The organism is Nocardia jejuensis NBRC 103114, assembly GCF_001613145.1.
Classification (GTDB): domain Bacteria; phylum Actinomycetota; class Actinomycetes; order Mycobacteriales; family Mycobacteriaceae; genus Nocardia; species Nocardia jejuensis.
In genome coordinates, this window is record NZ_BDBU01000054.1 from 1 (window position 1) to 57,319 (window position 57,319).

A 57,319-nucleotide genomic window follows, 5' to 3' on the forward strand; every position below is an offset into this window, starting at 1 on the left:
GCCGCCCCCGTGCCGCGCCCGCGTGCCGCGGCCGTGCGTGGAGTGCTCGCCCGAGACCGCGCGGGAGCCTTACCCCGCGTCGATCCCGCGCGCGAACCTGGGGTCGCGGTGCCGCGGGCCTTTCCTGCCATGGCACCCAGGCTAGCCGCAACCGCACCATACGGACCATCCGCAACACACGACCCAGGCATATCAGACACTGTGGGAATGCTTACGGCGACAGGCCGCCGGGACCCTCGCATCGCACATCGCGAGGGTGATCATCGCACAGCGGATGCCAGGTCGGCCGACTGCCGCCGGCGCGGTTCAGACGCTGCGATCGAGGGCGTACACCGTCTGCACGTCCTCGGGATCCCCGGTGGCCTCGAGCCGAACCTCGTTGCGGCCGAAGGCATGCAGCAGCAGTTCCGACGGCGGGCCCGCCAGCACCACGGTGCGATCGCCGCCCTTGTGAGCGACGGCGTGTCGGCCGTCCGGCGTCGCGAGCGCGACGGTCACCGGCGATTTGCGATAGGCCATGCGCGACAGGCCCGTCAGCACCTTCCAGAGCCGGTTCTCATCCGCGGCGGAGAGCACCCGCGGCTCCCAGCCGGGCTCGGCTCGGCGTACGTCCTCGTGGTGCACGAACATCTCGGTGAGGTTCATCAGCGCATCGACCGGGCGCAGGTAGAACGGCGGACCGGTGCGCACGGTCTGGAGCAGATCCGGGAACGGCCGCTGCGCCACCTTGCGCTGCACCTTCTCCAGATACGGCTCGAACGGCTTCAGCATGATGCCGGGCGCGGCGTCCGGGCGGCGTTCGCGCACGACCAGATGGGCGGCCAAGTCGCGCACCGTCCATTCCCCGCACAGCGTCGACGCGTCCGGACCGGCCGCGACCATCGCCTGCACCAGGGCCTGGCGTTCCCTCTGAGCCATACTCATACGGGCACCCTAACCGCTTATCGGGGCCGCTGCATCGGCCCGACCGCGTAGGAAACACGCGGACGCGGCGAACCGAGCCGCATGAACTGCCGACCACACGAGCGGTAGCGGGCACTGCTTCGCGCGGGGCACACCTGCGAGAACCCCGACGGCAAATACACAGCGGTCGGCTGCCGAGTCGCAGTTCTGCGCCGGGTTCCCGACGGGTCCGGAGCGCACACAGAGCAGCGCACCAGGGCAAGCGGCCATCGAAAACGGCACCTCTACAGCCGGACCCGGGCGAACGCCGCCAACCGGAACCCCACACCCGCCTGAATCGGCGAAATCCCCCGGCAGCCTCGGCCACCGGGGGATTTCGCTCTCTACAACCGCGTCAGCGTCGGCTCAGACACCGATGACGGTGGGAACGATCATCGGGCGGCGACGGTACTTCTCCGCCACCCAGCGACCGACCGCACGGCGCACCGCCTGCGCGATGCGATGGGTGTCGCTGATGCCCTCGCTCGCCAGGCGCTGCAGTTCGCTCTCGACGACCTCCTGCGCGCCGGTGAGCGCGTCCGGATCGTCGGAGAATCCGCGACCGACGACCTCCGGTGTGGTGACGGCCTTTCCGGTGGTCGAGTCGACGCCGACCACGATGGAGATGAAGCCGCCCTCGCCCAGCACCAGTCGATCCGACAGCGTGGACTCACCGACGTCGCCGACGGACAAGCCGTCCACGTAGACCTGGCCGACCGGCACCCGGCCGGTGATCGAGGCGATGCCGTCGACCAGATCGACGACCACGCCGTTCTCGGCGAGGATGACCCGCTCCTCCGGCACGCCGGTCGCGACCGCGAGCGCGCCGTTGGCCCGCAGGTGCCGCCATTCGCCGTGCACCGGCATGGCATTGGTGGGCCGCACCGCGTTGTACAGGTACAGCAGCTCACCGGCCGAAGCATGGCCGGACACATGGACTTTCGCGTTCTGCTGGGTGATGACGGTCGCGCCGACCCGGGCCAGCCCGTTCACCACGGTGAAGACCGCGTTCTCGTTGCCGGGAATCAGCGAGGAGGCCAGCACCACGAGATCGTCGGGGCGGATGTTGATCTGCCGGTGATCACCGCGGGCCATCCGCGACAGCGCCGAGAGCGGCTCGCCCTGCGATCCCGTCGAGATCAGGATCAGCTTGTGCACCGGCAGGTTGGCGGCCTGATCGATGTCGACCACGAGGCCGTCCGGCAGATCGAGGTAGCCCAGATCCTGCGCGATCTGCATATTGCGGACCATCGAGCGCCCGACGAAGCAGATGCGGCGGTCGTATCGCTTGGCGATGTCCACCACCTGCTGGATGCGGTGCACGTGAGAAGCGAAGGAGGCCACGATGACTCGGCCCTTGGCCTTGCCGATCACATTGTCCAGCACCGGGCCGATCTCGCGCTCGGGCGTGACGAAGCCCGGCACCTCGGCATTGGTGGAGTCCACCAGGAACAGATCCACGCCCTCGTCACCGAGGCGGGAGAAACCGGCCAGGTCGGTGAGGCGGCCGTCGAGCGGCAGCTGATCGAGCTTGATGTCACCGGTGTGCAGCACCATGCCCGCGGGGGTGCGCACCGCGACCGCGAGCGCGTCCGGGATGGAGTGGTTGACCGCGAAGTACTCGCAATCGAACGGACCGTGCTGGGTGCGGTCACCCTCGATGACCTCGACCAGCTTCGGCTGCAGCCGGTGCTCCCGGCACTTGGCCGCCACCAGCGCGAGGGTGAACTTCGCACTCACGACCGGGATGTCGCGACGCAGGCGCAGCAGGAACGGCACCGCGCCGATGTGGTCCTCGTGGCCGTGGGTGAGGATGACCGCCTCGACATCGTCGATGCGATTCTCGATCGGGCCGAAGTCCGGCAGGATCAGGTCGACGCCGGGCTGCTGATCCTCGGGGAACAGCACGCCGCAGTCGATGATCAGCAACTTGCCGTCGTATTCGAAAACGGTCATGTTGCGGCCGATTTCGCTGATGCCGCCGAGCGCGAACACCCGCAGGCCGCCCTTCGGGGCCGGCGGCGGAGCGCCCAGCGCGAGCGGATCACGGCGCACCGGAGCCGAATTGTCGGAACGATCGTTGCGACCACCCTGGCGACCGCGGCCACCGCCACCGTTGCCGCCGCCACGACGCGAACGATCCTGGCGGCCACGCGAGGGCGCGTCGTCCTTGGACTTGGCGGGCTCGTCCTGCTGGGCGCTCTGCTGCGCGGCGGCCTTGGCACGCTCGGCGGAGCCGCCGCGGCCGCGGCCGGTGCGCTCCGGAGCAGCCTGTGCCGCAACGGGTTCCGGCTGTGCGGCGGGCTTGTCCGCGGGAGCTTCCCTGACGGGGGCCTCCTGGGCAGCGGGCTCCTTGGCGGGAGCCTTCTTCGGCGCGGCCTGCGCCGGAGCCGGTTCGGGAGCACCCGCGGCACGGGAGGCGGCGCGACGGCGGGGACGACGTTCGACGGGGTCGGTCATGCAAGCACCCCCGCGGCGCGAAGGTCAACGGCCAGCTCGTCGAGCTGGTCGGCGGTGGGCATGAGTTGTGGCAAGCGTGGGTCTCCGGTCTCGATACCGAGCAGGCGCAAGGCCCCCTTGGTCATGGCGACTCCGCCCAGTCGGGCCATGGCCCGGTTGAGCGGAATCATGCTGACATTGATTTCACGGGCGCGCCGCACGTCACCGGCGTGATACGCGTCGACGAGCGCGCGCAGCCGGTCCGGCACCAGGTGGCCGATGACACTGATGAATCCGACTGCCCCGATGGACAGCCACGGCAGGTTGAGCACGTCGTCGCCGGAGTAGAAGGCGAGTCCGGTCTCGGCGATCAGCTCGGCGCCGGCGTTCAGGTCGCCCTTGGCGTCCTTCACCGCGACGATGCGCGGATGCTCCGCCAGCCGCCGAATGGTGTCAGTGGCGATGGGCACCACCGAGCGCGGCGGAATGTCGTAGAGCGTCACCGGCAAATCGGTGGCATCGGCGACGGCCGTGAAGTGTGCGAGCAATCCGTCCTGGGACGGACGCGAGTAGTACGGGGTGACGACGAGCAGTCCGTGCGCGCCCGCGCGCTGCGCGTTGCGGGACAGTTCGATGCTGTGCGCGGTGTCATAGGTGCCGGCGCCCGCGATGACGGTGGCGCGGTCCCCGACGGCGTCCACGACGGCGCGCAGCAGGTCGAACTTCTCGGACTCGGTGGTGGTCGGCGATTCACCGGTGGTTCCGGAGATCGCGAGCAGATCCACTCCACCGTCGATCAGACGAGCGGCCAGCGCGACACCGGCATCGACGTCGAGCTTGCCTTCGGCGGTAAAGGGGGTCACCATCGCGACACCAACTGTGCCGGACGCGCGCAGCTCGGTTCGCGTCGATTCACCAATCGTCATAGTCGGAAAGGCTACCGCGTCGCCGAATGGGGATTTGCATCGTTATACCCGAAGCGTGGCGTACGTGACGGCGATTTGTGGACCACGCCCGTATATGACGGCAAATCTCTCCTTGAATGACATCACTTATGACGCCACACTGATGTCATGAACCTAGATAAGTACACCGCCCAACTGCGCGAGAACCTGATCGCCGCCGCCGCGCTCGGCGATGAGAAGACCCAGTCGACCGCCGCCGCCCTGGCAGCGGCCACCGAGAACTCGGCGCGCCTGGTCCTGCTGGCGGCCCTGTCCGATCTCGCCACCGAGGTGAGCGCCGAGATCGGCGACCGCACGGTGCATGTCTCGATCGACGGCACCGACGCTCTCGTCGATGTCCGCAAGAGTGCCGGCGCCGCCCCCGAGGAGGACGAGCATCCGAGCTTCGAGGACATGACCGGCGACATCAGCCGCGTCACCCTGCGCCTGGTGGAGCAGATCAAGGCCCGGGCCGAGGACGCGGCCGCGCAGAGCGGGCAGTCGCTCAACTCCTGGCTCTCGACCGCGGTGCAGGGCGCGCTGCGCGATCAGATGAAGCGAAGCGCGCGCTGGGACGCGCAGTAGCCGCCGGACAGTCAGGCGCTGGTACCTCTCAGTCGATGACACTGACCTGCCCGTCGGTGTCGATCTCGGTGCGCAGGTCGTGATCCGGGGCGTGCGCCAGCACCGTGGCCAGCACCCGCCGGCCGATGGGCAGCACGCGCACCGTCACCGATCCGGCGTTGGCCGCATCGAGCTCCCTTGTCGCCGCGTCGATCACACGCTTGCGCACCCATTCGGGCACACCCGCGAAACCACCGTCGTCCAGCAGCACCACCTCCACGCCGCGCGAGCGCGCGCCGCGGGCCGCGCCGCTGAGTTCGTCGGTGACCAGTTGGGGCGCGCGCAGGCCGTCCCGTAATTCGGCCTCGAGCAGGCGGCATTCCTCCCGTTCGGTGGCCGAGAGTTCCGCGCCCTCGGCGATGCGTTCCAGAATGGGACGCGCGACCCGGTCCAGGCGGGCGAGCTGGCGCCCGCGCTCGCTTTCGGCGGCGGCCATGGTGGCCTCGGCGGCGGCGCGCATCATGGCGTCCTCGCGCAGCAGCCGCAGCGTGCGCTGCATGGGTCGCATGACCGCGGTGAAGACCGAGATGGCCGCGACGGTGCCGACCGGCACCAGCGAGCCGATCACCGCGCGCAGTTGCAGATGGTCCTCGAGGCCGGCCAGCAGCAACACTCCGGCGACCCCGACCACACCCACCCAGGCGGTCCGGATCCGACCGCGCAGTACCAGCACGGCGAAGACATAGGAGGAGGCGAACGCCGACCACACCGACTGGTGCGTGCTGGCCGCCACCGGGTTCATCACCGTCAGCCCGGTCGCCACCGGCGGCGCGATCGCGGCGAAAAGCGCCACCGGGATCGGCAGCGGATCGACCGGCACCGCGAGCACCAGCGCTCCGGCGCTGAGCATCAGGCCCATGCCCAGCAGTGCCGCCCAGTGCGGGGCCTCACCGAAGTTGCGGGCCATGTAGAGCGCGATCGTGGCTTCGAGCATGAGCAGGAACAACCACGCCGCGTGTCCGCGCAGGCCCAGCAGATCACGCAGGCCGAAGCGCGAATCCAGTTCCGCCTCACTGCTTTTCATAGCGGGCATCCAATTGTCAACGTGAACCATCGCCACCCCAGACCAATGTGACGGTGGTCCCCTCCCCCGGCTGCGATTCCACGAAGGCCGAACCGCCGGCCAGCTGTCGCATCCGGCCCAGGATGCTCATGGAGATGCCGAGCCGGTCGGCCGAGACGGCCGCGAGATCGAATCCCGCACCGTCGTCGGCGAATACGATGCGAATACTGCCGGCGCTGACCGTCGCGGTGACCGCGCGCCGCACCTCACGAGCGGGCACCGCGGCATGGCGCAGGCTGTTGCGCACCGCCTCGGTGAGCGCGGCGGCGATGGTGCTGGCCGAATGCACGGGCATGCGCAGATCGTCGAAGCCCGGCCAGGTCCGCGTCGCGAACCGGATGCTCGGATTGATCTCCTGGACCGCGGCGCGCAGGAACAGCACCGCCGAGCGGGCATCGAGCAGATCGGGATCGCGCTCGCTGCCGCGACATTCGTCGAGTTGTTCCAGGGTGCGTTCGGCTTGGCGCTGCAGTACGTCGGAGTGCGTTCCGGCGCGCGAGGCCTCGAGCAGCGTGGAGAGCACCGCGTCGTGGATCAGCGCGGCGAAGCGCGCGCGTTCCCGGTCGCGGGACTGCGCGGCCGCGGCCGCACCGGCCCGTCGGCTGGCAATGGCCGATTCCCGGTCCACGCGCGCGGCGGCTCCGGTGGCGGCGGTGCCGCACCAGACGAACAGCGCCGACAAGCCCAGTGCGCGAAGGAAATTCTCGATGATGGTCGCCGGGTGGATCTCCGCGACCGTATAGACGATCGCCAGCGCCGCCGAGGAGGTGGCCACCATCAGATAGGCGACGGTGATCCGGGTCGGCCAGGCCAGCACCGCCGCGGTCACCGCCAGGGGCGTCACGCGGTAGGGCCACACCGTGGTGGCGTCCACCGTGTGCAGCTGCAGCGCGAGTGGGATGGTGGCCAGCGCGCCCAGGAAACACACTGCGGCACAACCGGATACGATCCGGATGGCGCGCGTCCCCGACACCGCCGAGACCACCGCGAGCACCGGGTAGCAGCCGAACGCCAGCAGCGTGGCCACCACCGTCCACCAGACCGGCGCGAGCCGGGACTGTTCGGCGATCTCGGGCAGTTCGGCGCAGCCGATCAGGACACCGGCGATACCCATCGAGATGCCCAGCCGCCGCATGATGCGGTCGTAGGCCGCGGTGTCCGGGCCCTCCGCCGCGGCCACCGACCACCCGCCGCGCAACCACTGTGAGAACTGGGTCAGGGCGGCGGGCACGGAACGCTCTCTCGGAGGTGCTGTGTCGAGGACGCGCGATGCGGTCATGCGCGCGGATCACGCTCGGGGACAGGCAACCACCCGTCCTCGACGGCCCGCTTGTAGAGGTCGGTCTTGGTCGGAGCCGGCCGCCCGGCATCGGCGTACTTCTGCCTGATGCGGCCCAGGTAGTCGTTGACGGTCTGCTCCGACAGGCCGGTCATGCGCGCCACCCGAGATGCCTTCTCCCCCGAGGCGTACAACTGCAGCACCTGCTGCTGACGCGGGCTGAGCCCGACGTTCGACAGCTGCGGGTCCCCGTCGATGGCGGCCGCCCAATCGGTGGTCACCACCTGTTCGCCCTGTGCGGCGCGGCGCACGGCCTCCACCACGGTCGAGGCGTCCTCGGACTTGCGGACCACGCCCAGCACGCCCGCGCGGGCCGCGGCGCGAACCATGAACGGGTTGTCCGCGCCGGTGAACACCAGCACCTCGATGCCGCGCTCACGCAGCGCGTGCACATTGTCCTCCGGCGAGGAACCGTCGGCGAGCCGCAGATCCAGCACCACCAGATCCAGTCGCGGTCCCGCCGCGAGCAGTTCCGCGACCGTGCCCGCCGTGATCACCAATTCCAGATCGTCCTGCGGCGCCAACATGGCGGCCAGCCCGATCGCCACCGATTCGTGGTCCTCTACCAGCCCGATCCGGCGTATCTCCGAGTCGTTCGACTCCACGGCGGCCCTCACCTCTTCTCACACTCCCAGACACAATTCCCTCAGAGTATGACGGGCGATACGGCAGGACCGTCAGCCACCAGAATTCGGGGGGGACCGCCGCCCGGCTATATCCGGGTCGGTGCGCCGGTGCGCGCGAACACCGTCAGAGCGATCGCGAATACCAGTGCGACCATGGTGAACATCGCCGTCGCGGACCAGCCGAAGGCTCCGGCCGCGGCGGCCCCGAATGCGGTGCCCGCGCTGCCGCCGATGAAGTAGACGAGCATGTACGCACCGTTGAATCGCGCGGGCGCGCTCGGATCGATGGCCAGCACCGTGCTCTGATTGGCCACCTGCGCCGCGAAAAGCCCCGCGTCGAACACCGCCAGCGCGATCACCGTCAGCACGACGTTCGAGAGCGCCACCGACAGCAGCGCGGTCGCCGCCACCGTGAGCACCAGGCCGATCAGGATCACCCGCCGCGCGCCGACCCGATCGGTCCACGCACCGGCGACGCGGGTCGCGACGATGCCGAGAATTCCCGCCGCCGCGTACCAGCCGATGTGCTCGGCCGAATACGAGTACGGCGGCTGCGACAGCGCGACCGCGATGCCGGCCCACACCGTGCAGAAGGCGAAGAACCACAGTGCGCCTCGGCTCGCGGCGAGCCGTAGCGCCGGGAAACGGCGGAACAGTCCCGGCATGGAACGCAGCGTCGCGAGATAGCCCGCGACCGTTCTGGTGGGCACGACCGGAATCAGCAGCACCGAGGCCGCCGCGATCACCGCGCACGCGACCGCGAGCACCGCCAGCATCCCGCGCCAGCCGACCGCGTCGCTGAGCCATCCGCCCACCATCCGGCCCGCCAGGATGCCCGCCGATATTCCGGCGGTCACGATCCCCAGCACGGTGGCCCGCCGCCGCGGTTCGGCCAGTCGGCCCGCGAGCGAACTGAGCGCCGCACCCACCGAGGACGCGGCTCCGATCGCCACCATGGCGAGGCCGAGCACCCAGACGGACCGTGCGGCCGCGGCTGCCAGCAGCGCCACGGCCAGCGCCGTGAACTGCGCGCACAACAGGATTCGCGGCCGCATCCGATCCACCAGCGGCACCAGCAGCGCCAGCCCGCACATGTATCCCAGCGGCCCGCCGGCCAGCGCGAACCCGATCGTGGACACCGAAACCCCGAGGGAATCGGCGACATTCGCGATCGCCGGCTGCAGCGGATAGGTGGTGGCGGTCCCGAACGCGGCCGCCAGCGCCATGAACATCACCACCGGTGTACGCAAGATCCGGTGTTCGAGCACGTGTTCGGTATCGATAGCCATATCTCGACGCTATGACCCGGAATCGATTGACACCGGCGGCTTTCCGCCACCTATGTGTGCGGGCGCCAGCCCATCAGTTGCGCACCGACGATCCCCCTGAGCTCTCAGCCGAAGAGCTCTGACTATCGGAGTGGGGTGCTTTGACATACGGGCGATCGACTTACTGAAGTCCAACTTGGGCATTTACACCTGACAACAGCGGTCTGGCTTACCAACCTCCGTAGCGCCATCCATTGTCGGCTTCGATGCGCGGCCGGATGCCGTCACCCGACCGCTCGGACGGGGTGCGCTCGGGCCAGAGGATCGCGCCGACGAACACCACCAGCGGCAGGCCGATCACCACAACCCAGCCAAGGATGATCACCGCACCGCCCGGCGCGGTCCCCGGAGGCATGGAAGGCCCTGGCGGAAGGCGATCAACAGGTGCTCATCCACCGGCGTCTCCTCCTCGGCTTCGAGAGCGGCGACCATGTCGGCGTGAAGTTCCAGGTACTCGTCCATCGGGATCGGCCAACCGTCCGCGCCGACCACCTCCCAGGTTCCATCGCGGTGTTGGAGATAGCGCGCGCCGTCCATTTCGTCCCCTGTCGTCTCGCTGGTGGCTTGCACCCGCCGCCGAGGACACAACACCCGACGGCGGGGCATAGGGGAATCCTGGGCGGGTGGTGCATGGACCCGATACGATTTTGTGCGTTTTTGCGCGCAACCTTGTGAGCCGGGGCAGATCAGCGCGACCATTGCGAGGTACGTTCGGCTCAATCGCAAAGGACGGCCCACCATGCACTCTCACCTCACACTGCGTCTGCTCGGCTCCGGCTCCAAAAGCGGCACCTGCCCGGCGGTGTACGCCGCCGAGACCGGCGAACTGGTCGTACAGGGCGACATCACCGATAGACCCGGAACCGTGCTGGTGCCTCACGTCCTGCTCGACTGGCTGGAGCCGGGCATGACGCTGCCGGTGGAGGCCACCGACGCCCCCGGCAGACTCCTGGTCAGCGGCGAACAGGTCACCGCACCCGAAGTCCTCGCACAGCTCCGTCTCGCCGACCATGAGACGGCCGTGGTGGTGCGCTGATGCTCCACGTCGTCGGCGACGAGGTATTCGAGCCGCTGTTCCGCGCGGCCCGCTGGTATGCCTTCCACCTGGAGGTGCAGGACACTTACGGCGTGGCCGACGAAGTCGAAGCGCTGCGACGCTGGGAGGCCGGGGAGACCTACGAACCGGAGGAACAGCCCGCCTCGTGGAAGGCGTGGGATGACCTGATGGTGGACACGACCGGGCGCGGCGTCGCACTCGAACGGCTTCGTGTGGTCACGGTCCCGCACTCGACCTACACCCGGTGGCTACTCAGCGAGACGGCCAATAACGTCGAGGTCGGAGAGACTGTGCGGTGGCTGCCGCGCCACCTAACAGACCCGGCAGAGGTGCCGGGCGATGACTTCTGGTTGTTCGACGACCACACGGTTGCGTTCACGACGTTCGCCGAGACGGGAGAGTTCATGGGCCTATCAATCACCACCGATCCAGGAATCGTCGGTGTGTGCGTGAAGGCACGGGCCACATTGTGGCCAAAGGGAATTGATCATGCCCGTTACGCCGACAGTGAGTACGCGCACGCGCCGTGAGAGCTGTTGACGACGCACGAGCCGCGCTCGGCGCACGCCTTCGGGAGCTGCGCCGAGCCGCCCATCTATCCGGCATCGATCTCGCTGCTCAATGCGGCTGGCACTCCAGCAAGATCAGCCGCATCGAGCGCGGGAAACAAGCGCCGTCCGAAGCCGACCTAGCCGACTGGTGCGCGGCGTGCGACAGCATGGCCGTCCTGGATGACCTGGTGGCGAGCCTCCGCAACCTGCGCGCGATGTATCTGGAGTGGCAACGCACCCTGGCCGCCGGGCACGCACACCGCCAGCGCCAGTCCATCAAGACCGAAGGCGAAACCCGCCTGATCCGCTGGTACGACCCCGACACCATGCCCGGCCTGTTGCAGACCGAGGGCTACGCCCGCGCGATCCTGCGCGTCTGCATCTCCATGATCGGCGGCCGTGACGACCTGGAGGAAGCGGTGACTATGCGGATGGCTCGTAAGAGCGTCCTGGAGCGCGCCGGGCACCGCTTCCACATCCTGATCGGCGAGGCCGCTCTGTATCCGACGGTCGGTGACAACGCGGTGATGGTGGCACAGCTCGAACACCTCCTCGGCGAGCTGGAGCGGCCCAACCTCCGGCTCGGCGTGATCCCGCTGGACACCGACTACCGCGCCCCGGCGACGAACTTCGTCATCTACGACCGCGCCCAGGTGCTCACCGAGACCGTCAGCGCCGAGCTGACCATCACCCGGCCGTCCGAAATCGCCCTGCACGAGAAGACCTTCGCCGTGCTCGCAGACCAGGCCGCCTACAACGACGCCGCCCGGGCGCTCATCGTGCGAGCGCTGGGGCGGCGTCCGGGGGCGTGATCGCACCTCTAGGCTGGTCTACATCGCTCAAGCATAGGAGAGGCATGCCGGGGCTGAGCGCACAAGCTCCCAGCCTGCCTTCGGTCAGCCGAAATCTGCCCACCCCAGCATTTCTCGGTACAGAACTTCTTCAGGCAAGGCTGCTGGCATGGGGCGGGGGTCGTCGGCCCAGCATCCAAGAACCGGGTGCTGAGCCGTAGTAATGCTGGCGACCGTCTTGTTGCGGATGATGAAGTGGGAGAACTCTTCTAGAAATCGCAGAGTTTCCCTGAACAGCGTAGTTGTGAGCGTCGCAATATCGGCCGCATACGCGCGGGCTCCAAAAGGATTGGATGACTGCGCCTTCCAAACGCCAAGCCGATCCAGTTGCTCCTGGTCTAGCGGGGTCTTGGCAGGATCAAATTCTGCGAGGCCATCTAATGTGACCGCAACTGTGGTAGATGACCCGTAGCTGCGTGACAGTCGGTGCTGCGTATCGAGCGGGAGCGCATGAATTCGATTGCGCAGCTGCCCGATTACTCGCGCATAGGCCCCCAGCGATTCGAGCTGTTGAGTGTCAGTTGGCTCGAACTTCTCGATCACTGATCGTAGCTCAACGCTAGAAGTGAGGGAGCCACGCTGCTTGTCGGGATCGAGGCTGGTATCGAACAGTGTTTGAGTCACGCGGGCGTACCGATCCATCGCGGCGCAGAGATACAGCAAGACCCGTTCGAATGCCTCTGCGGTGGTCTCCGCCGTGTCCGTACGTTGCATGTCTGATGCGCTGCCGTTGCTCAGGGCCGCGAGGAGGTTATCGACAGCTCGCGCGGCCCGACTCAGCCGAACAGCGATCGCCTCTATCGACTGGACCAGGCTCAGGTCACCACCCATCATCGACATCAGCCGGATTGCAGCGAGGTGGGGGGCAGATGCGTAGATCCCCGCGAGGTATAGGTCAGTGGCCGAGGATGCGACCGTCTTCTGGACCGACGTACCCCCATTTCGGAGACGACCCTTGGTTGATTCCAGAACATGGTTCCCTGTAACTCGAAGATAGTGACCGAACAATGGCATCATCTGACCAGGTGAGATGCTGAGAACAATGTCGTTATCGGCAACATCGTCACGTCCGGCGGTTGGTGCTGCCGTGACAATGACATCGACTCCGAGATCTGCCGCTGCGCAAGCGATCGCTGCCGCACGGTGCCGATCTGCGAGCGTAAGCCCCGAATCATCAGAGAACGCTTCGCGGGCAGCTTGATCGAGTTGTGCATACACGCTGAAGAAATGAGCTGACGCCCACATACACCGTTCTCCGTCGTCATATCCTGAAATGCCAACGGTCGATGCATCGGCGAATTTCGGGGCATCTTCGACGGTTGTAAACGTGAAGAGATACCACCGGCGACACCCCAGTACGCTCATCCACTCTGTTGGTTCTAATTCCTCGTTCTGGACCAGCAGAATTGGCTCGATCTCTTCGTCTCTGCCGACAATGCGCAGGAGTTCCGGAGTAGGTTTTCCTAACGTCTGCACGTCGATTCCGACACGCATCTTCCGCGTGTTCGGCTGGGTCGGAAACAACGGTCCAACGTTAAGTTGCTTCGCCACGGTGTTTGTGGGCGGACGGACGTATCTCATGTATCGGTAGCGCGGCACATCGTCAGACGCGGTCACAGTCACCGCTAACTGATACCACCCCGCACCGACATGGTTCCCCTGCTGTGCGCCGCCTCCAGTGGGCAAGAGACAACCTCGCGCACCACGAACGCCGCTCTGGCATCTACCCCATGAGCTGTGCCGCGACCGTCGCGCCGAGTTCCCAGCACGCTTCGAGGTCGCCCTTGGACGGCTTACCCGACACCACGACGTAGTCGGCCGCCTTCACCCACCCGAGCCCGGTCGTGATCGAGGTGACGCCTTTCTCCGCGCCCTCGGTGCCCTCGTTGCCGTGGAAGTACGCCCCGAACGGCCGCCCTCGGGTCGAATCGAGGCAGGGGTAGTAAATGACATCCAGCCCGTGTTTCAGGCCGCCGCTCATGTACCCGAGGTTTGCCGGAGTGCCGAGCACGTACCCGTCGGCCTCCAGCACGTCGGTCGGTGACAACGACAGAGCGGCGCGGCGCACAACCTCCACGCCCTCAATCTCTGGGTCGGTCGCGCCGGACACCACGGCCTCGAACATCGCCTGGCAGTGCGGCGACGGCGTGTGGTGGACGATCAGGAGCCGTTTCACGCCGCCGACCTCGCAGTACTCGTAATAGACGGGTAAGTAGACAAATTATGCTTGAGCGCCCCGCTCATGTACCCGAGGTTGGCGGGCGTCCCGAGGACGAACCCGTCGGCCGCCAGCACATCACTCGCCGTCGCCCCCAGCGCGGGCCGACGGATCACCTCGACCCCGTCGATCTCCGGATCGGTGGCCCCCGCCACCACCGCCTCGAACATCTCCTGCGTATGCGGTGACGGCGTGTGATGGACGATCAGCAACGTGGGCACGGTGCGAGCCTAATCCCGTGCCTGCGCGCCACGTCCGATGCCGGGTCGGCCACGCCGGTCCGGGCGGCTGGTCGATACCCGCCGACGCGGCCTTCACCGAGCACCGCGCACAGGTGCGGCGCGGATCCGCCGGAACGGCGCTGCCGGTGGCGAACCGGTGGCGCCGATCATCGAACCGCCGGCCTACGCCGGCGCACGCGGCGAGAGCCGGGCAGTCCGTCGACCGCCCGGCGAAGCGGCGGCTCAGCCGCGGGAAAGGCGTTGCAGCGCAGCGGTTCGCGCCACCGCGATCAGGCCGCGTGCGGCGAGACCGACGGCAACCAGCGGAGCGAAGAGCAGCCAGGGCGAACCCTGGTGGTAGTCGATGTAGAAGCGCAGGGCGCTGCGGTGGTGGCTGCGGACCTTGCGGAAGGGGGCCGAGCGCATGCTGCCGCCCTCGCGGTGACGGATCACCACGTTCGGGTCCAGGACCACGCGCCACCCGGAGCGGTGCATGTCCAGGGCCATCTTGCATTCCTCGAAATACAGGAAGTAGCGATCGTCCATGCCGCCGACGGCTTCGAAGGCCTCACGGCGAAACAGCATGCAGCAGCCCGAGATCCAGTCCACGTCGGCGACATCGGTGACCGGCGTGCCGAAGTAGCGGCGGGTCGCGGGGTTACCGGGCCAGACGCCCCCCAGCACGGCGTGCACGAGACCGATTCCGAGAGAAGGGAATCGGCGGCCCGAGGGGTAGTAGGTACCGTCCAGGCGGGCGATGTTCGGGCCGATCATGCCGATCCGGTCGTCCGACTCGGCGGTTTCGATGAGTCCGGCGATGGAACTCGGCTCGAGTTGAGTGTCGGGGTTGGCGACCAGGATCCAGTCGGCGGTGGTGGCGGCGGCGCCCTGGTTGATGGCGGCGGACAGTCCGACATTGCGGCTGTTGCGAATGACCTGACCACCCGCGGCCTCGACGATGTCGGCGCTGCCGTCACTCGAGACGTTGTCGACGCAGACCAGGTCCACCGCGTACGGTCCGACCGCCCCCGGGAGTGTCTGCAGGAACGGGGGCAGGTCTTCGGCACTCTGATAGGTGACGAGGACGAGGCCGACGGTCTTCTCATCGCGGCGAGGCATGCCGGGAACCTACCAGGCCATGCTCACGACCTGGTCGGATCACCACCCTTCGCACCGGCGGCTATCGTCGGATGCAGCGCCGGGCAACGACCGGGCATCGGCGATTTCCCCAGAGGATGAATCCTTGAAATACGTTCCGCGTCTACTCGTGATCCTGACGATCACGGCCCTGCTGTTCCTGCTGCCCTGGTGGACCGTGGTCGCGGCGCCCACCGAGGGCGCCGGGCCGCTGTTCGTCGCCGGCACCGTGCTGGCCGTGCTGGGGTTGCTGACGCTGCCCACCGCTATGTTCCTCGGTCACGGTCCCGCGCAGTCCGATATCGCCTCGATGATCGGCGACACGCTGCTGGGCGTGATGTGGGTGCTGTTCAGTTGGTCCGTCATCGGCAACGTGCTGCGGCCGGTGTTGATCGTTGCGGGAGTGGATGATCCGGCGCGCTCGCGCACGATCGGCATCGGCGTGCTCGCCGTCTCGGCGATCTTGGTGGCGTGGGGCATCTACGAGGCGCGCCGCGTGCCCCGGGTCCGCACGGTCGAGGTGCGGATCCCGGCACTCGGACCCGGACTCGACGGGCTGCGCATGGTCGTCATCACCGATACCCACTTCGCCGCGCTCGATCGCCTGCGCTGGTCGGAGAAGGTGGTCGAGGTCGTCAACGCTCAGAAGCCCGATATCGCATGCCACGCGGGTGATCTCGCGGACGGGTCGGTGCTCGCGCGCCGCGCGCAGGTGGATCCGCTCGGCAAGATCGAGGCCGAGCTCGGCCGGTTCTACATCACCGGCAATCACGAGTACTTCGGCGACGCGCCCGGCTGGATCGAGCACATGGCCTCGATCGGCTGGCAGCCGCTGCACAATCAGCACGAGATCCTCCGGCGCGGCGGCGACAGCCTGGTCATGGCCGGTATCGACGATCCCACCGGCGTCGGCCTCGAGGGCCACGGCCCGAACCTGACCGGCGCGCTCGCCGGAGCGGATCCGAACCTGCCGGTCATCCTGCTGGCGCATCAGCCCAAGCAGATCCCCGATGCGGTGGCCGCCGGTGTGGCCCTTCAGATTTCGGGTCACACCCACGGTGGTCAGATCTGGCCGTTCCACTACCTGGTCCGCCTGGATCAGCCGGTGGTCGCGGGCCTGAGCAGGCACGGCGACCGCACCCAGCTGTACACCAGCCGGGGCACCGGGTTCTGGGGACCGCAGCTGCGGGTGTTCGCGCCCAGCGAGATCACCGTCCTGGTATTGCGCAGCGCCACATAGGCTTCCGCCGGACCGGACGGCGTCCCGGCTGTTCGGTTTCCCGAACGACCGGGACGGCATTCGGCAAGGCGTCGACGACGCCGGTGGAACCGCTCGCCCCGCGCCGGGGCCAGTGCGACCTCCCGCCGGGCCCTCGGGCTCGGCGGGAGGTCGCGTCGGCTCACGGCCGGGGCTGGTACCCCCGTCGCATCAGGCGCGCTGATGCCGCCGCAGCACGGTCGAGGCCCCCGACGCGACCAGTGACATCACCGCCACCCCCGCGAACGACAGCTGGTATCCCGATGCCGCCGCCCAGCCGGATTGCGTTGCGCGGGAGAGTATCACCGCGATCACGGCCACCCCGATCGCGCCGCCGACCCGCTGCAGGATGTTCACGAACGCCGCCGCGTCCGGCAGCTGATCCGGCCGCACCGCCGCGTACGCCGCGGACACCAGCGGCATCCCCGCGAGCGCGGTCGCGACCCCGGCCGCGAACAGGAGCGCCTGCACCAGAACGGCATCGGCGTCCACGCCGAGGAATGCGAACGGCAGCACCGTCAGGGCCACCGCGAGATTGCCGCCGACCGCGATGACGCCGCCGCCGAAACGATCGGTGAGCCGCCCGCCCAGCGGCAGGGTGATCGCGCCGCCCACGCCGAAGCTGATCAGCGAGACGCCGGTGCGCACCAGTCCGTCACCGTGCAGGACTTGAAAGTACAACGGCAGCAACACCATCACGCCGAACATGGATGCTCCGGCGAAGAAGCTGGCCGTGTTGGCGGCGGCGAAGACGCGGTTGGAGAACATCCGCAGATCCAGCAGTGCCCGCGCGCGCGGCAGACTCCAGGCGACGAACCCGCCCAGCGCCGCCAGCCCGAGTACCACCGGCAGCCACACCGTCGGCGCCGTGAAGGACCCGTCGATGCCGATCTCCGAGAGTCCGTACACCACGGCCGATACGCCGCCGCCGGCGAGGATCAGCCCCACCAGGTCGAGCCCGCCCGAGGCCTTCGTGCCCGGCCCGAGCGGCAGGTACCGCAGGCCCAGCGCCAGCCCCACCAGTCCGAACGGGATATTGATCAGGAACAGCCACTGCCAGCTCCAGTGCGCCAGCATGAGCCCGCCGATGGTCGGCCCGAGCGCGGGCGCGCCGACGACCGCGATCCCGACCACGCCCATGACGCGGCCCATTCGCTTGGGCCCCGCGGCCTGCCCGAGAATCGTCTGCCCGGCCGGGATCATGACCCCGGCGGCCAGTCCCTGCAGAATGCGCAGCGCGATCAGCCACGCCGCGGTGTCGGCCAGTCCGCACAGCGCGGAGGTGACGGTGAAGGCCGCCAGCGCCCCCACCCAGAGCCGCCCCACGCCCACGCGCCGCGAGAGCCAGCCGCACACGGTGAGCGAAACACCCAGTGCGAGTAGGTATCCGCTCGCCACCCACTGAATGGTGGCGAGCGAGCTGTGCAGATCCGCGCCGATGGTGTGCAGGCCGATGTTGACCAGCGAGGTGTCGAGCATTCCCATCACCGCGCCGAACACCACCACGGCCGCGGTGCGCCACACGTGCGCGGGGATCTTGTCGGAGTCCGCGCCCGGCGTGCCGGGTCGAACTGTGGCGGAACCGGATTCGGCGGTGACGGCTTCGGATTCCCCGGTTGCGGCCCGGGGATCCGCGGTGACAGCGGTGTCCGTACGCGAACGCGTCATCGGACCCCTCCTTCGGTCGAGTCGAGTTCAGTTATGAGTTGAGCTACTCAATTGCGGAGCCTAACAATGATTGAGCAACTCAACAATAGGTATGATCCACAGGTGACCGAAGACCGCGAGTACCACCCCCGGGGGCTGCTGCAATATCCGACCTACGCGCTGGGCAAGCTGCACAAGGCCATGCACGTGGAGCTCGACACGCCGCTGCGCGAGCACTGGGTGCTCACCTACCTCGAGGAGAACGGCGACATCTCCCAGCAGGAGATGGCCGACGCGCTCGCGATCGATCGCAGCGAAATCGTCCGGCTCGTGGACAGCCTCGAGAAATCCGGCCTGGTCACGCGCACTCGCGACCCCGAGGACCGGCGCAAGTACCGCCTGGCCATCACCGCGGCTGGCCGGCGGCTGCGCGAGGACGTCGGTCAGCGCATCTCGGCCGCCACCGACAAGCTGCTGTACCGTCTCACCGCCGAGGAGCGCACCACCTTGCATCTGCTTTCCCTCAAGGCACTCGGCTACAGCGAGCAGGACCTCTGATGCCCTCCCGGCCGCGCCTACCGCGACTACCCCAGCTCACCCCGCCGCTCGATGCCCATCGCGGGTACTCCCAGCACGAGATCCTGAGCGAGCTGCGCCGGCTCGTCCTCGAGGGCAATCTGCCGCCGGGCACCGGTATGCCGCTGGGTGAGCTGGCCCGGCAGTTCGGGGTCAGCGCGATTCCGGTGCGCGAATCGCTGCAGACCCTGATCGGCGAGGGGCTGGTCGAGCACAAGCCGAATTTCGGCTATCAGGTCACGCTGCTGACCGCGGCCGAGCTGCGGGAGCTGTACGTGGTGCGCGAGCGGCTGGAATCGGCGGCCATGGCCGCGGCCGTGCATCAGGCCACCGCGGCCGATCACGCGCTGGCCCAGGAAACCCACGCCCGGCTCGAGCGCGCCGTATTGGCGCAGGACGCGGTCGCCTATCACCGCGAGACCCGCAACTTCCATCTGGCGCTGGTGCGCCCGGCGGGCATGCCGCGCGTGGTGCACATGCTCGAATACGCCTGGAACATCACCGAGCCGGTGCAGCCGATGGTGCACGTGACCACCATGGACCGGGTGGTGCTGCACGCGGATCACAGCAGGCAGCTGGCCGCATTCCTGGCGCGCGACGCGGACACGCTCCTGGCGGTCACCGAGCAGCACCACACGCGATTGAACGGCGTACTCTCGCACCTGCCGACCGATATCGGGCTGTTCGCGGAGCCGGTCGAGCCGACCGATACCGGCGAGTAACAAGATATATGTTTTGAGCAACATCCGGGCAATACCTGCTCGATAGCGTCGCGCACACCTTGTGTTTCCACCGGCGGGGACCAGACGAGATCGGATGTGCGACATGCCCGACACTGCTGTGCCGCCGGCCGGTGTGCCCACCGGATCGGCGACCGGCGTGCCGGACCTCGATGCCGAACCCCGGCGACCTTTCCCGCCCGCTGCGCGTCGGCCACCCGCGGGCCGTTCCGCCTCCCCGTTCGAAAGTCGGTGAATTCCTTGCGTATTCGAGTCATCAACCCGAACACCACGGCGGCCATGACCGCGCTCATCGAGGAGGCCGCGCGCGCGGTCGTCGCGCCCGGCACCGTCGTGGAGGGCATCACCGCGACCATGGGCCCGGCGTCGATCGAAAGTCATTACGACGAGGCGCTTTCGGTTCCCGGCATACTCACCGAGATCGCCCGGGGCGAGGCCGAGGGCGTGGACGGCTACGTGCTGGCCTGTTTCGGCGATCCGGGGCTGGACGCCGCGCGCGAACTGGCGCGCGGGCCGGTGCTGGGCATCGCCGAGGCGGCCATGCACTACGCCAGCCACCTCGGCCGCGGTTTCAGCGTGGTGACCACCCTCGAGCGCACCGCCGGGCGCGCCTTCGATCTGGCCGAACGCTATGGGATGCAACGCTTCTGCCTCGGAATCCACGGCTGCGAGATCCCGGTCCTCGAGCTCGAGGATCCCAAGGCCCGCGGGGTGATCGCCGATGCCTGCCGCGCGGCCGTGCTCGCCGACGACTCCGATGCCATCGTGCTCGGCTGCGCGGGGATGGCGGACCTGTGCCGGTACCTCACCGACGAGGTCGGCGTACCCGTGGTGGACGGCGTCGCCGCCGCCACGCTGGGGGTCCAGTCCCTGGTCACCATGGGCCTGCGCAAGTCCGGCCGCGGCGAGTTCGCCGCCCCGCTCCCGAAGCGCTACACGGGGCTGCTCACCGAATTCTCGACCGACGACTCGCGGGACGGCGCTTGAGGCTCGGACCCGCAACCAAACCTTCCCCGATGAACAGGAGGCTCGTCCGTGACCCTGCCGCCCGATGTGCTGGCCGGTATCCACTCGCGTGTCGCCGACACCGACGCGCTGTTGTCGCGCTACTACCCGGGTGACCGGGCGGGGCAGCCGATCCACACCGCGTATGTGAGCGGCGCGGACGCGGCGGTGGAACTGCCCGAGTCGTGGGGCGCCGCGGCCCTCGAGCTCGCGGAACGGCACGGTGAGCTGCTCACCGAACTGGCCGGGCCGGATGCGGTGGCGCTCATGCTGAACACGCTGCGGCAGAACCCGATTCAGGATCTGCGGCTGGACTTCGAGGACGGGTACGGCACCCGCGAGGACGCGATCGAGGACGCCGACGCGACCCGCGCGGGTGCGGTGCTGGCGGCGCTGCCCGCCGCGATCACCTCGCGCGGCATTCGCATGAAGGGCTTGACCACCGGCGAATCCTCGCGCGCGATCAGGACTCTGGAGCTGGTGCTCGAGGGCGCGGGCGGCGTCCCGGCCGGATTCGTGTTCACCCTCCCCAAGATTCGCGCGGTCGGCCAGGTCGACACCGCCGTACTTCTGTGCGAGGCCATCGAATCCGCGCACGGCCTGCCCGCCGGCGCACTGAGGTTCGAATTGCAGATCGAGAGCCCGCAGGCGGTCATCGCCGCCGACGGCTCCGCCACGGTCGCGGCGGCCATCCACCGCTCGGCCGGGCGCTGCACCGGATTGCACTACGGCACTTACGACTACAGCGCGGCGTGCGGCATCGCACCCCAGTTCCAATCCCTCGAGCATCCGGTCGCCGATCACGCCAAGGCCGTCATGCAGGCCGCCGCCGCGCAGACCGGCGTCTGGGTGTGCGACGGCTCCACGCAGGTGCTGCCGCTGGGCACCGACGACGAGGTCCGCGCCGCCCTGGCCCGGCACTACCGGCTGACCACCCGCTCGCTCGAACGCGGCTACTACCAGGGCTGGGACATGGGCGCGGGCCATCTGGTCACCCGCTGGCTGGCCAACTTCGCCTTCTACCGGACCGCGCTGGAGGTGGCCGCGCCGCGCATCGGCCGCTACCTGGACCGCCGAGGCGGCGCGGTGATGGACGAGCCGGCCACCGCGCAAGCGCTGTCCACCGTGGTGCTGCGCGGAGTGGCCTGCGGTGCGTTCCAACCCGGCGAGGTGACCGCCCTGGTGCCGAAGGCCACGATCGAAGTCCTCGAGCAATTGCGCGAGCGGAAGATCCCCGCGCTGTGACCCAGCGGCCCACACCACGCAAGCGAGCACAGAGTTCGAAACCTCCCGTCGTGCACGGGAAGTCGAAAGGAGTCCGATGAGCGTCGATTCAACTGATTTCACCCTGCTGCCGGATCTGGCCGTCCGGTCTCTCGGCGGCGCGGTGATCTGGGCCAACGACGAATCCTTCGCGGAGCGGGAGAATCTCGTCCGCCCGGAGGAATCCACGTATCAGCCGGCGACCTTCGGCCACAAGGGTCAGGTGTACGACGGCTGGGAGACCCGGCGGCGGCGCGGCGACATCGGCGCGGCACCGGAGACCGACGACTGCGATACAGCCATCGTGCGACTCGGAGTGCCCGGTGTGATCCACGGCGTCGTGGTGGACACCGCCTGGTTCAAGGGCAACTATCCGCCGGAGGTGTCCGTGGAAGCCATTGTGGTGCCGGGGTATCCGTCGGCGGAGCAGGTCGCCGAGCTGGAGGGCTGGGTCACCATCGTGGATCGCTCGACGGTGAACGGCGACAGCCGCAACCCCTTCTCGGTGGATTCCAAGCGCCGCTTCACCCATGTGCGCCTGCGCATGTTCCCCGACGGCGGCGTGGCGCGGTTGCGCGTGCACGGCGTGGCCAAGCCGGATCTGCGCTGGCTCGACGCGGGCCCGTTCGATCTGGCCGCGCTGGAGAACGGCGGCTCGGTCGCGGACTGCTCCAACCGTTTCTATTCGCATCCGCAGAACATCCTGCTGCCCGGGCGGGCGCGGGTCATGGGCGACGGCTGGGAGACCGCGCGCCGTCGCACCCGTGACGACAACGATTGGGTGCAGGTGCGATTGGCCGGCGAGGGCGTCCTCACCATGGCCGAGATCGACACCTCGTACTTCCTGTTCAACAGCCCCGGCGCGGGCGCGCTGACCGGCATCCGCGCCGACGGCACCGAGGTGGAACTGCTGCCGCGCACGGTGCTGCGGCCCGATACCCGGCATCGGTTCCTGATCGATTCGGACGAGGCGGTCACCCAGGTCCGCCTGGACGTCTTCCCCGACGGCGGCCTGGCTCGGCTGCGGCTGTTCGGCGCCCTCACCGAGTCCGCGCGGGCGAGCCTGCTCGCCGAGCAGGAGGGCGAGCAGGCATGAGCGAGTACCCCCGCGACCTGGTCGGCTACGGCCCCACCCCGCCGCACCCCCAGTGGCCCGGCGAGGCCAATATCGCCGTTCAGTTCGTCCTCAATTACGAGGAGGGCGGCGAGAACAGTGTTCTGGACGGCGATCCCGGCTCGGAGACGTTCCTGTCGGATATCGTTCCCGCGCAGTCGTTCCCGGATCGCCACATGAGCATGGAGAGCATCTACGAGTACGGCTCGCGGGCCGGCCTCTGGCGGGTGCTGCGCATGTTCGAACAGCGCGATATCCCGCTCACCATTTTCGCGGTCGCCCGTGCGCTGGAACGCAATCCGGAAGCCGTCGCGGCGTTCACGCGGCTCGGCCACGAGATCGCGTGCCACGGCCTGCGCTGGATCTCTTACCAGGACGTCGACGCCGAGACCGAACGCGCGCACCTGCGGGAGGCGGTCGCCATCATCACCCGGCTGTTCGGCGAGGCGCCGAAGGGCTGGTACACCGGCCGCGATTCGCCGCGCACGCGCGAAATCGTCTCCGCCCACGGTGGTTTCGTCTACGACTCGGACTCCTACGCCGACGATCTGCCCTACTGGGTCAAGGTGGGCGAGCGCGATCAGCTGGTGGTGCCCTACACCCTCGAGTCCAACGACATGCGCTTCTCCTCCCCCGCGGGCTTCGCCAACGGCGAGGAGTTCTTCTCGTATCTGAGGGACGCCTTCGACGTCCTCTACGCCGAAGGTGAAGCGGGGGCGCCGAAGATGCTCTCGGTCGGCCTGCACTGCCGCATCATCGGCCGCCCGGCCCGCGCCAAATCCCTGGAGCGGTTCCTGGATTACGTCCGGTCACACGACAGGGTCTGGTTGGCCCGCCGCATCGATATCGCCGAGCATTGGCGAAGGGTGCATCCCGCGAGCTGAATTCCGCGGTGCGATCGGGTCCGGACCCCCTGGGATTCCGGGCCCGATCGTTCGGCCGGGGCGTGGTGTGAGCCGGTAGCCTGTCAGCAGCCGAGGAGGTAACCCCCGAATGTACGTCGAAGAGTTCTCCGCACCCGGACCGCTGACCGCAGAGACCGCAGAGGGACTGGCCGCCGTCGCCGGTCGCTACGGCTCGCGACTGACCATCACCAGCAATGACCGCAGTGTGCAGTCACCGGTGCTCCCCACCTGCTGGGACGTGCTCAGCATCGAGGCGGGCAGCCGTGTCACGGTGGTCGCCGACAGCGGCCACCGCTCCGCCGACGCGGCCGACCGCCGCACCCTCAGCGAATTCGTCACGGCCTTCCGTCAACTCACCGCCGAACGCTGAACCATCGGCTATGCCTCGCGCTCGGCCTTCTCCAATTCCACCGCGCGGCGCATGACTTCACGGGCACGGGAACGGTCTCCGGCGTAGTCGTAGGCGCGAGCTGCCCGGTAGTTCGTGCGCCAGTTGTCCGGGTCGGCTTCCCATTCCGTCTTGACCTGCTCGAAAAGCTGGTCTGCCGCGGCGCGTTCGAGGCGACCCGAGGCGCGGCGCGGAAGCTCGGAGGTGTCGAGCTCGAGGCCCTCCTCGTTGATGCGACGCGCCAGATACTGATGCGCGAACGCCGCGCGCAGGCTGCTCGCGACCACCCACACCCCCAGCAGCGGCAGCAGCAGCACCCCGATGCCGAGAACGAGCGCGGGAATCGAGCCGGTCCGGATCAGGCCGACGGCGATCCGCCCGAGCAGCAGGAAGTAGAACCCGAGCGCCACAACAAGAAAGGCGATCAGACCGACCTTCTTGGCGACTTCCCTGCCGACGTTCTCGGTGGTCGCACGGCCCGCGTTGGCCCCAGCCGCTCCGTTCGTACCGTCGGCGCCCGCGCGACCGCTGTCGTCCGCGGTCCCGCCGTTGTTCGAGTCGGGCGTGCTCACAGGTCCAGCAGCGGGTCGATGCCCACGGTCAGGCCGGGGCGCAGGGGCGTCTTGCGCACACCCAGCAATACGCCGGGGACGAACGAGGTCCGGTCGATCGAATCGTGGCGGATGGTGAGGGTCTCGCCCTGCGTGCCGAACAGCACCTCCTGATGCGCGACCAGACCGGCCAGCCGGACCGAGTGCACCCGCACCCCGTCCACATCCGCGCCGCGCGCGCCTTCGAGTTCGTCCTTGGTGGCGTCGGGGCTGCGGCCCACGCCCGCCTTCTCCCGGGCCGCGGCGATCAGTCCGGCGGTCCGATAGGCCGTGCCCGAGGGCGCGTCCAACTTGTTCGGATGATGCAGTTCGATGACCTCGACCGATTCGAACCAGCGCGCGGCCTGCTCGGCGAACCGCATGGACAGCACCGCGCCGATGGCGAAGTTGGGAGCGATCAGCACACCGGTCTCGGGGCTCTGCGCCAGCCAGCCGCGCACCTGCCCGAGCCGCTCGGCATCGAAGCCGGTGGTGCCGACGACCGCGTGAATACCGTTCTCCACCAACCACTTCAGGTTCGGCATGACCACGCCGGGACTGGTGAAGTCCACGACCACCTGGGTACCGGACTCGGTGAACGCCTCGAGCGCGTCGTCCTTGTCGACCTGGGCGACCAGCTCCAGATCGGCGGCCGACTCGACACCCGCGCAGATCGCCTGCCCGACCTTGCCGCGCGCCCCGAGCACACCCACCCGGATCCGGTTCGTGGTCACCTGGTCTCCTCACACTTCATGTCATCGCAGCTCATCGCACCGCTGCCCGACGAGATATCACCTGTCCCGTGAGCCTATCGGGTCGGCGCGGCCGCGCGGGGAACCCCCTGACCTGGGCGTCGCGTATGTCACAGCGGTCCGGCGATACCCGTGCGCGGATGCGAGCACCGACGGCGGCGAACCGGGACCGAACGGCCGCCCACCGGCCCGCGCCGCCGACTTCGGCCGCGATCGCCGATATCGCACTTCTGCCCGCGCGCCTGCTTCGGAGGTCCTGCGGCAACTGTTCAGATACCCGTCAACTATTCGTCGAATCCACGAGGTAGGCATCGCCTGTGCGAATTCACCGTAGTACCCGACACGCGCTCGTCGCAGCCGCCGTGTGCGTCTCCGCCGTCGCGGCGTCCTCCTGCTCGTCCGACCCGTCCGCCGATTTCACCGCGACCATGGACAAGCCGCTGACGATCACCGTGGACGACCTGCTGGCCAAGACCGGCGGCAGCGCGGCGGTCGCCATCGCCGATCCGGCGCACGGCAAGATCACCCGCAACCCGAACGGCTCGGTGGTGTACACCCCGGCCGCGGGCTACATGGGCGATGACAGCATCACCGTGACCACCACCGATGCGGTGAAGCTGTACACCACCGATATCAAGTCGCTCGGCGAGGTGGGCGGAGTGTCGTTGCAGGGCAGCGGATTCGGCTCGGCGTTCACCCCGGTCCCGGGCTCGAAGGACGAGTTCTACGGTCTCACCGATCGCGGCCCGAACGTGGACGGCAAGGGCAAGAACGAGAAGATCGCCGCCACACCCGATTTCACGCCGACGATCGCGAAGTTCAAGCTGGTCGGCAACGAGGCGGTGCTGCAGTCCACCATCCCGCTGAAGAACCCGACCGGGCAGGCGTTCAACGGCCTGGTGGATCTCTCGGCCGACACCGGTGAAACCATGCGCGACGTGAACGGCGCCATCCTGCCGCCGACCGATCACGGCATCGACAGCGAGGGTCTGGTCGCGCTCGCCGACGGCACCTTCTGGGTCTCGGACGAGTACGGCCCGTTCATCGTGCACTTCGACGCCAAGGGCTCGGAGCTCGAGCGCCTCGCGCCCGGACGCGGACTGCCGCAGGAACTTTCGCTGCGCACCCCCAACCAGGGCATGGAGGGCCTGACCGTCACTCCCGACGGCAGCACCCTGGTCGGCATCGTGCAGAGCGGCCTGAACACCCCTGGCGTGACCTCGGCCCGCGAGGTGCCGATGACCCGCATCGTCACGGTGGACCTGAAGTCCCGCGCGGTCAAGGAGTTCGCCTACCCGCTGGAGAACCCGAAGGAGAAGCTCGCCGTCTCCGAGATCACCGCGCTGAGCAACACCACCTTCGTCGTCGACGAGCGCGACGGCAACAAGGCCCCCAAGGCGAACAAGAAGCTCTGGACCATCGACATCTCCGGTGCCACCGATATCGGTCCGCAGTCCAAAGTCCCCGGGGCGCAGTACGATCCGGCCAAGGGCCTGCTGATCGACGGTAAGGGCGTCGAGGGCTTGGTCGGCACCGTGAGCACCGCGGACGGCGTCGCCGCGCTGCAGAAGGCCGGTATCACCGCCGTCGCCAAGAAGTCCGCCCTGGACCTGGCCGGTCTCCTCGACTCCCTCAACGCCGACGGCAAGTTCTTCGGCCACGACAAGATCGAGGGCGTCGCCACCACCGACGGCGGCAAGACCCTGTACATCTCGAACGACAGCGACTTCGGCATCGAAGCCGTGGTGGGCGATCAGCCGCCCTACAAGCTCAAGGCCAAGATCATGCCGAACGGGCTGCAGGACAACGGCGAGATCCTGATGGTGGACACCACCAAGCTCCCCGCCAAGACCCAGACCGCGACGATCAGCATCAAGGTCGGCTGAGAGCCTTCGACAGACCACCGCCCCGCCGCGTGATGCGCGGCGGGGCGGTGCCGTGTTCGGTGCGGCAATCCCGCTCAGTCGAACATGATCACCTGACGCAGGGCGTGGCCCGCCGCCAGCTCGTCCATGCCTTCGTTGATGTCCTCCAGGCGAATTCGCGAGGACACCAGCCGTTCGACCGGCAGCTTGCCCGCACGCCACATCTCCACGTACCGCGGAATATCGCGCTCCGGAACCGCCGACCCCAGGTAGCTGCCGATGATCGAGCGGCCCTGCGCGACCAGACCCAGCGGCGACACGCTCGCCATCGCGTCGGGAGCGGGCAGGCCGACGGTGATGGTCCGCCCGCCGGGCGCGGTGGCGGCCACCGCGGTCTCGAAGGCCCGGATATTTCCCGCCGCCTCGATCACGACCTCGGCCTGGATTCCCTCGGCGACGACATCGGCCGGGCTGTACGCGGAGGTAGCCCCGAGTTCCATTGCGGCAGCGAGCTTCTCGGGCACGGTGTCCACGGCGATCACGTCGCGCCCGGTGCCCTCGCGCAGCGCCGCGGCCACCAGCACCGCCGCCATTCCCACACCGCCGAGCCCGACCACCATGATGCGGTCGGCCGGGGTGGGCTGGGCCGAATTCAGCAGTGCACCACCGCCGGTCAGGACCGCGCAGCCGAGCACGGCCGCCACGTCGGCGGGTACGTCGTCGTCCACCGGGACGACCGAGCGCCGATCCACCACCGCGTGCGTCGCGAACGCCGACACCCCGAGATGATGGTGCACCTGCGCGCCGTCGCGCAGCAGCCGCCGGCCACCGCTGAGCAGTTCCCCGGCATTGTTGGCCAGGCTGCCCGCCAGGCACGGGGTCCGGCCCTCGGTCGCGCAGCCCGCGCATTCACCGCAGCGCGGCAGGAAGGTCATCACGACCCGCTGCCCGACGGCGATATCGCTCGCCTCGCCGTCGACGGCTCCGCCGACGACCTCGACCCGCCCGGCCGCCTCGTGCCCGAGCAGCATGGGCACCGGCCGCACCCGATTCCCGTCCACCACCGACAGATCGGAGTGGCACAGCCCGGCCGCCTCGATCCGCACCAGCAGTTCGCCGGGTCCCGGTTCGCCCAGGTCGAGCTCGCTCACGACGATCGGCTCGGACTCCGCGAACGGCGGCTGCGCCCCGATTCGCTCCAATACGGCACCACGAATCCTCATGGGCCCGACGCTACCCCACCTCGCCCGCGGAGCGACTCGGGATGAACCTTCCCAGACAGCTCATGATCTGATTCGATGGATGGCGGACAGGAGCACATATGAGCACACCTCTCGCCACGGGCAATCGAGCCCTCAACCACGTGGTGACGCAGTTCTTCGGCAATGTCGCCCGTGCCTACGACACCGCGGCCCTGCAGCAGGTCGTCTACCGGCCGCCGCAGAATCAGGTGGTCGCCGAGCTGCGATCCGCCGGATCCCGGCGGATCGCCGATATCGGCTGCGGTACCGGCATTCTCACCTCCCGCATCGAGCGCGAGCTGCATCCGGAGATCGTCTATGGCATCGACGCCTCACCCGGCATGCTGGCCCAGGCCAAGGCCAGATCCGCCACTGTGCAGTGGCGGCATGCCGCCGCCGAGCACCTCCCGCTGGCGGACGGCGAACTCGATGCCGTCGTGTCCACCAGCGCTTTTCATTTCTTCGACCATCCGGCGGCGCTGCGCGAGTTCCAGCGCGTGCTGGTTCCCGGCGGCATCACGGCCATCGCGACCATGCACCCCTCGGCCCCGACCGCCCGGCCGATTCAACGCCTCACCCGCAGCCCGCTGTTCCCGGCGCACGCTCCCTCGCCCCGGGAGACTCGAAAGCTGCTGCAGGACGCCGGTTTCGAGGTTCTGGATCAGCGCAAGATCGACCGGCCGCTGCCCAGCTGGCTGATTCCGGACGTCATCACGATCGGCCGCCGCACGTAGTCGACGAGTGTGCATCGGTGCCGTCCGGACCCGCAGTGCCGTAGTGCCGCCGCGCCACAGTGCCACCGCGCCGCCCCGCCGGTGCACGCTCGATCAGCGGCCGGGGTCGTCTCCGCCTCGGAAGCAGACCGTCAGATGCCGCTTGTCCCAGACGACCCAGACCGCGCCCTGACCGTCCCGGGGGCAGGAATTGCCGTCCGTGGTGTTCTCCAGCACCGCGGTCGCCTGCACGATGTGTGAGCCCCGGGTACCGCAGTCCACCTTGGACGGCTCGTCCATGTGCTCGGTGTCGTAGCAGACCCCGACCCGCCAGTCGAAGGCCATGCAGAGGTGGTAGATCAGCTTGCCGGCGCGATCGTGGCGGCTGGATTCGAGTTTGTAGAGATTGTCGGTGCACGCCTCCGGACCGGTCTGCACCACACGGTAATTCGCGTCGACCGTGGCGCAGTCGGACGGCTCGGGTGACCCGGCCTTCCAGGTCGGGCCCGACGGCCCCGTGGCCTGTTCCATCGGGACCTCGACGCAGTCGCCGACCTTCAGCAGGGACAGCGGGTCCGGCGCCGCGGGTTTCGTGGATGTCGAGGTCGGCACACCGGCCTGCACCAGTCCGGGAGCGGCCGGGATCGCGGTGCCCGCGACGGTGTCACCGGCGACCGGATTCACCGCCGCGGCCAGACCCGCGAGCAGCACCACCCATCCCAGCACGGCCAGCACGGGCGCGGCGCGGCGGGGAAACCCGCCGGTCCGCACCACGGCGCCGGTCGAATACCGTTGCGCCCGTTTCTGCTTCGCGACCGCGACCGCCCCGATCAGTGCCGCCGTCACCAGCAGCAGCACCGCCACTCCGACGGCTACCCAGTGCATGTCGTGCGCCCCCACCACAATCCCTACTCACGTCCCCGTGCAAGCTATCGCACGGCGGGACGGGCGGGCAATCCGACAATTCGCCGGAGTGGTCAGCGGGTCAGTTCGGGCGGACTCTCCGCGGGCACGGGCGGCCACTGCTCGGGATGGATGCAGGCGGGCCGGCTGTTCGGCGAACCGTCCCAATCGAAATGGACCCCGACCCACGCCTTGGGACGCTCGAAACTGATCTCGCGCGCGTCGAAGGCGGCCCGCTTGAAAGTGATGTTGCCGAAGAAATCGCCACCGGCGAAGGTGACCGCGCGACCGCCGAACAGCACATCGGCGAAGGACACCTTGCCGTGGTACTCGGCCCGGGCGAAGGTGACCTCCTCGGTGCGGCCCGAACCCCACCGGGTCTTGCCGCCCAGGCGGGCGCAGTCGAAGGCACTGGCCTCGGCGTAGAACCGGGCGGCGGTGAACGCGGCTCTGGCGCCGATGAACTCGGCTCCCGTGAAGGTGACCCGCTCGCCGTCGAAGATGGCGCGCTCGAACGTCGTGAGCGCGCTGACGAATTTGGCGTTGGCGAAACTGCTGCGATCACCGGCGAAGGTGGCACGGGTGAAATCGGTGCGCGCACCGCTGAACTCCGCGCCGTCGAAACTCACCGAACCGGCGAAGGTGGCGTCGCTGAAACTGATCTCGGCGTCGTCCCGCTCGAATCGGGCGACCCGGTCGTGCCGGAACTGCGCGCGATCGAAAGAGGTGGAATTGCGGAAGGTGGCGCCGCGGAACGAGACTCGCTTGCCGACGAAGCGCGCCTTCTCGAAACTCGTGCGGCGGCCCCCGATGAAACTGGCGTTGGTGAATCGGGTGTTGCGCCCGGCGAAGACCGCCCGGCTGAAGTCGGCGTCCTCCAGGACCGCGTCGGAGAAATCGAAATCGCAAGTGGACCAGCAGGCTTCGAGCGAATCGCGCAGGTGCTCCGCGATCACCCGCACGACGGTGTCGCGGACCTGTCGATCGTTCTGCCGATAGTTGTAGACCCGTTCCACCGCCGTCCCGGAATCCTCGACGCGCTGGGACTTGGAGACCAGATGACTGGCGCCCTCGTCCGGCACGTAGGGCAGGCGCAGGTATCCGCACAGCACGTCCACGCACTGCTGACGCCGGGCGCGCGTGGAGAACCCGTCCGCCACCCCGGCGAGCGCGTAGACGCCCGCGATGCGCACGGCCACATCGGGATTGCCCAACTGGATGGCCGCCGCGCCGAACAGTTCCGCGAACCGGCCGCGCTCGAGATCGCGCTGCCGCCGGTAGGCGAGGGTCAACGCGACCGCCGCGCCGACGGCGACCGTGACCCAGAGCGCGATCCTGGTCAGATCCAGCTGATTCGGCGTCTCCGCTCGGGCACCCAGCGTGCGCCACAACAACCACCAGGTGAGGGCCGCAACGGCCAACCCACCGATCACCACGATCAGCACCGAGAACGCCAGTGCAGACCGGTGAATCGCCCGGTTCAGCGCATAGCCGAACCTTCCCCACCGCCGCATAGCGGAAGGATAGCGATCCCGGGGTGCCTGTGCATTCGTTGGCCGGATTTCTCTTCCCGGACAGGGTTTTTCGCCCGGGAACGACGAATCCGCCCGACGGTCGCGGACCATCGGGCGGACATCGTAGGCGATCAGCGCGTCGCTGTCCGCACCGCGGTGGTCTCCACGGCCACGGCGTCCGAGCCGACGGGTCCGGCCACCCGCACCGCGGCGCTGTTGCGGACGCCGAGCCCCGCCGCACCCAGGCAGGCCAGCGCGACCACGGCCACGAACCACGGGAACACGGTGCTCAGACCCCAGGTGGTCGCGGCCCAGCCCGCGATCACGGTCGGCAGCGCCATGGCCGAGTAGGCCAGCAGGTAGTAGGCGGACATGGTCTCGCCTCGCTTGTGTTGCGGCACAACATTGGACAGGTGCCGCAGCGAACCGCCGAACCCGAGGCCGAAGGTGCCGCCGAGCGCGAAACCGGCCGCCAGCACCAGCACCCAGTTGTGGGTGTTCAGGGCCGGGATCGTCAGCACCAGCGCGATCGCCATGCCGACATCGCCGATGACGGCCGCCCGGCGCGCCGGAATGCCACCGGCGAAGAACTGCACGATCGCACCCGCCAGCGCGGTCGAGGCCACCACGGCTCCGCCGAACACCAGATTGTGGATGCCGGTCTCGGCCGAGGCCAGCGACGGGTACAGCGACAGCAGCACGCCCAGCACCGACCAGGCCGCCATCACACCCAGCGCGGAGAACCAGAAGTCACTGCGGATCTCCTGCGGCACAGCCGGTTTGGCGATCCGGATCCGAGTCGCGGTGCGTGCGGCGTGCGGCTCCCGCAACAGCAGCACACCGGCCGCGATCAGCAGGCAGACCAGGGTGATCGCCACGTACGGGGTGCGCAGCGGGTGCGGCGCGTACTGCGCGAGCAGTGCCGAGCCCAGAATCGCCACGGCCATACCGACATTGAAGGCGACGCCGGACAGCTGCCCGGACCGCGCGCCGTGCTGCGGGCGCAGATCCAGCAGCGCGGCCGCACCGGCCACCACGGTGGCGCCGACCGCCAGACCGTGCAGGGCGCGCGCCAGCAGCAGCATGGCGACATTGTCGGCGAGCAGGAAGACCACGAGGCCGACGATCATGAGCGCGAACGCGCCGAGCAGCACCGGCTTGCGGCCGACCGAGTCGGAGATGCGGCCGGAGACCAGGACCGCGACCAGCGCGGCGATGGCGTACACGGCGAAGACGAAGGTGGTGGTGAGCGGCGAGAAGTTCCAGGACTGCTGGTAGAGCCCGTAGAGCGGAGCGGGTGCACCCGACACGCCGAGCGCTACGCCGCTGGCGGCGAGTATCAGGGCGTACGCCCAGGTCTGGGTACCGTGCTCGGCTCGGGTCGCCACGGCGGTTGGCGCTGCCATCGAAGCCTCCATCAGGTAAGTTTGATACTGATCGAACCTGACCCTACTCCAGGTTCGATGATCGTCAAACCAGTAATGGGAGTGAGGAAACTCATGCCAGATGCCGATGCGCACCCGCCGGTGGCCCCGCTGCCCGCGGTGCTCGGTGCGCTGCAGGACCCGGTCCGGCTGGAAATGATCCGCCGACTCGGCAATGCCGGGACCGCCGTACGCTGCACCGCCCTCTACGAAACCGTCGGAAAGTCCACGGCCGCGCACCACTTCAAGATCCTGCGCGAGGCCGGACTGACCGAACGCGTCACCGTGGAGGGCAACACCTGGCAGCGCCTGCGCGCCGACGATATCGAGGCCGCGCTGCCCGGACTGCTCGATGCCGTGCTCGACGCCGCCAATCGATCACGTAAATGAACAGGCCACTCGGGCCGCGCACGCGCTACCGTGAAAGTCATGCGTATTCGTGCCGCCCGGCCCGACGACCTGCCCATCCTGCAAGGGATCGAGAATGCGACGGGTGAACCTTTCCGCGACATCGGCATGATCGAGATCGCCGACGATGCCCCACCCTCGCTCGAAGTCCTCGAGGAACATCGGCGCGACGGCCGCGCCTGGGTCGCGGTCGACGATTCCGATACCCCGGTCGCCTACCTGATCAGCGAAGTGGTCGACGATACCGAGCACATCGCCCAGGTGTCGGTGCATCCCGCGGTCGCCCGGCGGGGCATCGGCCGCGACCTGATCGACCATCTCAGCGAACACGCGCGGGCCACGGGACTACCCGCGCTGACGCTCACCACCTTCACCGAAGTGCCCTGGAACGCACCGTATTACGCGCGCCTGGGCTTCCGCGTGATCGAGGACGATGAGCTGACCCCCGGACTCACCAAGATCCGGGCCCGCGAGGCGGAGTTCGGCCTGGATCGGTGGCCGCGCACGGTCATGCGGCTGGATCTGACACCCGCGCCCGCGCACCGGGCGCCCGCGCCGCAGACGGGCCACGGCGTCACCCTCCGATAATCGAGCGCCGGGGACCCGGCCTCCCCTCCGAGCCGGGTCCCCGCACGGTTTTTCGTGCCGGGCACGCGTCCCGTAGCTTTTTCGTGCCGGACAAGCGTCCCGTCCTTTCCTCGGGCGGGCACGAGTAGCCGGCCACTCGTTTCGCCCGCGACGAGCCCGGCAGCGTCGGACACACCGGCTCGGCAGCGATCGCGCGAGATCCCTGTCGGTGCGAGGGTGGGGTCGGCCGAGTACGGTCCGGTGGCGTCGGGGGATGTCAGCGCAGGATCCCCGCTCGCGTCGCGTCGTCGATCCAGGACGGGAACTCCGAGAGCAGGCGGTCGTACAGCTCCGCGTCGGTGATTCGGTCGATGTCGTCGACCGCGAAGAATCCGACATTGTCGACGCGACGGCCCGCCATGGTGTCCAGCTGTTCGAGCACGCCGTATCCGTTCTTCGAGCCCAGTCCGACGAACTGCCAGAAGATCGGCTCATCCACCGCCGCCCGCAGTTCGCGCTCGATCTCCTGGTTCTTGTAGACGCCGCCGTCGGAGAAGAACAGCACGATGGTCGGCACTCGCTGCGGTGTGGCGCGCACGTACTCGCGCACCTGCGCGATCACCTTCTGCTCCTCGTTCTGAATCCCGATCTGGCGCATATCGATCTGCCCCGGCTGCAATCCGCGCGCCCGGCCCGGAAGCAGCTTCATCTGCCCGCACCGCACGTGCAGCGAAATCCACTGCGGCAGTTGCGCAATGGTCAGATCCGGCAGCCGACCCGGATTGCTCGCGAACGTCCACGCCTGCATGGCCCCGTTGTCGTCGAGCTGCGCCGCGACCGCCGCCATTCGTTCGACCACCCGATGCACCACCTGCTTCTCGTACAGCATCGTCATCGACCCCGAGGCATCCAGCACCAGCACGACTCGCGCCGTCAACCCCTGCACCCCGTGCTTGGCCAAACTGACCGCGACCTGCTCCTTGCGCAGCGACAACCGCTTGCGCACATCCACCGGCAGCTGCTCTTCCCCCTTGGTCAATCGAACGCCGGGCTGCCCACCCCGCGGACCGGCCCCGCCCGGCGCCGCCGACCCGGGCGGTGCCAGCCCAGCCAGATCCGAGGGGCTCGGCATGTGTGGCAGCCGCGGCTGTGGTGCCTGGGGCTGACCACCGAATTGCGGCGGCGGGGGTGGCTGCTGCTGACCGTGCTGTGAGTAGTACGGCTCGCCGTGCTGAGGCTGACCGTACTGCGGAGGCTGCTGACCGTACGGCGGCAGCGGCGGCTGACCATGCTGCGGCAGCGGCGGCTGACCATGCTGCGGCAGCGGCGGCTGGCCATGCTGCGGCTGTGAGGGCTGGCCGTACTGCGGCTGCGTGTGCGTGGGTTGCGACTGTCCGTACTGCGGTGACTGCGGTGACTGTCCGTATTGCGGCTGTGGCGGCTGGCCGTACTGCGGGTAGGACTCCGCCGGGGGCGAAGGCCGAGGAGATGGTGACGGCTGGGCCGGTCGAGGAGCTTGTGCGCCCTGCGCCGGGGCGGGCGCGTCGTCCACGGTGATCCCGAAATCCGTTGCAAGACCGGCCAATCCACTGGACCATCCCTGACCCACGGCCCGGAATTTCCATCCGCCGGCGCGCCGATACAACTCGCCGCACAGCATCGCGGTCTCCGCGCCCGCGGCGATATCGAATCGCGCGATCTCGGCCCCACCGCCGTCCAGTATTCGCAGGTTCAACCCCGGCACCTGCCCGAAGGTGCCCCCATCGGCCGACGCGCACAACGCGATTCGGTCGATATCCCCTTCCACCCCGGCGAGATTCACCTCGAGGCCGTCGACCGACCCCTGCTTGCCCGAGTACCGCACCGCCCCACTGGCATGCCCCGGTTGGTTGTAGAACACGAAGTCCGCGTCCGACCGCACCTTCCCCGAGGCCGTCAGCAACAACGCCGACGCATCCAGATCCGGGATGCCCGGCCCACCGGTCCACCCCAGCACAGCACGAACAGCGGCCGCAGCCACGGGGACATTGGCCCCCTTGCTCAAACTCGTCACCCCCGAGAGTCTGCCCGCATTTCGCACGGCGCGACACAGATACGGGCGAGGGCGAGCACACCGTTCACCGATGCCGGGACCACGTGCGGCCGGGCGCCGCCACCGCAGCCCGCACTCGATGAACCAGCGCCGGATTCTTCACGGATGCACCGGGAGCAGCGAGAACACCTCCGGCCGGGCCCCGAACGACGTGTCTGATTTCCGCCGGTATCGAACTCCGGGCTGCGGCAGATTGGGTAGCAGCACACGAGAGCACAGCGAAAGGATTCTCGAATGAGTGTGTACACCACGATCGACAGCCCGGTCGGTGAACTGCTGCTGGTGGGTGAATCCGAGGGCGCGAGCACCGTTCTCACCGCCGTGGTCATGTCCGGCCAGAAGCACTTCGCGGTCCGCGACGGATGGACCGAGGACGCGGTCGCGTTCACCGACCACATCGCGCAGTTGCGCGGCTATTTCGCCGGTGAGATCACCACCTTCGACATCGACACCGCCGCTCGCGGCAGCGAATTCCAGCAGCGGGTGTGGCAGGCCCTGGACGAGATCCCGTACGGCACCACGGTCACCTACGGCCAGATCGCGGCCCGCATCGGCGCGCCCCGGGCGGCGGTCCGCGCGGTGGGTGCGGCCATCGGTCTCAATCCCCTGCTGATCATCCGCCCCTGCCACCGCGTCATCGGCGCGAACGGCTCCCTGACCGGCTACGCGGGCGGCCTGCCGCGCAAGCAGCAGCTCCTGGAGCTCGAACATGCCGCGTGAGTCCGCAACCCTCCTGTCCGGCACCGGGTTTCACAGCGCCGCCCCGGCTGCCGGACAGGCCGTCTCCGCCCTGGTAGCCGGGCAGGACTGGGCCGCGCTGGTCGCCGACCTCGACGAGCACGGCCACGCCGTGACCGGACCCCTGCTCACCCCGGAGCGGTGCCGCGAGCTGGCCGAGCTCTACGACCGGCCGAATCTGTTCCGCACCACGGTGAACATGGCCCGCCACCGCTTCGGCTCGGGCGAATACCGCTACTTCACTCACGACCTCCCCGACGCCGTGCGCGAACTGCGAGCCGCCTTCTACCCGACGCTGCTACCCATTGCCCGGGAGTGGGCCGAACGCCTGGGCCGCCCCGGCACCTGGCCCGACCACCTCGACGAGTGGATCGCACGCTGCCACCAGGCAGGCCAGAGCAAATCCGCGCAGATCCTGCTCCGCTACGGTCCCGGCGACTGGAATGCCCTGCACCGAGACCTGTTCGGCGACATGATTTTTCCCCTGCAGGTCGTCATCGGCCTGGATGTTCCCGGCACCGATTACACCGGCGGCGAATTCCTCATGCTCGAACAGCGCCCGCGAGCCCAGTCCCGAGGCGCCGCCCGCCTCCTGCCCCAGGGCCACGGCTTGATCTTCACCACCCGCGACCGCCCCGTCCGCGGTGCCCGAGGCTGGTCCGCCGCCCCGATGCGCCACGGCGTCAGCACCGTCCGCTCCGGCCACCGCCGCACCCTCGGCCTGGTCTTCCACGACGCCTGAGGCTCGATGTACACCCTGCTGGGCCCGGACGGAAACCCTTACCGCAGTGCGACTCCCGGCGCCCTCGGCGGCCACCGCCGCCTGAGGATCTACGGCCGCCTCGACTGCCCCACGGCCCTGCGCGCCCTCCCCCGAGGCCCGTACGCCACCCACCGAGTCTTCTTCCCCGACGAATCCACCGCGATCGCAGCGGGTTACCGCCCCTGCGCCGCCTGCCTCCGGTCGACATACCTGGCGTGGAAAGCAACCCGGCCGACGCCTGACTGACGCAGTCGAACCGGGTGCCGACCTCCGCACATCGGTATCGGTGGATTCCTGTCTGCTCGACGGGCCGGGTTCCACGTCGAACACAGCATCGTCATGAAACCGGACGGAACCTGCCGGCGCGGTCGCTGACAGACCCTCGTCCGCAATCACCGTCGCCGAGACGTTCATCCACTCGTGCCCGCCGTCCGGTCACCCGTTCAGTCCGCCGGATCACCACAGCGGAGCCTGTCCCGGAACGCACTTCACCGGCGCCCCGCCGCATCCCAGGGGATGCCGTGTGGCGGAGACGCCGGTGAGAGCAGGTGCTGTCAGTCGACCAGGCGGCGAACCGCGACCGGAAGGTCTCGGGTGCGGCGGTAGGGGCCCGCCACCGCCACCGCGTAGGGACGGGACAGCAGTTTCGCGGCGATCCTGGAGACTTCGTCGGTGGTCACCTCGTCGATGCGGGCGAGGGTTTCCGACACGCTGCGGTGGTTGCCGTAGCTGAGTTCGCTGCGGCCGATGCGGTTCATGCGGGACCCGGAGTCCTCCAGGCCCAGCACCAGACCGCCGCGCAGGGAACCCTTGGCGCGAGCGCATTCGGCATCGGTGATGCCGTCGGCCGCAACCTCTTCCAGGACGCCTCGGGCCAGACTCGCCACCGTGCCCAGGTTTTCGGGCTGGCAACCGAGGTAGACCGAGAACGCTCCGGTGTCGGCGAAGGTGTCGACGCTGGAGTACACCGAGTAGGCGAGGCCGCGTTCCTCCCGGATCCGTTGGAACAGACGGGAACTGAGTCCGCCGCCCAGGACGGTGTTGAGAATCGAGAGCGGCCAGCGCCGGTGCCCCTCGTGCCGTCCGAACGCGCGGGTGCCGAACACCAGGTGCGCCTGCTCGCTGTCGCGGTACATCCGCTGCAGCTCGGGGGCCACCCGCGGACGGAACGTGCCCTCACGACGGGGAGCGGGCTCCAGTCCGGGCTTCAGATGCGGAGCGAACGCGCGGTGCACCAGCTCGACCGTGTGCTCGTGCTCGATATTGCCGGCCACCGCGACCACCATGCGCTCGGGGCGATACCGGCGCTGATGGAACGAGCGCAGCTGCGCCGCCTGCATATCCTCGATGGTCTCGATGCTGCCGATCACCGGACGCCCGATCGGGTGATCCCCGAACAGCGCGCTCAGGAACGCGTCGCCGACCATGTCCTCGGGATCGTCGTCGCGCATCGAGATCTCCTCGAGCACCACCTGACGCTCCACGGCGACATCCTCCGCGCGGCACAGACCGTTGAGCACAACATCGGTCACCAGATCCACCGCCATGGGCAGATCCTCGTCGATGACATGGGCGTAGTAGCAGGTCTGCTCCTTGGCGGTGAACGCGTTCAGCTCGCCGCCGACCGCATCCATGGCCTCGGCGATATCCAGCGCGGAACGCGTGGGCGTCGCCTTGAACAGCAGATGCTCGAGGAAGTGCGCGGCTCCGGCCACCGTCGGGCCCTCATCGCGCGACCCGACCCCGACCCACACGCCGATCGACGCGGACCGCACTCCCGGCACATGCTCGGTCACGACTCGTAGTCCGCCGGGCAGCACCGTACGGCGCACACCCGGATCGGTGAGCGCCGAATCGCCTTGGGCCAGAACCAGAGAAGAAGCCCCCTGCTCCGCATCGCGAAGCAAGGGGGACACGCTATGTTCGGCGCGCGCGGAGCCCTGGGTTACCGAGGCTTCCGCCTCCGGGCTTGACGCGCGCGCCGCCTTCTTTTTCGTCACACAGACAGTTTCTACTCGGCGCCGGCCTCGACCGCAGTGGGGACCTCGGAGATTTCCGAGTCCTCTTCCACGGGGACCAGCGAGATCTTGCCGCGGTTGTCGATGTCGGCGATCTCGACGCGCAGCTTGTCACCCACGTTCACCACATCCTCGACCTTGGCGACGCGCTTGCCGTTGCCCAGCTTCGAGATGTGGACCAGTCCGTCGCGGCCGGGGAGCAGGGAGACGAACGCGCCGAAGGCGGTGGTCTTGACGACCGTGCCCAGGAAGCGCTCGCCGACCTTCGGCAGCTGCGGGTTGGCGATGGCGTTGATCATGTCGATCGCCGCCTGCGCCGCCGGACCGTTGGTGGCTCCGACGTAGACCGTGCCGTCGTCCTCGATGGAGATGTTGGCGCCGGTCTCCTCCGTGATCTGGTTGATGACCTTGCCCTTGGGCCCGATCACCTCGCCGATCTTGTCCACCGGGATCTTGATCGCGGTGACGCGCGGGGCGTAGGGGCTCATCTCGTCCGGCGAGGCGATGGCCTCGGCCATCACGTCCAGGATGGTGAGGCGAGCGTCCTTGGCCTGGTTCAGCGCACCGGCCAGCACCTGGGAGGGGATGCCGTCGAGCTTGGTGTCCAGCTGCAGCGCGGTCACGAAGTCCGGGGTACCGGCGACCTTGAAGTCCATATCGCCGAAGGCATCCTCGGCGCCCAGGATGTCGGTCAGCGCGACGTAGCGGACCTCGTCCTCGCCCTTGTCGTTCTTGACCGTGTCCGACACCAGGCCCATGGCGATACCGGCGACGGGGGCCTTGAGCGGCACACCGGCGTTCAGCAGCGACAGGGTCGAGGCGCAGACCGAGCCCATCGAGGTGGAACCGTTGGAGGACAACGCTTCCGACACCTGACGGATGGCGTACGGGAACTCCTCCTGCGGCGGCAGCACCGGCATCAGGGCACGCTCGGCGAGCGCGCCGTGGCCGATCTCGCGGCGCTTGGGCGAGCCCACGCGACCGGTCTCACCGGTGGAGTACGGCGGGAAGTTGTAGTGGTGCATGTAGCGCTTGGAGGTCTCCGGGCCGAGCGAGTCGACCTGCTGCGCCATCTTCACCATGTCCAGGGTGGTGACGCCCAGGATCTGGGTCTCGCCACGCTCGAACAGCGCCGAACCGTGGGCGCGCGGGATGATCGCGACCTCGGCCGAGAGCGCGCGGATGTCGGCCAGACCGCGACCGTCGATGCGGAAGCTGTCGGTCAGGATGCGCTGGCGCACAAGCTTCTTGGTGACCGAGCGGAACGCCGCGCCGATCTCCTTCTCGCGACCCTCGAAGGTCTCCGACAGGCTCGACAGCACGGCGAGCTTGATCTCGTCGATCTTGTCCTCGCGCTCGTGCTTGCCCGCGATGGACAGCGCCTCGTTCAGCTCCGACTTGGCGGTGCCGAGCACGGCCTCGAACACGTCGGACTGGTACGGCAGGAAGACCGGGAACTCACCGGTGGGCTTGGCGGCCAGCGCGGCCAGGTCCGACTGCGCCTTGCACAGGCGGGCGATGAACGGCTTGGCGGCCTCGAGGCCCTGTGCCACAACGGCTTCGGTGGGCGCCTGCGCGCCGTCCTCGATGAGGGAGAACACGTGGGCGGGGGCCTCGGCCTCGACCATCATGATCGCGACGTCGCCACCGACCACGCGGCCCGCGACGACCATGTCGAACACGGCGCCTTCGAGCTGCTCGACGGTCGGGAACGCGACCCACTGGCCCTCGATCAGCGCGACGCGCACGCCGCCGACCGGACCGGAGAAGGGCAGGCCGGCGATCTGGGTGGACGCCGAGGCCGCGTTGATCGCGACCACGTCGTACAGATCCTGGGGATCGAGGGACATGATCGTCACGACGACCTGGATCTCGTTGCGCAGACCGTCGACGAACGACGGGCGCAGCGGACGGTCGATCAGACGGCAGGTCAGGATCGCGTCGGTGGAGGGACGGCCCTCACGACGGAAGAACGAGCCGGGGATGCGACCCGCGGCGTACATGCGCTCCTCGACGTCCACCGTCAGCGGGAAGAAGTCGAAGTGATCCTTGGGCTGCTTGGAGGCCGTGGTGGCCGAGAGCAGCATGGTCTCGTCATCGAGGTAGGCGACCACGGAGCCCGCGGCCTGCTGGGCCAGACGGCCGGTCTCGAAACGGATGGTGCGAGTTCCGTAGCTGCCGTTGTCGATCAGCGCGACGGACTCGAAAACGCCGGGTTCAACCTCGACGGCGGAGCTGGTTACTGTGTCGGTCATTTTTCTTTTCTCAACCTCTCGTCTTCGCCGGATGCAGCGCGAACCTCTTTTTGCGCGCGATCCGGCAGTAGTTTTCCCTCTTCAGGGGTTCGCCATACCCTGCGTGGACACGCAGCGACCCTCCTGGCCACCACGCGCACACCCGGTCCGATTCCCCTTGGAATCGACGACGCGGAGGCGGTCATCGATCGAAGCCCTCCGGCACCCGCCGAAAAGCCACTACCGAAGACCGACGCCACGCGCCGGATGCATACGGCTCGTGCGTTGGTGTGCACGCGACCCGAGCACCCACATGAGGGAACCTCGGCCACATGCACGAAAGGCCAACGAGGAGATTCTATGCCTCCCCGTTGACCGGTTCGTCAACTACCTCAGGTAGCCGTGTGTGTCGCCGGTGAACCGGCGACGCTGGTCACTGAAATCAGCGACGCAGGCCCAGACGCTCGATGAGCGAGCGGTACCGGTTGATGTCGTTGGCCTGCAGGTACTTCGAGAGCCGACGACGACGACCGATCAGGGCGAGCAGACCGTGGCGCGTGTGGTGGTCGTGCTTGTGCACCTTGAGGTGCTCGGTGAGATCGGCGATCCGCTTGGACAGCATCGCGATCTGAGCCTCCGGAGAACCGGTGTCGGTCGGGTGCAGACCGTACTCGGCCAGAATGGCCGACTTCTGCTCGGTGGTCAGTGCCACAGAATTCACTCCTGATATTTCAGTCCGCGCTCGGAATCCCGGCTGTGTGCGAAACCAACCCGGCTGGGCGCTGCCGCGAACCACAGCAAACCCGACGAGCCAGAGTACCGGACCGCTGAACAGGACCGTCAATCGGGATGGCGGCGCTCAGCGACCGGCGGATCATTCCTCGACGGACTGTGCGCTGAGCACCTTGCGGGCTTCCTCGACATCGTGCCCGATCGCCTCGACCAGTTCGTCGATCGACTCGAACTTGCGCATGCCGCGCAACTGCTCCACGAAATCCACCGCGACGCGCTTCTCGTAGAGATCACCCTCGAAATCGAGCAGATGCGGCTCGACCGTGCGGGCGCGGCCGTCCTCGAAGGTGGGGTTGGTGCCGATCGAGATGGCCGCGGGGCGGCGCTGATGATCGTCGCCGTCCAGGACGGTGAACCATCCCGCGTAGACGCCGTCGGCCGGAATCGCCGAATGCATGGCGGGCGCCACGTTGGCGGTCGGGTATCCAAGGCCGCGACCGCGGCCGTCACCGTGCACCACCACGCCCTCGACGCGATGCGGACGGCCCAGCGCCTCGGCGGCCGCGGACACGTCCCCTGCGGCCAGGCAGGAGCGAATGTAGGTCGAGGAGAAGGTGACCGCGTGCTCGCCGAGCAGCTGCACCCCGTCCACGTCGAAGCCGAAGCGCGCACCGAGTTCGCGCATCGTGTCCACGGTCCCGGCGGCCTGCTTGCCGAAGGTGAAGTTGTCCCCCACCACCACCTCGGACACGTGCAGCCTGTTCACCAGCAGTTCCTCGACGTACTGCTCGGGCGTGAGCTTCATGAAGTCGCGGGTGAAGGGCATGACCAGGAAGACGTCGATACCGAGTTCCTCGGCCAGCTCCGCGCGCCGATGCATGGTCGAGAGCTGCGCCGGATGCGAACCGGGCCGCACCACCTCGACCGGATGCGGGTCGAAGGTCATGAGCACCGACGGAACGCCGCGCACCGCAGCGGATTTCACCGCACGGCTGATGAGCTGGGCGTGACCGCGATGCACGCCGTCGAAAACCCCGATCGTGAGCACACACCGGCCCCACTCCGCGGGCATCTCATCGAGACTTCGCCATCTCTGCACACCGGAAGCCTACGCAAAGCGCGTCACAGACAATATTCGGCGGTCCGGAACTTCACGGGACGAAGCATGGTAGTCACCCCGTGTTCACCGGGCTCTACCAGCAGGCGTGCCGATATGTGAAACCGGACGAGGTATGCCTAAGCTCGAGTATGTGCCCGGAAAACGAGACATCGCCACCCGTCGCGAGCAGGCAGATGGACGCCGCGAGCAGGCCGATGGAACAGTCGCGACCGTGGTGAGCGTCGCGCCCGAGCTGTCCTCGGTCGCCCAGGACTATCTCAAGGTGATCTGGACCGCGCAGGAGTGGTCGCAGGAGAAGGTGTCGACCAAGCTGCTCGCCGAACGCATCGGCGTGTCGGCGTCCACCGTTTCCGAGGCCGTGCGCAAGCTCGCCGATCAGGGCCTTGTCGAGCACGCCCGATACGGGGCCATCACCCTCACCGAGGAGGGCCGCCGCGCCGCCGTGGCCATGGTGCGCCGGCATCGGCTGATCGAGACCTTCCTGGTGAACGAACTCGGCTACGGCTGGGACGAGGTCCACGACGAGGCCGAGGTGCTCGAACACGCCGTCTCGGAAACCCTGATGGCCCGCATAGACGCCAAACTCGGCCACCCCGACCGGGATCCGCACGGCGACCCGATCCCCTCGCCCGACGGCGCGGTGCCGACTCCGCCCGCCCGCCAGCTCAGCGACTTCGACGCGGGCGAATCGGGCCGGGTCGCGCGCATCTCCGATTCGGATCCGGCGATGCTGCGCTACTTCGACTCCCTCGGCATCGCCCTGGACACCCCGATCGCGGTGGTCGAGCGCCGCGATTTCGCGGGCACCATCGCGGTGCTCGTGGACGACGAGCGCACCATCGACCTGGGCAGCATCGCCGCGGAAGCTATCTGGTTGAGCGAGGGCTGAGCAGCGTCCCGGCACAGACCGGGGCCGAGTCAGACCAGGCGGTGCCCACCGTCGACGTGCAGCACGGCGCCGGTGATGAATCTGTTCCGCAGCAGCGAGAGCACCGCCGCCGCAACGTCTTCCGGTTGACCGAGCCGCCCGGCGGGCAACCGCTCCGCCATGGCACGCAACCGCTCGTCCTTGTCGTTCCAGGCGAGCTTGTCCCAGATCTTGGTCTCCACCCAACCGGGTGACACCACGTTCACCCGCGTCGGCCCGAGTTCGATCGCGAGGGCACGGGCCAGCCCCTCCAGCGCCGCGTTCACCGCCGCCACCATCGCACCGCCCACCGACGGCCGATATGCGGCGATTCCCGAAGTGAGAGTGAATGATCCACCCGACCTGATCCGCGCGTGCTTGGCCAGCAGCATGGATCCGACCAGCTTGGTCTCGACGAACCCGCGTCCGTGCGCGAAGTCGAAATCCCGAACCGGGCCGTAGGCGCCCGTCGGATCTGCCGCGGTGGTGATCACGTGATCGACCACCCCGGACTCGTCGAAAATGCGCGCAACCTGCGCCTCGTCACTGATATCCGCCGCGATCGCGGTCACCCTTCCATCGCCGAGTTCGCGCACCGCGTCGGCGAGCCGCTCTTGCGACCGCCCCACGACGATCACCTCGCTGCCCGCCGCCAGCAGCGCGTCCGCGATGGCCAGCCCCATGCCCGAACCGCCGCCGATGACGACCGCGCGCCCGAGTTCCTCGTCGAAACCGTTGTGTGTCATGCCTTTCAGCCAACTCGCACCGCCACCGCGCGTCCACGACGCGGCGCCGAACCCTCATGAGACGCTGCCTAACGGTGCAGGCGCAGCGCGATACCGCTCGTGACCCCCGAGGGCAGAACCCACTGCCGACGCCGTTCCGGCCGAGGACCCCGGTCGTCCACGGCGCAGATTCACCCGAATCACAGTGCCGGGTAGATCGATACGGTGAACGAGGTGGCGCAACCAGAGATTCTCGGGTGCCGAGCCCGGCCGAAATCGCCTGGCACCAGCCGGAATATCGAACCCGGTGGCAGGCCGGGCCGCGAGGACACCGCGGCATTCTGGCCGATGCTGTCCTTTCCTCGCACGAATTACCCGTGACACGATGATATGGATATCGGCGGGGCTCGGATCATTCCAGAGAACTCGGATCCTCCAGGGAACAGGTGGCCTGACATGACTCGGTGCGATGTGGTGATTCGCGGCGGCACGGTGTTCGACGGCACCGGTGCGACCGCCAGGCGCGCCGACGTCGGGATCATCGGGGGCAAGGTCGCGACCGTCAGCGCCGACCCGCTGCCCGACGGCGAGCGGACCATCGACGCCGCGGGCAAATGGGTGATGCCGGGCATGCTGGACGTGCACACCCATTACGACGCGGAGGTCCTGGGCAGCCCGGGACTCGGCGAATCGGTGCGGCACGGCGTCACCACCGTGGTGTTCGGCAACTGTTCACTCTCGACCGTGTACGCCGAGGCACAGGACTGCGCGGACATGTTCGCCCGGGTCGAGGCACTGCCGTGGGACGCGGTGCATTCGGCGGTCAAGGAGCATCGGGACTGGGACGGACCGCACGCCTACGCGAAGTCGCTCGCGGATCGCCCGCTCGGCGCGAATGTGGCGGCGCTGCTGGGTCATTCGGATATTCGGGTGGCGGTGATGGGTCTCGGACGCGCGGTGGACGCGCAGACCCGCCCCACCGACGCCGAGCTGACGCGCATGCGCGTCATGCTCAGTGACGCGCTCGACGCCGGATTCCTCGGGCTGTCCACCATTCGCAGCTCCTTCTCCAAGCTGGAGGGGACGCGCTTCCCCACCCGTCAATTGCCCTCGACGTACGCGGCGTGGCGGGAGTACAAGGCGCTCAACGAGATTCTGCGCGCACGCGGGCGCATTCATCAGAGCACGCCGAACCTGACCGCACGCGCGGAGATCGCTCGCTACTTCGCCGAGAGCGCGGGCCGATTCCGCAAGCCGCTCAAGACGACCCTCATCGCGGGCATGGACGTCAAGGCCGACCGCACCGTCGCGCGCGCCGCCACCGCCGCCGCGCGGATCGCCAATACCGTGGGCGGGGCGGCCTTCCGGTGGCAGCATCTGCCGGTGCCGTTCGAGGTGTACGCGGACGGCGTCGACCTGGTGGTGTTCGAGGAATTCGGTTCCGGCGTAGCGGCTCTCAATATTCGCGATGTGATGAAGCGCGGCGAACTGCTCGCCGACGAGTCCTATCGCAGGCAGTTCCGCAAGGACCTCGCCAAGAAATACGGTCCGCGCGTGTGGCATCGCGACCTGTACGACGCGCAGATCGTCGGCTGCCCGGATGCGAGCGTGGTCGGCAAATCCTTCGGCGCGGTCGCCGACGAGCGCGGCATCGAACCCGCCGACGCTCTGCTGGACCTGGCCGTCGCGCACGGGGCGCGACTGCGCTGGCGCACGGTCATCGCCAATGATCGCGACGACATCCTGGACCAGCTCCAGACCTCCCCCGTGGTCCAGATCGGCTTCGCGGATTCCGGTGCGCACCTGCGCAATATGGCTTTCTACAACTTCGGCGTCCGCCTGCTCGAACGCGTCCACCAGCGCGGCTTCATGCCCCTCGAGGCCGCGGTGCACCGCCTCACCGGCGAACTCGCCGACTGGTACGACCTCGACGCCGGACATCTCGCACCGGGCCGCCGCGCCGACATCACGGTCATCGATCCCGCCGGATTGGACGGCTCGGGCAGCGCCTACGCCGAGGCGCCCTTTCCCGGAATCGACGGCCTGGATCGCATGGTCAATCGCAACGATCGCGCCGTGGCCGCCACGCTCGTCAACGGCAGCGTGCTCTACGAATACGGTGAATTCGCAGCGGGTTTCGGCACCATCCTGCACGCGGGCACGTTCCTGAAGGCCGGAGGCTGACCGCAGGTACTTCACCGGCGACGGCCGACGAGGGCTGATCGACCCGCGCTGTCACCGCCCCGGCTCGTACCGCCGGAACATCGGGCCGCCGTGCCGCGACGCCGTACCGGGTCACGGCACAGCACGACGCACTACGGCGTGAGCCGGAACCCACCGGCCAGGGCGTCGGTGACGCTGTGCAGCAGCGGGTTCCGCGCCGCCGCGCGCCATGCGGCGATGTAGGTGACCACGAGCGGACGGGGCAGCAGCGGCCGCCAGACGAGTCCCGGCACCTCGGCGGTGCGAATGGATCCCAGCCCCACCGCTTCCGGCCGTATGGGCAGCAGTGCGAGCAGTTGCGCGTGGCTCATCGCGCTGTCGCTCAGGGCGACCGTCGCGCCTCGGTCACGCAGCTGCGCGAGCAGCGAATCATGCAGTTCGGGTGCGGAATCACGGGCGAACATGATCAATTCACGACCGCGCAGGTGCGCCGGTTCGATCGCGTCGAACTCCGCCAGCGCATGGGTGCGCGACATGACGACGCCGAGTTGCTCCTCGGCAATCGCGGTGTGCCGCAGGTGTTCGGGCAGCCGCACCGGCATGCGCAGTACCGCGAGATCCACCTCCTCGCGATCCAGCAGCCGCACCTGATCCGCACTCGGCCCGCCGGTCAGCACGACCCGGGCGCCCGGCTGCCGGGCCCGCAGCATCGCGTCGATCCGCGCCGGCAACCAGGTGGGCGCACCGTTCACGACTCCCAGCCGGAACACGGCCGTCTCGGGTTGCGCGACCGCCCGCGTCTCGCGCATCGCGGACTCCGCGGCGGTGAGCACGCCGCGCGCCGCCGTCAGCAGCACCTCTCCGGCGGCGGTCAACTCGACCCCGTGATTCCCCCGGATCAACAGCGGCCCACCCACTTCCCGCTCGACCGCCCGAATCTGCTGACTCAGCGTCGGCGTCGAGATGAACAGCCGCTCCGCCGCCCGGCGAAAGTGCAATTCTTCCGCCACGGCCACGAAGTACCGCAATTGCCGCAATTCCACCCTCGCACTCTAGGCGGCGGAGGTGAAAAGTTTCAGAGTCCGGCTGGACGGACGACCATGACCGAGGCGGCGCGCTTGCCGCTCTCCTGAACCAGCGCGATGGCATTGCCCGCGGGGTCGACGGCCGCGTAGACGCCGGGAAGCCCGATCGGTTCGAGCCAGCGACCGTTCCGCAGATCCTCGGCCTGGGTGTCGGTGACCTCGCGCAACGGGAACGCCGTGCGCACGGCCTCGTCGATATCGAGGCTCAGCAGCGCCTCCCCCGCCTCGGCCGCCACCGCGAGCTGATCGAGGGTCCGGGCATGCTCCAGAGTGAAGGGGCCCACCCGGGTCCGGCGTAGTGCGGTGAGATGCCCGCCCACCGCGAGCTTCGCCCCCAGATCGCGGGCCAGCGCGCGAATGTAGGTACCCGAGGTGCACTCCACCTCGACATCCAGATCCACGAATTGCGTTGCGCCGGTGTCGACATCACGCCGGGCCAGCACATCGAAGCGACTGACGGTCACCGGGCGCGCCGCCAGCTGCACATCCTCCCCGGCGCGAGCGCGCGCGTAGGCCCGCTCGCCGTTCACCTTGATCGCGCTGACGGTGGCCGGAACCTGCTGGATGTCGCCGGTCAATTCGGCTATGGCAGTGGCGATGTCGGCATCGGTGAGATGCCCGGCCGCAGTCGTCGCGGTGGTCTCGCCCTCGGCGTCGTCGGTGATCGTGGACTGCCCCAGCCGAATGGTCGCCGTGTACGCCTTGGTCGTGAGAATCAGCTGCCCGAGCAGCTTCGTGGCGCGCTCCACGCCGAGCACCAGCACGCCGGTGGCCATCGGATCCAGGGTGCCCGCGTGACCGACCTTCTTGGTACGCAACAACCTTCGCCCCTTGGCGACCACATCGTGACTCGTCCAGCCGCCGTCCTTGTCGACGATCAGCAGCCCGCCCAGGGCATCGACGACCGGTGTGCGCTTCTCGCTCATCAGCCCTCCACGATCGCGGTCAGGATCAGCCCGTCGGTGATCACCCAGCGGCCGTCGAAGGACCGCAGCGGCGCGCCGCCGTCGGTCGTGTGGCCGGGGATCAGCAGGTCGCTGTGGAAGGTGCCTTCACCAGCGGACGCGGACTCCTGGTCCACGGTGAACGTGATGTGCGCGTCCTCGAATCCGAGCCAGCGGCCGGTCAGCGGGAACCACGCCTTGTAGGTGGCCTCCTTGGCGCAGAACAGCAGTCGGTCCAAATGCAGTCCGGTGCCCGGCAATACGGCGCCGAGCCACTGACGCTCCGCGGGCAGGCTCACCGAATCCAGCACGCCCTCGGGCAGTTGCCCGTGCGGTTCCGCGTCGATACCCACGGAACGGAATCGCAGCCGATGCGCGAGCGCCGCGGCCCGGTATCCGTCACAGTGCGTGAGGCTGCCGACGACACCACGCGGGAACAACGGCTCACCGGTGCCGCCCTTACCGATGGCAACGGCCGGTTCGCCCAGCTGCGCCAGCGCCTGCCGCGCACAGTGCCGTGCCCCGATGAAGTCCCGCCGCCGCTTCTCCACCGCCCGCGAGATCAGATGTTCCTCGCCCGGATGCGGCTTCAGATCCTCCGGATACGCGACCAGTTCCGCCGCGGCCACGCCGCTGGGGAGAATCCTCCCGATAATGCGCGCCGACTCCGCCGCGACTGCCCGCTCCTCGATGACCGCCTCCTGATCGCACCGCCACTTGCCCGAACGAGCCTACCGGCCGCCCCCGCGACCACGAATTTCCCAGTCCCGCCCGGACCTTCCGCTCAGCGGTGAATCGGCCCGTCGGTCTCCCGCAGCGGCCGCCCCGACGCGCCCCCGGTCTCGGCGATGATCTGCGCCGCGATCGACACCGCCGTCTGCTCCGGCGTCACGGCGTTGATATCGAGCCCGACCGGACTCCGCAGTCGCCCCAGCAGAGCCGGTTGCACGCCCGCGGCCTTCAGCCGCGCCATTCGATCCGTATGCGTCCGCCGGGACCCCAGCGCACCCACGAACCCGATCTCCCCGATCGACAGGGCCTCGGCCAGCATCGGCACATCGAATTTGGTGTCGTGCGTCATCACCAGCACCACGGTCCGCGCGTCGATCCGGCCGCCCTCGCGCTCGGCGCGCAGGTATCGGTGCGGCCAGTCCACGACCACCTCGTGCGCGGCGGGGAATCGCGCTGCGGTGGTGAAGGTTTCGCGGGCGTCGACCACGCTCACCCGATAGCCGAGCTGCGCGCCCAGCCGGCTCAGCGCCCGCACGAATTCGTTGGCCCCCGCGAGAATCATCCGCGCGGGAGGGCCGAAGCTCTGCACGAAGGCCCGCGGCGGATACGCGGGTTCACACTCGTCCGACCCGACCGTGCCGGTTCGACCCGCTCGGGCCATCTCCCCGGCGTCCCGGCTGACCTCGGCCGGGGAATCGACGCCCGGCCGAACCACTGCCCAGTGCGACGCTTCCGACAGCGTGCTCACCAGCGCCACCGAATGCCCGAGCCGGATATCGCGGGCCAGCGCCTCGAGATCCTCGAGCCGCTCGGCCCCCACGCGCTCGAGGAAAACCTCCATCTCGCCGCCACAGGTCAGCCCGACCGCGATGCCCTCCGGATCCGCGATGCCGTACCGCTCGATCACAGCCGTCCCCGTGGCCGCCACCTCGGCCGCCGCCGCCACCACGGCCGCCTCGACACACCCGCCCGACAGCGAGCCGATCACCTCGCCGCTCGCGGTGACGACCATGGCCGCCCCGACCTCCCGGGGCCCGGCCCCGGTCACGGCCACGACCCGCGCCAGCACGACCGGATCCTGCCGAACCCGGCCGATCAGCTCACTCAGCACCGCACGCATCAGTCCATCATCCCAGCTCACGGGCCGTGGCGCAGATCCGACATCCCTGACGGGCGGCGAGGAATTCGGGGCATACGACACTCACATAGGGTGGCCTCGCTGAATCCGCCGATACCCGCGGGAGGCACGGTCGCTCTTGCGAGCGGTCGCCCTGCTACGGCCGAGGGCCTCCGCTCATACCCGCCGCCACTTCGCGCCCGGCCGAGCAGTTCCCCCTTCGCGCTACCCGCGTCGAGATCCGTCTCCCCGACTCAGGTCAAGCCCCTGCGCTTCTGCGCCTGCTCACGCATCTGCACGGCGGCGGCCGCCATTTCGGGCGTGATCTTGAAGTGCCCGCCCCACTCGTTGAGGGTGTCGCCGTAGTCCGGGGTGGGCAGGATCTGCCGCAGCAACTGTTCCGGAAGACCGCGCCGCTGCCATTCCCGGGGATATCCGAGCGACACCTCTTCGAAGCGGACGCCGTCGTACCAGGTCGTACGCGGAATATGCAGGTGCCCGTAGACCATGCAGGCCACGTTGTACGAGGTGTGCCAATCGGCGGTGAGGTCCGTGCCGCACCAGAGGGCGAACTCCGGATACCAGAGCATGTCGGTGGGTTTGCGGACCAGTGGGAAGTGGTTGATCATCACCAGCGGGGTGTCCGTGGGCAGCGCGTCGAGACGACGCTTGGTGTACTGCACCCGGGCGTGACACCAGGCGTCGCGGGTCAGGTACGGCTCGCTCGACAGCAGGAATTCATCGGTGGCCACGACATTGCGTTCGCGGGCGATGCTCAGCCCCTGCGCCTTGGTGACCGCGCCCTCGGGCATCCACGAGTAGTCGTAGAGCAGGAACATCGGCGCCAGGGTGACCGCGCCGCCGTACTCCTGCGCACCGGCGCCCTCCCAGACCGGGAACGGGTCCTCGGGGGTGATCACGTCCACGTCCCGGCACAGGGACACCAGGTAGTCATACCGCGCGGCTCCGTGCATCTGCACGGGATCCTTTGCGGTGGTCCACAATTCGTGGTTGCCCGGCACCCAGATGACCTTGGCGAACCGACTGCGCAACGTCTGCAGCGCCCACCGGATGTCGTCCGTCTTCTCACCGACGTCGCCGGCGACGATCAGCCAGTCCTCGGGGGAATCCGCCGTGATGCCCTCGACCACCGGCTTGTTGCCCTGATGCCCGACATGAATGTCGCTCACCGCCATCAGTTTCGGAATCACCCGGATCCGCCTCTCTGCTCATGACCAGTCATCGCAGCAACGACACCGGCACTCAACAGATTCCCACGCGGGCGCACGGCCGCCGCGCGCAGGGAGTTACCGGGACCACACGCGGCGGATCCAGCCGAGATGACGCCCGGCACGAGCCCGGACCGCCCGGCGGGTTCAGCCGACCCAGCGAATCCGCGCGTCGGGCGCGAACCCGGCCGCGACCACCAGCGTTCCGGACGCCTCGCGGCGGCACGAGGCCACCGCCAGATGACACGGCCGATCCAGATCCGCGGGCACGCGCACCCCACCGTCGATCTGATACCGGCTGTTGGTCACCTTCCACTTACGAGCCCGCGCGTCCTCGGAGCCCGTCGGCGGCGCATCGGCCCGGGCCACCAGCATCACCTCGGTGATCCCGGACGGCCAGACGAAGGTCAGCAGCCCACCCCGCGCGACCAGTCCGCTGACCGTCGGCATTCCGCCGAGGTCCGGGACGTCCGACGGCGCGCTGACCTCGGCCCTCGCGTCCCCATCGGAGCGGCGCATGTCCGACGCGCGCCCCGATACCGAGGCCACCACCCCGTACACCGGCACCGGCCCGGTGCTCGCGCCGCCGTCCTCGAGCGCGGTGCCGCGCGTGCGGCCCACCACCCGCCAGGAACCGTCGGGCTGCAAGCGGGTGACCCGGTACTCGACCTGATCGGTGACCGACGGCGTCCACGTGATCACCACGGTGCCATCGGGTTTGCGCGCGGAGCTGACCTGTCCGGGCGCGGACACCGGCAACTCGGCCAGCGCCGCGACCGTGCCCGCGTGATCGGCGCACACGTCGAAAACGGCCAGCAGCGCGCGCATGCGGGCCGCGGCCGGAGCCGCCGGAGCCGCCGCGAACTGCCGATCCGCCTCCGCCAGCGCCGCCCGCGCCCGGGCCATCAACTGCTCGAGCCCCGGCCCGTTCCCCGGATCCGGCACGTCGGATGCCTTGCGCTGCAGGAACTCCAGATGCTCGATGGCCTCGACGAAACGCTTCCCGGCGCATCCGACCGTCGCGCCACGCCAGTGCACCGCGGCCTCGGCCAGCACCCGATCGACTTCCTCGGCCACCGGTCGCACCGACGTCGATCCCAGAGAGTCCCCGCCCAGATTCCGGCGCGCGAGATCCACATGCCGCGCGGCATCACGCGGATGCCCCGCTCGCAGCGCGGCGCGCGCCGCCTTCAGCGGCGCCTCCCACGGCCGCGTCGGCGGGCGCTGCGCGGTGGCGGCACTTGAGGTCGATCCGCGGGTATCGGCCGAGGCGCCGGAGGTCGGACCCGCCGGACCCGAAGTCCCCTGTGCCGCAACCGGACCCGCCCGGTGTTCACGACCCTCGACGGTCGTGCCGAGCTCGTCCGCCAGCTCGATGATCACCCGCTCGGCGGTCGCCCGATCCAATCCCGCCGCGATTGCCTCACCCAGCAGGAAGTCGAAATCCGCTGCCACGAGCCGATCTTCGACGAGCACCGCCGCGCGCACCTGTGGGCGCAGGGCATCCCGGGTGTCCTCGGCGATCGCGGTCAGATAGTCATCGACGGTGCTGCCGCCCGATTCCAGCAGATCGCTGATGTGCACCAGCAATTCGTCCAGCACCACCCGCACCCGGCCCGGCGGCAGCTCACGGGTCCGCGCCCGCAGCGCCTCCGCGCGCAACCGGATCTCGCCGGTCTCGCGCGCCTTGGTGAAGTCCAGCCGCAGCAGCGCCAGCAGCGTCGGCACCGGATCGCCCGGCAGCAACCGCTCGTATTCCGCCAGCAGCTTGCGAATCTGTTGCCGCCGTTGCGGACTCACCCCGGACACCGGAGCGGGAGCCGCCTGCGGCTCGTCCGCGATGACGCGGTGCCTGCGCACCCGCGCCGCGATCTCGGCCTCGGACAGACCGCTCATCTTGCCGATGTCCTCGAGTCCGGGCATCTTCCCGGCCGGAATTCCGCCGTACCGCTGCACCAGCCGGTCGATGGCGGTATCGATCATCTCGTAGCGTTCGGCGTCACGGCGGTCCCGCAACCGGGTGACTCGCTCGGCCTCCACGCGTCGCGAGGACGTCGCGCGCAACGGCGCGGACAGCTCGTCGTGCCCGTCCACCAGCAGCCCGGCCAGCACCCGGTACTTGGGATGGTCGCGCTGCTTCTGCCAGAAGCCCCAGACCTCGTCGATCCGGGTCTCCACCTCGGCGTCACCGAGGCCGGCGGCTTCCTCGAGCGGAATGTCGTACAGCTCGAACGCATCCGAGTGCTCGATGCCGCCGCGGCGTTCCACGGCGGCCAGCACTCGCTTGCGATAATCGTTGGGATCGAAGGCGCGCATCGGTTTTCGTTCGGTAGGGCGTCAGGCGGACCGGCGTCGGGTGCGTTGCAGCTGATCCAGCTCGCGGGCCACATCGGACTGGGAGAGGGTGGCGCCGGTCTGCACGGTCAACGTCAGCGGGATGTCGGCTTCCACGTGGTAGCAGGTCACGTGCAGCACACCGTCGAAACCCATCTCGAAGGTGACGCGCACTTCACTGCCGGCCGGATAACCGGGCGGGATGTCCCGAATCCGGCCCTCCAGCAACACCTTCGAATCCTCCGGCCGGGTGGAGGCCGCCTGCCCCTGCTGCTCGACGATGGTCAGCTCGATCTGATCCTGATCCGCGCGCACGGTCCCGTAGGAGCGGCGCACCTTGATCGGCAGCGTCTGATTGCGATGCACCAGCCAGCTCGCGGCCAGGCCGTTGTACGTATCGAGGGCGAGCACACCGAACCCGCGCGACACCACGGTGTCCACCTGGATCTCCAGCATGCGCCGCACCAGGGCGACCGGCTGACCGAACGAGGCCGCGACCCGGGCGAGGGACTGCTCGAGCTCCCGGGGGTCCGCGTCCTGCAGATCCGCACCGTCGCGCAGGCGGCCGCGAGTCACCAGATCGGCCGCGACCAGCCGCTCCATCTCCAGCTTCTCGCCGTAGAGCGCGGCGCCGCGCGCGACCGACAGGTCCGGATCACGCAGCTCGCCGAAGAGACCGAGCTCCTTCTGCAACTGCTCGGCCACCATGGGCATCCGGGAGGACCCGCCGACCAGCAGCAGTCGGTCCACATGGTTGATGCCGCGCTGCCCGGCCGCCGCCACGACCGCCTTGGTCAGGTCGATGGTGCGGCGCATGAGCGAGGCGGTCATCGTTTCCAGCTCGGCCCGGGTCAGGGTGATGACCGCGCGAGCGCCGTCGTGCGCGATCACGACCTCGGTGGAGGCGGCGTCGGTGAGTTCCATCTTGGCGCGCTCGGCGGCCAGCACCAGCATCTGCGATCCGGCCGAATCGTCCAGCGGATCCTCGGCATCGGGGTTCGCGGCGCAGAACTGCTGCGACAGATGCAGCGCGATCCGCTCGTCCCAGTCCGCCCCGCCCAGTTGATGATCGCCCTCGACCGCGAGCACCGAGATCCGGCGATCGGACAGCTCGATGACCGTGGCGTCGAAGGTGCCGCCGCCGAGGTCGTACACGAGCACGGTTTCGCGCGCTCCGCCCTTGCCGATGTCGACGCTGCCGTCGAGCCGGCCGAAACCGTAGCTCAGCGCCGCGGCGATCGGCTCGGACAGCACACCCGCCACATCGAATCCCGCGTAGGTGCCCGACTGGATGGTCGCGCGCCGCTCCTCGTCGCCGAAGTACGCGGGGACGGTGATCACCACGCGCTGCACGGTGTCGCCGCCGCCGAACTCGGCGTCGGCCGCGAGGCTCTTCAAGATCAGCGAGGACACCGCCGGCGCGGACCACATCTGGCCGTGCGCGGCGAAGCGCCATTCCGCATCACCCATGCGCCGCTTGACCAGGGAGCACACGTGCTCCGGATCCAGCCGCGACTGCCGCCGCGCACCCTCGCCGACGACGTGGTCGTGCGCGGACGCGAACAACACCACCGACGGCACCGTCGGCTCACCGTTCATACCGATCAGGACTTCGGGTCGACCGTCGGCGTCGATGCGCGCGATGGCCGAATTCGTTGTGCCCAGGTCAATTCCGTAGACCCCCATGGCGGCGATCGTAGCAGCCGATTCGCACCGCCGGGACTATGGTTCGGGCATGACCGAACCAGCCGAAGCGACCGGCGATCGCGGCGGTGACGCCGGGGCCGAGCAGATCACCGAACGTCTGGATGATCTGGCCCGCGTCATCGCCCGCCAGGCCGCGACCATCGAACGCCTCGCGGACGACGCCAAGGCCCGTGCCCAGCGCGAGCGCGCGGGCGCGGACGTGCCGCTCGTGGTCGAACTCTTCGCCCTCTACGGCGAGGCCCGAGCCTTCGAATCCACCGCGCGGTCCGATACCGAGCGCACCGCTTTCGACACCTTCGCGATCCGGGTCGAGCGGTTGCTCACCGGCCGCGGCGGACGTGTGGTCGAGCCCGCGGCCGACCTCACCTTCGACGCGGTGACCATGGAGGCCGCCGACATCGTCACGACCGCAGACCCGGACCTCGACCGCACCGTCGAGTCGATCGTCACTCCCGGCCTGATCGTC

General features: G+C 68.8%; 54 protein-coding genes and 1 pseudogene (1 of these 55 cut by a window edge). 22 read left to right on the forward strand and 33 right to left on the reverse strand.

Annotation, left to right across the window (positions count from 1 at the left end):
• Positions 1-306: 306 nt before the first annotated feature.
• From NJ1_RS33160 to dapA, 3 genes are all read right to left on the reverse strand, one after another.
• Positions 307-924: a TIGR03085 family metal-binding protein gene (locus NJ1_RS33160; protein WP_067702690.1), complete on the reverse strand. Its 618-nt coding sequence runs from the start codon at positions 922-924 to the stop codon at positions 307-309.
• Positions 925-1,308: 384 nt separating this feature from the next.
• Positions 1,309-3,402 carry a ribonuclease J gene (locus tag NJ1_RS33165; protein ID WP_067702693.1) on the reverse strand — a complete coding sequence of 698 codons (2,094 nt, stop codon included), beginning with the start codon at positions 3,400-3,402 and terminating at the stop codon, positions 1,309-1,311.
• Complete coding sequence (dapA, locus tag NJ1_RS33170) at positions 3,399-4,307, reverse strand: 4-hydroxy-tetrahydrodipicolinate synthase (protein WP_067702696.1); 909 nt, start codon at positions 4,305-4,307, stop codon at positions 3,399-3,401. The genes NJ1_RS33165 and dapA overlap by 4 nt, the downstream gene beginning before the upstream one ends.
• A gap of 147 nt (positions 4,308-4,454) precedes the next feature.
• On the opposite strand from dapA, the gene NJ1_RS33175 reads away from it, so the two are divergent.
• On the forward strand, positions 4,455-4,910 hold the full coding sequence (locus NJ1_RS33175) for a hypothetical protein (RefSeq protein WP_067702699.1): 456 nt from the start codon (positions 4,455-4,457) through the stop codon (positions 4,908-4,910).
• A 28-nt stretch (positions 4,911-4,938) separates the two neighbouring features.
• On the opposite strand, the gene NJ1_RS33180 is transcribed toward NJ1_RS33175, so the two are convergent.
• The 6 genes from NJ1_RS33180 to NJ1_RS33205 form a co-directional block, all read right to left on the reverse strand.
• Positions 4,939-5,973, reverse strand: a complete 1,035-nt coding sequence (locus tag NJ1_RS33180; protein ID WP_245717690.1) for a DUF8320 family protein — start codon at positions 5,971-5,973, stop codon at positions 4,939-4,941.
• A gap of 16 nt (positions 5,974-5,989) precedes the next feature.
• Positions 5,990-7,243, reverse strand: a complete 1,254-nt coding sequence (locus NJ1_RS33185) for a sensor histidine kinase (RefSeq protein ID WP_245717691.1) — start codon at positions 7,241-7,243, stop codon at positions 5,990-5,992.
• A gap of 44 nt (positions 7,244-7,287) precedes the next feature.
• Positions 7,288-7,956: a response regulator transcription factor gene (locus NJ1_RS33190; protein ID WP_067702709.1), complete on the reverse strand. Its 669-nt coding sequence runs from the start codon at positions 7,954-7,956 to the stop codon at positions 7,288-7,290.
• 107 nt (positions 7,957-8,063) lie between these two features.
• Positions 8,064-9,266, reverse strand: coding sequence for an MFS transporter (locus NJ1_RS33195; RefSeq protein WP_067702713.1), 1,203 nt, complete (start codon positions 9,264-9,266; stop codon positions 8,064-8,066).
• Positions 9,267-9,474: 208 nt separating this feature from the next.
• Positions 9,475-9,630, reverse strand: coding sequence for a hypothetical protein (locus NJ1_RS33200; RefSeq protein WP_169813238.1), 156 nt, complete (start codon positions 9,628-9,630; stop codon positions 9,475-9,477).
• Positions 9,627-9,911, reverse strand: coding sequence for a hypothetical protein (locus NJ1_RS33205; RefSeq protein WP_157574460.1), 285 nt, complete (start codon positions 9,909-9,911; stop codon positions 9,627-9,629). Before NJ1_RS33205 ends, NJ1_RS33200 begins: the two co-directional genes overlap by 4 nt.
• Positions 9,912-10,044: 133 nt before the next feature.
• Between NJ1_RS33205 and NJ1_RS33210 the strand changes: the two genes are divergently transcribed.
• From NJ1_RS33210 to NJ1_RS33220, 3 genes are read left to right on the forward strand one after another with little or no spacing between them, the layout of a single operon-like run.
• The gene (locus NJ1_RS33210) at positions 10,045-10,341 is read left to right on the forward strand and encodes a hypothetical protein (RefSeq protein ID WP_067702722.1); all 297 of its coding nucleotides are present in this window, start codon (positions 10,045-10,047) and stop codon (positions 10,339-10,341) included.
• Positions 10,341-10,892: a DUF6879 family protein gene (locus tag NJ1_RS33215; protein WP_067702725.1), complete on the forward strand. Its 552-nt coding sequence runs from the start codon at positions 10,341-10,343 to the stop codon at positions 10,890-10,892. Before NJ1_RS33210 ends, NJ1_RS33215 begins: the two co-directional genes overlap by 1 nt.
• Positions 10,889-11,725, forward strand: coding sequence for a helix-turn-helix domain-containing protein (locus NJ1_RS33220; RefSeq protein ID WP_067702727.1), 837 nt, complete (start codon positions 10,889-10,891; stop codon positions 11,723-11,725). The genes NJ1_RS33215 and NJ1_RS33220 overlap by 4 nt, the downstream gene beginning before the upstream one ends.
• A gap of 84 nt (positions 11,726-11,809) precedes the next feature.
• Here NJ1_RS33220 and NJ1_RS33225 read toward each other — a convergent pair whose 3' ends face one another.
• The 4 genes and pseudogenes from NJ1_RS33225 to NJ1_RS33240 form a co-directional block, all read right to left on the reverse strand.
• Positions 11,810-13,258, reverse strand: coding sequence for a hypothetical protein (locus NJ1_RS33225; protein ID WP_245717692.1), 1,449 nt, complete (start codon positions 13,256-13,258; stop codon positions 11,810-11,812).
• Positions 13,259-13,487: 229 nt separating this feature from the next.
• The gene (locus NJ1_RS33230; protein ID WP_067702834.1) at positions 13,488-13,889 is read right to left on the reverse strand and encodes a flavodoxin family protein; all 402 of its coding nucleotides are present in this window, start codon (positions 13,887-13,889) and stop codon (positions 13,488-13,490) included.
• A gap of 65 nt (positions 13,890-13,954) precedes the next feature.
• Positions 13,955-14,203, reverse strand: a pseudogene (locus NJ1_RS33235) (flavodoxin family protein); the annotation flags it as partial.
• A 243-nt stretch (positions 14,204-14,446) separates the two neighbouring features.
• Complete coding sequence (locus NJ1_RS33240; RefSeq protein ID WP_067702736.1) at positions 14,447-15,322, reverse strand: glycosyltransferase family 2 protein; 876 nt, start codon at positions 15,320-15,322, stop codon at positions 14,447-14,449.
• Between the two features lie 124 nt (positions 15,323-15,446).
• Here NJ1_RS33240 and NJ1_RS33245 point away from each other — a divergent pair, with 124 nt between their 5' ends.
• Positions 15,447-16,580: a metallophosphoesterase gene (locus tag NJ1_RS33245; RefSeq protein WP_067702739.1), complete on the forward strand. Its 1,134-nt coding sequence runs from the start codon at positions 15,447-15,449 to the stop codon at positions 16,578-16,580.
• Between the two features lie 189 nt (positions 16,581-16,769).
• On the opposite strand, the gene NJ1_RS33250 is transcribed toward NJ1_RS33245, so the two are convergent.
• Positions 16,770-18,266, reverse strand: coding sequence for an MDR family MFS transporter (locus NJ1_RS33250; protein WP_218025299.1), 1,497 nt, complete (start codon positions 18,264-18,266; stop codon positions 16,770-16,772).
• Between the two features lie 102 nt (positions 18,267-18,368).
• On the opposite strand from NJ1_RS33250, the gene NJ1_RS33255 reads away from it, so the two are divergent.
• From NJ1_RS33255 to NJ1_RS33285, 7 genes are all read left to right on the forward strand, one after another.
• Positions 18,369-18,803 (forward strand): MarR family winged helix-turn-helix transcriptional regulator, encoded by a 435-nt coding sequence (locus tag NJ1_RS33255; protein WP_084479110.1) that lies wholly within the window; start codon positions 18,369-18,371, stop codon positions 18,801-18,803.
• Complete coding sequence (locus tag NJ1_RS33260; protein ID WP_067702745.1) at positions 18,803-19,543, forward strand: GntR family transcriptional regulator; 741 nt, start codon at positions 18,803-18,805, stop codon at positions 19,541-19,543. The genes NJ1_RS33255 and NJ1_RS33260 overlap by 1 nt, the downstream gene beginning before the upstream one ends.
• Before the next feature lie 258 nt (positions 19,544-19,801).
• Entirely contained in the window at positions 19,802-20,548 is a 747-nt protein-coding gene (locus NJ1_RS33265; protein ID WP_067702840.1) for an aspartate/glutamate racemase family protein, read from the forward strand.
• 48 nt (positions 20,549-20,596) lie between these two features.
• Entirely contained in the window at positions 20,597-21,811 is a 1,215-nt protein-coding gene (locus NJ1_RS33270) for a DUF6986 family protein (RefSeq protein WP_067702748.1), read from the forward strand.
• A gap of 76 nt (positions 21,812-21,887) precedes the next feature.
• Entirely contained in the window at positions 21,888-22,925 is a 1,038-nt protein-coding gene (gene alc / locus NJ1_RS33275) for an allantoicase (protein WP_067702751.1), read from the forward strand.
• A complete protein-coding gene (gene puuE / locus NJ1_RS33280) occupies positions 22,922-23,827 on the forward strand; it encodes an allantoinase PuuE (RefSeq protein ID WP_067702754.1) in 906 nt (301 codons plus the stop codon). The genes alc and puuE overlap by 4 nt, the downstream gene beginning before the upstream one ends.
• A 109-nt stretch (positions 23,828-23,936) precedes the next feature.
• Positions 23,937-24,218: a hypothetical protein gene (locus NJ1_RS33285; protein ID WP_067702757.1), complete on the forward strand. Its 282-nt coding sequence runs from the start codon at positions 23,937-23,939 to the stop codon at positions 24,216-24,218.
• An 8-nt stretch (positions 24,219-24,226) separates the two neighbouring features.
• On the opposite strand, the gene NJ1_RS33290 is transcribed toward NJ1_RS33285, so the two are convergent.
• Positions 24,227-24,664 (reverse strand): hypothetical protein, encoded by a 438-nt coding sequence (locus NJ1_RS33290; protein WP_067702843.1) that lies wholly within the window; start codon positions 24,662-24,664, stop codon positions 24,227-24,229.
• A 140-nt stretch (positions 24,665-24,804) separates the two neighbouring features.
• Positions 24,805-25,545: a 4-hydroxy-tetrahydrodipicolinate reductase gene (dapB, locus tag NJ1_RS33295; protein ID WP_245717694.1), complete on the reverse strand. Its 741-nt coding sequence runs from the start codon at positions 25,543-25,545 to the stop codon at positions 24,805-24,807.
• 395 nt (positions 25,546-25,940) lie between these two features.
• Here dapB and NJ1_RS33300 point away from each other — a divergent pair, with 395 nt between their 5' ends.
• Positions 25,941-27,464, forward strand: coding sequence for an esterase-like activity of phytase family protein (locus NJ1_RS33300; protein WP_339381232.1), 1,524 nt, complete (start codon positions 25,941-25,943; stop codon positions 27,462-27,464).
• Between the two features lie 74 nt (positions 27,465-27,538).
• Here NJ1_RS33300 and NJ1_RS33305 read toward each other — a convergent pair whose 3' ends face one another.
• Positions 27,539-28,666, reverse strand: coding sequence for an alcohol dehydrogenase catalytic domain-containing protein (locus tag NJ1_RS33305; protein WP_067702763.1), 1,128 nt, complete (start codon positions 28,664-28,666; stop codon positions 27,539-27,541).
• A gap of 98 nt (positions 28,667-28,764) precedes the next feature.
• Between NJ1_RS33305 and NJ1_RS33310 the strand changes: the two genes are divergently transcribed.
• Entirely contained in the window at positions 28,765-29,418 is a 654-nt protein-coding gene (locus NJ1_RS33310; RefSeq protein WP_067702766.1) for a class I SAM-dependent methyltransferase, read from the forward strand.
• A 93-nt stretch (positions 29,419-29,511) separates the two neighbouring features.
• Here NJ1_RS33310 and NJ1_RS33315 read toward each other — a convergent pair whose 3' ends face one another.
• The 3 genes from NJ1_RS33315 to NJ1_RS33325 all read right to left on the reverse strand — a co-directional run bounded on the left by NJ1_RS33315 (position 29,512) and on the right by NJ1_RS33325 (position 33,220).
• On the reverse strand, positions 29,512-30,282 hold the full coding sequence (locus NJ1_RS33315; protein WP_157574462.1) for a hypothetical protein: 771 nt from the start codon (positions 30,280-30,282) through the stop codon (positions 29,512-29,514).
• Between the two features lie 92 nt (positions 30,283-30,374).
• Positions 30,375-31,814: a pentapeptide repeat-containing protein gene (locus tag NJ1_RS33320; RefSeq protein WP_067702771.1), complete on the reverse strand. Its 1,440-nt coding sequence runs from the start codon at positions 31,812-31,814 to the stop codon at positions 30,375-30,377.
• 131 nt (positions 31,815-31,945) lie between these two features.
• Positions 31,946-33,220, reverse strand: a complete 1,275-nt coding sequence (locus tag NJ1_RS33325; protein ID WP_084479120.1) for an MFS transporter — start codon at positions 33,218-33,220, stop codon at positions 31,946-31,948.
• A gap of 93 nt (positions 33,221-33,313) precedes the next feature.
• Here NJ1_RS33325 and NJ1_RS33330 point away from each other — a divergent pair, with 93 nt between their 5' ends.
• Together NJ1_RS33330 and NJ1_RS33335 are read left to right on the forward strand one after the other, a co-directional pair.
• Positions 33,314-33,628 carry an ArsR/SmtB family transcription factor gene (locus tag NJ1_RS33330; RefSeq protein WP_067702774.1) on the forward strand — a complete coding sequence of 105 codons (315 nt, stop codon included), beginning with the start codon at positions 33,314-33,316 and terminating at the stop codon, positions 33,626-33,628.
• A gap of 39 nt (positions 33,629-33,667) precedes the next feature.
• Positions 33,668-34,234 carry a GNAT family N-acetyltransferase gene (locus NJ1_RS33335; protein WP_067702777.1) on the forward strand — a complete coding sequence of 189 codons (567 nt, stop codon included), beginning with the start codon at positions 33,668-33,670 and terminating at the stop codon, positions 34,232-34,234.
• Positions 34,235-34,490: 256 nt separating this feature from the next.
• On the opposite strand, the gene NJ1_RS33340 is transcribed toward NJ1_RS33335, so the two are convergent.
• Positions 34,491-36,266 carry a VWA domain-containing protein gene (locus NJ1_RS33340; RefSeq protein ID WP_067702780.1) on the reverse strand — a complete coding sequence of 592 codons (1,776 nt, stop codon included), beginning with the start codon at positions 36,264-36,266 and terminating at the stop codon, positions 34,491-34,493.
• A gap of 273 nt (positions 36,267-36,539) precedes the next feature.
• On the opposite strand from NJ1_RS33340, the gene NJ1_RS33345 reads away from it, so the two are divergent.
• From NJ1_RS33345 to NJ1_RS38520, 3 genes are read left to right on the forward strand one after another with little or no spacing between them, the layout of a single operon-like run.
• Positions 36,540-37,025 (forward strand): methylated-DNA--[protein]-cysteine S-methyltransferase, encoded by a 486-nt coding sequence (locus tag NJ1_RS33345; RefSeq protein WP_067702783.1) that lies wholly within the window; start codon positions 36,540-36,542, stop codon positions 37,023-37,025.
• A complete protein-coding gene (locus tag NJ1_RS33350) occupies positions 37,015-37,785 on the forward strand; it encodes a 2OG-Fe(II) oxygenase (protein WP_084479111.1) in 771 nt (256 codons plus the stop codon). Before NJ1_RS33345 ends, NJ1_RS33350 begins: the two co-directional genes overlap by 11 nt.
• A gap of 6 nt (positions 37,786-37,791) precedes the next feature.
• Positions 37,792-38,052 carry an Ada metal-binding domain-containing protein gene (locus NJ1_RS38520; protein WP_084479112.1) on the forward strand — a complete coding sequence of 87 codons (261 nt, stop codon included), beginning with the start codon at positions 37,792-37,794 and terminating at the stop codon, positions 38,050-38,052.
• Between the two features lie 308 nt (positions 38,053-38,360).
• On the opposite strand, the gene NJ1_RS33355 is transcribed toward NJ1_RS38520, so the two are convergent.
• The 4 genes from NJ1_RS33355 to NJ1_RS33370 form a co-directional block, all read right to left on the reverse strand.
• On the reverse strand, positions 38,361-39,680 hold the full coding sequence (locus NJ1_RS33355; protein WP_067702853.1) for a M16 family metallopeptidase: 1,320 nt from the start codon (positions 39,678-39,680) through the stop codon (positions 38,361-38,363).
• 137 nt (positions 39,681-39,817) lie between these two features.
• The gene (locus tag NJ1_RS33360; RefSeq protein WP_067702786.1) at positions 39,818-42,079 is read right to left on the reverse strand and encodes a polyribonucleotide nucleotidyltransferase; all 2,262 of its coding nucleotides are present in this window, start codon (positions 42,077-42,079) and stop codon (positions 39,818-39,820) included.
• Between the two features lie 421 nt (positions 42,080-42,500).
• A complete protein-coding gene (gene rpsO, locus NJ1_RS33365; RefSeq protein WP_067702789.1) occupies positions 42,501-42,770 on the reverse strand; it encodes a 30S ribosomal protein S15 in 270 nt (89 codons plus the stop codon).
• A 162-nt stretch (positions 42,771-42,932) separates the two neighbouring features.
• Complete coding sequence (locus tag NJ1_RS33370; RefSeq protein WP_067702792.1) at positions 42,933-43,889, reverse strand: bifunctional riboflavin kinase/FAD synthetase; 957 nt, start codon at positions 43,887-43,889, stop codon at positions 42,933-42,935.
• 133 nt (positions 43,890-44,022) lie between these two features.
• On the opposite strand from NJ1_RS33370, the gene NJ1_RS33375 reads away from it, so the two are divergent.
• Positions 44,023-44,799, forward strand: a complete 777-nt coding sequence (locus tag NJ1_RS33375) for a metal-dependent transcriptional regulator (RefSeq protein ID WP_084479114.1) — start codon at positions 44,023-44,025, stop codon at positions 44,797-44,799.
• Between the two features lie 29 nt (positions 44,800-44,828).
• Here NJ1_RS33375 and NJ1_RS33380 read toward each other — a convergent pair whose 3' ends face one another.
• The gene (locus NJ1_RS33380) at positions 44,829-45,563 is read right to left on the reverse strand and encodes an SDR family oxidoreductase (protein WP_067702795.1); all 735 of its coding nucleotides are present in this window, start codon (positions 45,561-45,563) and stop codon (positions 44,829-44,831) included.
• A gap of 435 nt (positions 45,564-45,998) precedes the next feature.
• Here NJ1_RS33380 and NJ1_RS33385 point away from each other — a divergent pair, with 435 nt between their 5' ends.
• Positions 45,999-47,726, forward strand: coding sequence for an N-acyl-D-amino-acid deacylase family protein (locus tag NJ1_RS33385; protein WP_067702797.1), 1,728 nt, complete (start codon positions 45,999-46,001; stop codon positions 47,724-47,726).
• Positions 47,727-47,857: 131 nt separating this feature from the next.
• On the opposite strand, the gene NJ1_RS33390 is transcribed toward NJ1_RS33385, so the two are convergent.
• The 7 genes from NJ1_RS33390 to NJ1_RS33420 form a co-directional block, all read right to left on the reverse strand.
• On the reverse strand, positions 47,858-48,748 hold the full coding sequence (locus NJ1_RS33390; RefSeq protein ID WP_067702800.1) for a LysR family transcriptional regulator: 891 nt from the start codon (positions 48,746-48,748) through the stop codon (positions 47,858-47,860).
• 32 nt (positions 48,749-48,780) lie between these two features.
• On the reverse strand, positions 48,781-49,716 hold the full coding sequence (gene truB / locus NJ1_RS33395; RefSeq protein WP_067702803.1) for a tRNA pseudouridine(55) synthase TruB: 936 nt from the start codon (positions 49,714-49,716) through the stop codon (positions 48,781-48,783).
• Positions 49,716-50,390 carry a 4'-phosphopantetheinyl transferase Npt gene (gene npt, locus NJ1_RS33400; protein ID WP_067702808.1) on the reverse strand — a complete coding sequence of 225 codons (675 nt, stop codon included), beginning with the start codon at positions 50,388-50,390 and terminating at the stop codon, positions 49,716-49,718. The genes truB and npt overlap by 1 nt, the downstream gene beginning before the upstream one ends.
• A 128-nt stretch (positions 50,391-50,518) precedes the next feature.
• A complete protein-coding gene (locus NJ1_RS33405) occupies positions 50,519-51,586 on the reverse strand; it encodes an XdhC family protein (protein WP_067702859.1) in 1,068 nt (355 codons plus the stop codon).
• 251 nt (positions 51,587-51,837) lie between these two features.
• The gene (locus tag NJ1_RS33410; RefSeq protein WP_067702863.1) at positions 51,838-52,779 is read right to left on the reverse strand and encodes a metallophosphoesterase family protein; all 942 of its coding nucleotides are present in this window, start codon (positions 52,777-52,779) and stop codon (positions 51,838-51,840) included.
• Between the two features lie 180 nt (positions 52,780-52,959).
• Positions 52,960-55,128, reverse strand: coding sequence for a SaeA-related protein (locus tag NJ1_RS33415; RefSeq protein ID WP_067702810.1), 2,169 nt, complete (start codon positions 55,126-55,128; stop codon positions 52,960-52,962).
• Between the two features lie 21 nt (positions 55,129-55,149).
• On the reverse strand, positions 55,150-56,832 hold the full coding sequence (locus NJ1_RS33420; protein ID WP_067702813.1) for an Hsp70 family protein: 1,683 nt from the start codon (positions 56,830-56,832) through the stop codon (positions 55,150-55,152).
• Positions 56,833-56,881: 49 nt separating this feature from the next.
• Here NJ1_RS33420 and NJ1_RS33425 point away from each other — a divergent pair, with 49 nt between their 5' ends.
• Positions 56,882-57,319, forward strand: the 5' portion of a protein-coding gene (locus NJ1_RS33425) for a hypothetical protein (protein ID WP_067702867.1). The gene runs 69 nt beyond the window's last position; the window shows 438 of its 507 coding nt (coding positions 1-438); the start codon lies at positions 56,882-56,884; its stop codon lies beyond the right edge, outside the window.

Coding starts and splice junctions, on each gene's coding strand:
- NJ1_RS33420 (WP_067702813.1), bottom strand. CDS start 56,832: ATGGGGGTCTACGGAATTGACCTGGGCACAACGAATTCGGCCATCGCG.
- NJ1_RS38520 (WP_084479112.1), top strand. CDS start 37,792: ATGTACACCCTGCTGGGCCCGGACGGAAACCCTTACCGCAGTGCGACT.
- NJ1_RS33205 (WP_157574460.1), bottom strand. CDS start 9,911: ATGCCCCGCCGTCGGGTGTTGTGTCCTCGGCGGCGGGTGCAAGCCACC.
- NJ1_RS33330 (WP_067702774.1), top strand. CDS start 33,314: ATGCCAGATGCCGATGCGCACCCGCCGGTGGCCCCGCTGCCCGCGGTG.
- NJ1_RS33345 (WP_067702783.1), top strand. CDS start 36,540: ATGAGTGTGTACACCACGATCGACAGCCCGGTCGGTGAACTGCTGCTG.
- NJ1_RS33315 (WP_157574462.1), bottom strand. CDS start 30,282: ATGCACTGGGTAGCCGTCGGAGTGGCGGTGCTGCTGCTGGTGACGGCG.
- NJ1_RS33215 (WP_067702725.1), top strand. CDS start 10,341: ATGCTCCACGTCGTCGGCGACGAGGTATTCGAGCCGCTGTTCCGCGCG.
- NJ1_RS33195 (WP_067702713.1), bottom strand. CDS start 9,266: ATGGCTATCGATACCGAACACGTGCTCGAACACCGGATCTTGCGTACA.
- NJ1_RS33380 (WP_067702795.1), bottom strand. CDS start 45,563: ATGACACACAACGGTTTCGACGAGGAACTCGGGCGCGCGGTCGTCATC.
- NJ1_RS33415 (WP_067702810.1), bottom strand. CDS start 55,128: ATGCGCGCCTTCGATCCCAACGATTATCGCAAGCGAGTGCTGGCCGCC.
- NJ1_RS33160 (WP_067702690.1), bottom strand. CDS start 924: ATGAGTATGGCTCAGAGGGAACGCCAGGCCCTGGTGCAGGCGATGGTC.
- truB (WP_067702803.1), bottom strand. CDS start 49,716: ATGAGCGAGAAGCGCACACCGGTCGTCGATGCCCTGGGCGGGCTGCTG.
- NJ1_RS33175 (WP_067702699.1), top strand. CDS start 4,455: ATGAACCTAGATAAGTACACCGCCCAACTGCGCGAGAACCTGATCGCC.
- NJ1_RS33310 (WP_067702766.1), top strand. CDS start 28,765: ATGAGCACACCTCTCGCCACGGGCAATCGAGCCCTCAACCACGTGGTG.
- NJ1_RS33405 (WP_067702859.1), bottom strand. CDS start 51,586: ATGCGTGCGGTGCTGAGTGAGCTGATCGGCCGGGTTCGGCAGGATCCG.
- NJ1_RS33375 (WP_084479114.1), top strand. CDS start 44,023: ATGCCTAAGCTCGAGTATGTGCCCGGAAAACGAGACATCGCCACCCGT.
- NJ1_RS33260 (WP_067702745.1), top strand. CDS start 18,803: ATGCCCTCCCGGCCGCGCCTACCGCGACTACCCCAGCTCACCCCGCCG.
- NJ1_RS33410 (WP_067702863.1), bottom strand. CDS start 52,779: ATGGCGGTGAGCGACATTCATGTCGGGCATCAGGGCAACAAGCCGGTG.
- NJ1_RS33225 (WP_245717692.1), bottom strand. CDS start 13,258: ATGCGTGTCGGAATCGACGTGCAGACGTTAGGAAAACCTACTCCGGAA.
- NJ1_RS33385 (WP_067702797.1), top strand. CDS start 45,999: ATGACTCGGTGCGATGTGGTGATTCGCGGCGGCACGGTGTTCGACGGC.
- NJ1_RS33335 (WP_067702777.1), top strand. CDS start 33,668: ATGCGTATTCGTGCCGCCCGGCCCGACGACCTGCCCATCCTGCAAGGG.
- NJ1_RS33180 (WP_245717690.1), bottom strand. CDS start 5,973: ATGAAAAGCAGTGAGGCGGAACTGGATTCGCGCTTCGGCCTGCGTGAT.
- NJ1_RS33250 (WP_218025299.1), bottom strand. CDS start 18,266: ATGACGCGTTCGCGTACGGACACCGCTGTCACCGCGGATCCCCGGGCC.
- alc (WP_067702751.1), top strand. CDS start 21,888: ATGAGCGTCGATTCAACTGATTTCACCCTGCTGCCGGATCTGGCCGTC.
- NJ1_RS33350 (WP_084479111.1), top strand. CDS start 37,015: ATGCCGCGTGAGTCCGCAACCCTCCTGTCCGGCACCGGGTTTCACAGC.
- NJ1_RS33305 (WP_067702763.1), bottom strand. CDS start 28,666: ATGAGGATTCGTGGTGCCGTATTGGAGCGAATCGGGGCGCAGCCGCCG.
- dapA (WP_067702696.1), bottom strand. CDS start 4,307: ATGACGATTGGTGAATCGACGCGAACCGAGCTGCGCGCGTCCGGCACA.
- NJ1_RS33210 (WP_067702722.1), top strand. CDS start 10,045: ATGCACTCTCACCTCACACTGCGTCTGCTCGGCTCCGGCTCCAAAAGC.
- NJ1_RS33240 (WP_067702736.1), bottom strand. CDS start 15,322: ATGCCTCGCCGCGATGAGAAGACCGTCGGCCTCGTCCTCGTCACCTAT.
- NJ1_RS33230 (WP_067702834.1), bottom strand. CDS start 13,889: ATGTTCGAGGCCGTGGTGTCCGGCGCGACCGACCCAGAGATTGAGGGC.
- NJ1_RS33165 (WP_067702693.1), bottom strand. CDS start 3,402: ATGACCGACCCCGTCGAACGTCGTCCCCGCCGTCGCGCCGCCTCCCGT.
- NJ1_RS33320 (WP_067702771.1), bottom strand. CDS start 31,814: ATGCGGCGGTGGGGAAGGTTCGGCTATGCGCTGAACCGGGCGATTCAC.
- puuE (WP_067702754.1), top strand. CDS start 22,922: ATGAGCGAGTACCCCCGCGACCTGGTCGGCTACGGCCCCACCCCGCCG.
- NJ1_RS33285 (WP_067702757.1), top strand. CDS start 23,937: ATGTACGTCGAAGAGTTCTCCGCACCCGGACCGCTGACCGCAGAGACC.
- NJ1_RS33360 (WP_067702786.1), bottom strand. CDS start 42,079: ATGACCGACACAGTAACCAGCTCCGCCGTCGAGGTTGAACCCGGCGTT.
- NJ1_RS33325 (WP_084479120.1), bottom strand. CDS start 33,220: ATGGCAGCGCCAACCGCCGTGGCGACCCGAGCCGAGCACGGTACCCAG.